Below are 57,671 nucleotides of genomic sequence, written 5' to 3' on the forward strand. Positions count from 1 at the left end.
CCGCCCGGTGCCCGCCGCCGTGCGCGCCGACTTCGTTGCCGCCTACCACGCACTTCAGGCGCGGTTCAGCGAACCGGTTCCGGTGGCCGTGCGCTCCTCCGCGACCGCCGAGGACCTGCCAGACGCGAGCTTCGCCGGCCAGCAGGACACCTATCTATGGCTGAACGGTATCGACGACGTCACCGAGCACATCCGTCGCTGCTGGGCCTCACTGTTCACCTCCCGCGCGATCACCTACCGGCTCAAGAACAACATCCCGGGCGAGGGCCTCTCCATGGCCGTCGCCGTGCAGAAGATGGTCAATGCCCGCGCTGCCGGCGTCGCCATCACCATGGATCCGACCACCGGCGACCGCTCCAAGATCGTCATGGAGGCCTCCTACGGCCTCGGCGAATTGGTCGTCTCCGGCCTGGTCACCCCCGACAACGTCACCGTCGACAAGATCATGCTCATGGTCGTCAAGCGCGTGATCGGCGATAAGCACGCCGAGCTCGTGCCCGATGCGGCCAACGGGGCACTGGTCGAACTCGAGGTGTCGGCCGCTCGCCGCGGGGTGCTCTCGATCAGCGAGACCGAGATCACCGCCATCGCGACCATCGCCAAGAAGGCCGAGAAGCACTTCAAATGCCCGCAGGACATCGAGTGGGCCCTCGACCGCGACCTGCCCGATGGCCAAAACCTATTGCTGCTGCAGTCCCGCCCCGAGACCGTGCATTCTTCGCGCAGTTCAGATACGCGAACGGATGCCGTTGCCGTCGCCTCCACCGCCGGGTACGGCATCGAGAGCATCACCCGATCACTTCTGGTGCAGGCCGGCAAACCAACGATATAAACCCGACCTGCGCCATCCGCTTGGAAAGTCATTTCACCCGCGCACCACCTTCGAGAACGGTTTTCTTATGACAGAGAAGTCATTTCCCAGCCCCTATGACCAGGCCCCGGCCCAGGGCGCCGAGGGCTGGAAAGAGCTGTACGCCTACAACCTGGTGTTCCAAGAGAACCGCCGCGAGGTCGAAGAGGCCAAGTTCTGGTTCTGCGACAGCCAGCACTGGCCCACCGTGACCAAGCCGTTCGAGACCATCGGTTTCGAGTTCGCCGTGTCGTGCCTCGGCCAGTACAACACCCGGCACCTGCTCATTCCGCCGGCGAACGGCATTGAGTTTCGCATTCACAACGGCTACGTCTTCATGTCGCCGGTGGGCGTGCCCGAGGCGGAGATCGCCCCCCGCGTGCCCGAGTTCATGGCGCGGGCCGGCCACTACTTTCAGAACTGGGAGACCCTGCTCGAGCAGTGGCAGGGCAAGATTCGCGGCACCATCGACGAGCTCGGCGCACTGAACTTCGACGCCCTTCCCGACAAGGTCGACATCGATGACGTCACGAGCGGCAAGGGCACCGGCCCGAACAACGACCTGCTCGCCCAGTACGACGCGCTGATCGCGCTCACCTACCGCGCCTGGCAGTACCACTTCGAGTTTCTCAATCTCGGCTATGTGGCCTACCTCGACTTCTTCAGCTTCTGCAAGGAGGTCTTCCCAGGCATTCCCGACCAGGCCGTCGCCAAGATGGTGCAGGGCGTCGATATGGAACTGTTCCGACCCGACGACGAGCTCAAGAAGCTCGCCAAGCTGGCCATCGAACTGGGCCTGACCGGCCTGTTCGGCAACACCGCGAACCCGGAACAGACCCTCGCTGGCATTGCGGCCGCCACCGGCGGTGCCGCCTGGATCGCCGCCTTCGACGAGGCCAAGGACCCGTGGTTCAACTTCACCGTCGGCAACGGTTTCTACGCCCACGACAAGTACTGGATGGACCACCTCGAACTTCCGCTCGGCTACATCAGCGACTACATTGGGCGGTTGCAGGCTGGCCAGACCATCGACCGCCCGGTCGCCGAGCTGGTCGCCGAGCGCGACCGCATCACCGAGGAGTACTCGGAGCTGCTCACCGCCGAACAGCTCGCCGCGTTCGAGGGCAAGCTCGGCCTGGCCCGCCAGGTCTACCCCTACGTCGAGAACCACAACTTCTACATCGAGCACTGGACCATGGGCGTGTTCTGGCGCAAGGCCCGCCAGCTCTCAGCGATGCTGCAGGAGCAGGGCTTCTGGCCAACGGCCGACGGGATGTTCTTCCTCCGCCGCGACGAGGTGCGCGAGGCCCTGTTCGACTACGTCACCGGTTGGGCGGTCGGCGCACCCGCGATCGGCCCGTCGTACTGGCCCGAGGAGGTCGAGCGTCGCCGCGTCATAGTGGATGCCCTGCAGCAGCAGCGCCCGCAGCCAGCCCTCAACACCCCGCCGGCCGTCATTACGGAACCGTTCACCCTCATGCTCTGGGGCATCACGAGCGACCAGATCAAGAACTGGCTCGGCGATTCCGACGCGCCAGAGGGAGAGTTCCGCGGTATGGCGGCCTCGAGTGGTGTGGCCGAAGGGCCGGCCCGCGTCATTAGCAGCTCGGACCAGCTCTCCGAGGTGCAGGAGGGCGACATTCTCGTCGCCCCCGTGACAGCACCGTCGTGGGGTCCGATCTTCGGCAAGATTCGTGCCACGGTCACCGACATCGGCGGCATGATGAGCCACGCGGCCATCGTCTGCCGGGAATACGGCATGCCGGCCGTCACCGGAACCGGCACAGCCTCGTCGCAGATCGTGACCGGGCAGTGGCTGCGTGTCGACGGCAATAACGGAACTGTGACCATCGTGCTTGATCATGTTGCTGAGGACCACGCGCACGACCTGAGCCTGGCCGGCGACGCGGCGATCCAGCTGGAAGACGCACTCGAAGGCAGCCATGCCTGATCCGCGCACGGACCAGCCCGCCACTCGCGTTCCTAGTGCGGGCGCGAGAACGGTGCTGATCACCGGCGCCGCCGGCGGGCTGGGCCGTGCCTTTGCCCTGGGCTTCGCAGCCCAGGGCGACCGGGTGGTCGTCGCTGACACCAACTTGGAGGGCGCGCAGCAGACCGTGGCGCTCCTTGAAGCGGCCGGCGGCACCGCCCTCGCCCTCCAGGCCAACGTGACGCAGCTGGGCTCCGTCACCCAGCTCGCAGCGGATGCCTCAGCCTTCGCGAGCGACGGCAAGATCGACGTCATCATCAACAACGCGGCGATCTACGCCACCATCACCCGGTCGCCCTTCGAGGAGATCGACGTGGACGAGTGGGATCGCGTGATGGCCGTGAACCTCAAGGGCCCGTGGCTGGTCACCCGCGCCTGTTCCCCCTACCTGGCCGACGGAGCCGCGGTGATCAACCTGTCGAGCGCGACCGTGCTCAGCGGATCCGCCCAGTGGGCGCACTACGTGGCGTCGAAGGGCGGCGTGATTGCCCTCACCCGGGTGCTCGCCAAGGAGCTCGGCGACCGCAATATCACCGTGAACGCGATCGCTCCCGGCTTCACCCTCACCGAGGCCAGCTACGGCCTGATCGAGGGAGCCGCCGAGTACGGCGTCGACCGCGGTTCGATCAAACGGGCCAGTGAGCCCGCCGACATCGTTGGGGCCGCCCTGTTTTTGGCCGGCCCCGGCTCCCGCTACATCACCGGCCAGACCCTCGTGGTCGACGGTGGCCGACAGTTTCTGTAAGGAGATAAGAATGCCTTCCGTAACCTACATATCCGCCGCCGGCAGTGAAACGGCCGTCGCGGGATTCGCCGGCGACTCTGTCATGGAGACCGCCGTGCGCAACGGTGTTCCCGGCATCGTCGCCGAGTGCGGCGGCAGCCTCTCCTGCGCCACCTGCCACGTCTTCGTCTGCGCCGACAGCGTCTTCCCTCCAATGGAAGACCTCGAAGACGACATGCTCGACGGCACCGCCGTCGACCGCGAGGCTAACTCCCGGCTCTCCTGCCAGCTCAAGCTGAGCGACGTCGATATTCGCGTGACCACCCCCGAAACGCAGGTGTAGCGATGACCGGCACCGGAACATCCGCTCACGCATCACAAGCGCGAGGCACTCTTATTATTGGCGCCTGCCAGGCCGGCGTGCAGCTCGCCTCGAGCCTGCGCGAGCTCGGCGACACCGAGCCCATCGTGCTCGTCGGCGAAGAACCGCACGCGCCGTACCAGCGGCCGCCGCTGTCGAAAGCGTTCCTCAAGGGCGAGGCCACGGCCGATTCGCTCACCTTTCGCACCCACGAGTTCTACTCCGAGCACAACATTGAACTTGTCACGCGGGAACGCATCGTGTCGATCGAGCGTGATGCGACCGGCGGGGTCGCCACGGCCGAATCCGGTCGCCGTTTCGAATTCGCCCGGCTCGCGCTCACCACGGGCGCCGTTCCGCGCCAGATTCCGTTCGAGGGCAGCGAACTCGAAGGCGTCAGCTACCTGCGCACCGCAACGGATGCCGCCCTGCTCGAACAGAGACTGGCCACAGCTTCCGACGTGGTCGTGGTCGGCGGCGGGTTCATCGGCCTCGAGGTAGCGGCCGGAGTCCGCGCCGCAGGCAAGACCGTGACCGTGCTGGAGGCGGCTCCCCGACTCGTCGGCCGAGCCGTCTCCGAAGCGACAAGCGCGTTCTACCTCGCGGCGCATCGGCGGCGCGGCACCCGGGTGGTGTTGAACGCCCAGGTCGTTCGCTTTCTCGGCCAGCACGATCGGGTGACCGGGGTTGAACTGGGCTCCGGCGACGTGATCCCGTCCGACGTCGTACTCATTGGCGTCGGCGTCATCCCACGCACCGAACTCGCCGAACAGCTCGGGCTCGTCATCGACAACGGCGTCGTCGTCGACGCGAGCGCGCTCTGCTCCGACGGCCTTACCGTCGCCGCGGGAGACTGCGCCAACCTGCCAAACCCCTCGCTGACGCCCGGCGGCATCCCGCGCCTGCGCCTGGAAAGCGTGCAGAACGCGGTCGAACAGGCCAAGGTCGCCGCCGCGACGCTGCTCGGTCTGCCCGCCGAATACTCCACCGTGCCGTGGTTCTGGAGCGACCAGGCCGACCTCAAACTGCAGATCGCCGGCCTCAGTGGCGGCCACGACCAGATCATACTGCGCGGTGACCCCGAGACGGAGAAGTTCTCGGTGCTGTACTACCGCGCCGGGCAACTCATCGCCGCCGACTGCGTGAACCGGCCGCTCGACTTCATCGCCGTGCGCGCCATGCTGCACTCGGGGCAGCACCTGCCGGCAGACCGCGCCGACGACCTGTCGCTGCCGCTGAAGAAACTGTTCCTTCCTGCCGTGCCCGTTTTGATCGGAAAGTGACCCCATGACACTGCAGACCGAAGAACTCGTCGACACCTCGCCCATCGCGGCCGGCGTGACCTCCATCGACCTCAACGCCCTCTGGAGGGCCGTGCGGCCGGAAATGCGCTCACGCTCGAACGACATCCACATCCCCATCTCGTTCGCGTTCGCCGAGCGTCTCTGCCTGGCCTACCCCGAAGCGGATGCCCTCGTAGTGCGCGTGGCCATCCTGCTGCATGACACCGGCTGGGCCCGGGTGGACGAGACCAAAATCATCTCCGAGGGGTTCGGCGCCAACTGGCGGCAGGCGGACATCCGCTACGAGCACGAGATCAAGGGCTGCGAGATCGCCCGCGAGGTGCTGCCGGCCCTCGGCTACGACCTGGACTTCGTGGCCCGCGTCACCGACATCATCGACGGGCACGACACCCGCCCGGAGAGCTATTCGATCGAGGATTCCCTGGTGCGCGACGCCGACCGCCTGTGGCGCTTCACCACCACCGGAATCGCGCTCGCCTCGGGTTGGTTCGGCCAGGAGCCATCCGCTTACTGCCGGCGCCTGCGCACCGATATCATCCCCGAGCTGATCACCGCGGCCGCTCATGAGATGGCGCTCGCCGAACTCGAACGTGCCGAGGCCCTGCTGCAAACGGATGTCCTTGCCAGCGGCGTCGACGCGCCCGCCCTCGACGGGAGCGGCGCGTGACCAGCCTGGTTGACGCTCAGCCGGTGACCGCCAACCTGCCCTACCGGCACACCGACGACCTGTTCATTGACGGCGACTGGACGCCGGCCACCGGCACCGGTCGAACCCTGGTGACCAACCCGGCAACGGAAGAGGTCTGGGGGTCGGTGCCGCAGGCATCCGCCGCCGATCTTGACCGGGCGGTCGCGGCTGCGCGTCATGCCTTCAGCGGATGGCGTGCCCTGACTCCCACAGACCGCGCTGGCTTTCTGCTGCGGCTGGCCGACGAGGTCGAGAAGCGCGCCGAGGCGATCTCGCACACCAACACCTGGGAGAACGGGTCGCCGGTCGCGGAATCCAGCCGGGCCGCCGGCAACGCCGCCTCGATCTTTCGCTACTTCGCCTCGCTCGCCGGCCTGCTCGAAACGCCGGACGTTCGCCCGTTTCCCGACGGGTCGGGCGAGACCGTGGTGCGGCAGGACCCGATCGGCGTCTGTGCGCTGATCGCGCCGTGGAACTTTCCGATCAACCTCGTTGTCGCCAAGCTCGCCCCGGCCCTGATGGCCGGCTGCACCGTCGTGATCAAGCCGGCCTCGCCGACCCCGCTCTCGGTGCGGCTCATTGTCGATGCAGCTGTGGCCGCGGGCATTCCGCCCGGGGTGATCAACCTCGTCACCGGGCCCGGCTCGTTCGGCGACGCGCTGGTGAAGCACCCCGGCATCGACAAGGTGGCCTTCACCGGGTCGACCCCGGTCGGGCGCACGATCGCCGGGGCCTGCGGTACACTGCTGCGACCGGTCACGCTCGAACTGGGCGGAAAGTCGTCCGCGCTCGTGCTGCCCGACGTCGACCTCGACGCGCTGTCGAAAGTTTTGATCCGCACCTGCATGCGCAACACCGGGCAGACCTGCTACATCTCGACCCGCATTCTCGCGCCGGCCGAGCGTTATGACGAGCTCGTCGACATGGTCACCGCCACCATCGCGGCCGCCAAACAGGGCGATCCGATGCAGCCCGACACTGTTTTCGGACCGGCCGCCACGCGCGCCCAGGAGCAGACCGTGCGCGAATACCTGCGCAGCGGCGTGGCCGAAGGCGCCCGCGCAACGACCGGCGGCGACGTACCATCCGACTTTGATCAGGGATTCTTCGTGAAGCCCACGGTGTTCGCCGATGTGACGCCCGACATGCGCATCGCCAGGGAGGAGATCTTCGGCCCGGTGCTGTCGATCCTGCGCTACTCCTCGATCGACGAGGGGGTGGCGCTCGCCAACAACACGTCGTTCGGGCTGGGTGGCACGATCTTCTCCGCGGACCCCGACCGGGCGTTCGCGCTCGCCTCGCGCCTCGACACCGGCTCGGTGGGGCTCGGCTTCTTCGCCTCAAATCATGCGGCGCCGTTCGCCGGGCGCCACGATTCTGGCCTCGGCGCCGAGTTCGGGCCGGAGGGTCTGAAGGCCTATCTCGTGCCGCAGTCGGTGCACCGCCGCATCCGCTGACCTCTACACCGGGAAACCTGAACAATCCCACATTCAGCGAGTCGCACGGCGCCGGCTCGCGCATGTGCCACCCTTAGGAATAAATAAAGTTTCGGTCGCGCGCCTAATGCAGTTGTAGCCAAGCCAATGGAGGCCTGATGAACGAGCGCAATCCCTATTCGGTCATGAGGCGCAAACCCATTACCGACATTGGCAATGAGGCCGCCAAGAACGGTCTCTTCAAGAGCCTCGGACTCTGGCAGCTCACCGCGATCGGCGTCGGCGGCATCATTGGAATCGGTATTTTCACCCTCGCTGGACTCGTTGCGAACGGCGGCCCGGACGGCGAAGGCGCAGGTCCGGCCGTGCTTATCTCGTTCTTGATCGCCGGACTCGCGAGCGCCGCCGCGGCCCTCAGCTACGCGGAGTTCGCCGGAATGATTCCTCGCGCCGGCTCTGCGTACACCTACGGCTATGTCGCCCTCGGTGAGATCGTCGGCTGGTTCATCGGCTGGGATCTGCTGCTCGAGTACATCGCGATCGTCGCCGTCGTCGCGATCGGCATCTCGGGGTACTTCACCGAGTTCATGAGTGGCATCGGCATCGACGTTCCGACCTGGATGCAGGGCACCCCCGATACCCTGGACGGCGGCCTGATCAACCTGCCCGCCATCGTGGTGTGCGTGCTCGTGACGTTTATCCTCAGCCGTGGAACGCAGACCTTCGGCCGCTTTGAGCTCGTCGCCGTAGGGCTCAAGGTGCTGTTGATCCTCGCTATCATCGCGCTGGGGTTCTTCTACATCAACACCCAGAATTACGTTCCATTCTTGCCGAACGGGTTCGGCGCGGTCTTCACCGGCGCAGCCACTGTCTTCTTCGCCGTCTTCGGCTATGACGCCATGAGTACCGCCGCCGAAGAGGCCAAAGATGGCAAGAAGCACATGCCGAAGGCAATTTTGCTCTCGCTCGCCATCGCCATGGTGCTCTACGTGCTCGCCACTCTCGTGCTCACTGGCATGCAGAATTGGCAGGATATCGACCCGACCGCCGCCTTTGCCGTCGCGTTCCAGTCCGTTGGGCTTCCAGTCGTCGCGACCGTGCTCTCGGCCTTCGCTGTCATCTCGATCCTCACCGTCATGCTGACCTTCCTGCTCGGCGTCAGTCGGGTCTGGTTCTCGATGAGCCGCGATGGCTTGCTGCCGAAATGGTTCTCCGGCACCGATAAAAGGGGAACCCCCGCCCGCGTGACTTGGATCGCCGGCCTGGCCGCGGCCGTACTGGCCGGGGTCTTCCCGATCCGTTTGATTGCAGACCTCACCAACATCGGGATTCTTGCCGCCTTCGTTGTGGTCTGCGTCGCCGTGATCGTGCTGCGACGCACCCGCCCCGATGTTCCGCGCACCTTCAGGCTGCCTTTCATGCCCTGGGTACCCGTGTTCGGGGTGCTCGCCTCTGCCTTCCTCATCACGCAGCTGCACTGGGAGACCTGGCTGCGCTTCGGCATCTGGCTTGTCATCGGTCTGGTCATCTACTTCTTCTATGGTCGCCGCAACTCGGTCATGAACCCGAAGAGCCCGCGCTACATTGAGCATCCGGTCGATCCGCACTAGCCACGCACCGGCAACGGCAACGGATACGGATGCGGCACCGCATCTGCTCAGCTGATCAGCGCGCGCCGACGACCATCCAGGCCATACTGCGGGCTCGCAGTGACAGTGTCACGGCGCGGGCACCGAGGTAGCCGAGCGCGAACGCCGCCATGAGCAGCGCGAGCCCGGCCTCGCCCGCCGGCGCCCAGGCGAGTACCGCGCTGGCGAGTGGCACGAACACGGCGAGGTTGACCAACCCGGTCAGTGCCAGATAGCGGGCATCGCCGGCTCCGATCAGCACGCCGTCGAGCACGAATACGACCGCGCCGAGGGGAACGGACGCCCCCAGCACGATCAGGGTCAGTGGCAGCAGGGAGGTCACGGCTGAGGCATTGGTGAACGCATGCCCGAGCACGCCGCTCGTGCCGATGGCGGCGACAGCGAGCACGAGGCCGGCGAGTACGCCCCACTCCAGGCAGCGGCGGAGCACCGCGCGAACCTGAGCCACATCCCCGGCGCCGAGGCCGCGCCCGACGAGGGCCTGGGCGGCGATCGCGAGGGCGTCGAGGGCGAAGGCGAGCGTCGCGAACAGGGTCATTGCGATCTGAAAAGCGGCGAGTTCGGGGGAGCCGAGCTGGGCGGCAACGAACACGGCGAGCAGCATGGCGGCGCGCAGGCTCAGGGTGCGCAGGAACAGCCAGCCGCCGCTTCGGACGCCGATCAACATGCCTTTTCGGTGCGGACGTAGCGGCGCGCTGTGGCGCCGGGCATGCCTGGCGACCACGACGAGGTACACGGCGACCATGCCCCACTGCGCCACGACGGTGCCCACGGCAGAGCCGGCGATGCCCCAGCCGAACAGGTAGATGAACACGTAATTGAGCGCGATATTCGCGCCGAAACCGATCCCGGCCACGTAGAGCGGGGTGCGGGTGTCTTGCAGGCCGCGCAGCAGTCCGGTGGCCGCGAACACCAGCAGCATGGCGGGCAAGCCGAACATGGAGATGCCGAGGTAGGTGGCGGCATCCGCTGTCACGGTCGTTTCGGCGCCGAACGCGCCGACCAGCGCCGGGGTGGCGAGCAGGCCGAAGGCCGCGAGCACGACGCCGAGGCCGAGGGCGAGCCAGAGCCCGTCGATGCCGACCGAGACGGCCCGGCGCGTGTCGCCGGCACCGAGCCATCGGGCCACCGCGGGGGTGGTGCTGTAGGCCAGAAAGACCATGAGGCCGATGATGGTCTGCAGCACCGCGCTGGCCAGGCCGAGTCCGGCCAGCGGGGTGGTGCCGAGGTGCCCGACCATGGCCGAATCGGCCAGCAGAAACAGCGGTTCGGCCACGAGGGCGCCGAGCGCGGGCACGGCGAGGCGCAGAATGTCCCGGTCAATGGGCTGGGCCCGCAGAATGTTGATGGTTCGACTCTACGGCGGCACCGCGCGCCCCCGCGGCCGCGCCCGATATCGGTGCTCGCTATGCCCGTTACCGTATCGGGCGCGGTCATCCGCTGGCCGCTTCCAAGAATGCCAATAATGCACAACGGATGCCGACGGCTCACCGTGCGAAGGCGGCTCCAGTCAGGCCAAGCATCGTGCGGAATTGTTAAGAATGCCGAATCTTTCACTAATGATGAACGCGAATTCGGCCTATCGCTGGCCCCATCCGGATAGGTTCGTGGCAGAAGCTTCTGCCGACCGTGGACGCTTCGGGCACGCTCTGCTGCGCCGGCAACACCAATTCCGGCCCAAGGTGCCCCTTCCATCCGCAAGGGTGATTGCCGCCTCACAGACGAGTGTGCAAACATCCGCTTCGAAAGGCTCCACCGTGCCTGATAACCAAACACACCAGGAGGCACCGAGCATCGGCGTCGTCCGCGAGAGCGGGGCGGATGAGCGGCGCGTCGCCCTCGTGCCGCGCGCCGTGGCCTCCCTCATTGCGAAGGGACTTGACGTTGTCGTCGAGTCCGGCGCGGGGGCGGAGGCCCTCATGGGTGACGACCTCTACCTCGCAGCCGGCGCCACCATCGGTGACGCCTGGAGCGCGGACATCGTGCTCAAGGTCGCTCCGCCCACCGACACCGAGATCGCTCGGCTGAAGGCGGGCTCGACGCTGATCGGGTTCCTCGCACCGCGAAACACCGAGAACAAGATCGCCGCCCTGCAGAACGCGGGCATCGTCGGTTACGCGGTCGAGGCGATCCCGCGCATCTCCCGGGCTCAGGTCATGGACGCCTTGTCGTCGCAGGCGAACGTCGCCGGCTACAAGTCCGTCATCCTGGCGGCATCCCTCTCGACCAGGTTCTTCCCGATGCTCACCACCGCGGCGGGCACGGTCAAGCCGGCCAGCGTGCTCGTGCTCGGTGTCGGCGTTGCGGGGCTGCAGGCGCTCGCGACCGCCAAAAGGCTCGGCGGCCGTGCCACCGGCTATGACGTGCGTCCGGAGGTCGCCGACCAGGTGCGTTCGGTCGGAGCCCAGTGGCTCGACGTTGGCATTGATGCGGCCGGTGACGGCGGCTATGCCCGCGAACTTACCGCCGAGGAGCGCGCCCAGCAGCAGACCGCCCTCGAGACTGCGATTTCCACTTTCGATGTCGTGATCACCACCGCGCTTGTTCCGGGGCGTCCGGCGCCGCGGCTCGTGACCGCCGCGGCCGTGCACGGTATGAAACCGGGCAGTGTCGTCATCGACATGGCCGGCGAGACCGGCGGCAACTGCGAGGTCACAGTTCCCGGCGAGACCGTGGTCATCAATGGTGTCACGATTGCGTCCCCGCTCAACCTGCCCTCGACAATGCCCGAGCATGCGAGCGAGCTGTACTCGAAGAACCTCACCGCGCTGCTCGAGTTGCTCGTGCGTGACGGCCGACTCGACCCGGACTATTCCGACGACGTGGTGGCGCTCTCCTGCGTCACGCGCGATTCAGTCTCGAACAGGATCTGACCATGGACTACACCGGCTTTTTGGCGAATATCGCCATTCTCGTACTCTCGGGCTTCATCGGCTTCGCCGTGATCTCCAAGGTGCCCAACACCCTGCACACCCCGCTCATGTCGGGCACCAATGCCATCCATGGCATCGTCGTGCTCGGCGCCCTGGTCGTTCTCGGCACCGCGCACAACCCCAGCATTCCGCTGCAGATCATCTCCTTCGTGGCGATCGTGTTCGGAACCGTCAACGTCATCGGCGGCTTCGTCGTGACCGACCGAATGCTCGCCATGTTCAAAACCCGCCCCACCAGCGGCGCGACCGACGGGAAGAACTGACCATGGATATCCTCGTCTACGCCCTCTATATCGTCGCCTTCGCCATGTTCATTCTCGGGCTGTCGGGGCTGACCGCGCCCCGGTCTGCCGTGCGCGGCAACAAGATCGCCGCGGCCGGCATGGGCGTCGCATTCATCGCGACCCTGATCCACATCCGCGAAACCAGCAGCTGGCTGGTGATCATCGCCGCCCTCGTGGTGGGAGTGATCGTCGGCATCCCGCCCGCCCGCAAGGTGAAGATGACGGCGGTGCCGCAGCTCGTCGCCCTGTTCAACGGCGTCGGCGGCGGAACAGTCGCCCTCATCGCTTGGGGCGAGTTCATCGAAAGCGACGGCTTCACCGGCCTGCGCGTCGCGTCCGGCCCGGTGCTTCCGCTCGTCATCGCCTCCCTGTTCGCGACCATCATCGGTTCCTTGTCGTTCTGGGGCTCGATCGTGGCGTTCATGAAACTGCAGCAGATTTTGCCCGGGCATCCGCTCTCGGTCGGCCGCCTGCAGCAGCCGCTCAACGCGATCCTGTTCCTCGGCTCCGTGCTCGCGGCCGTCATCGTCGGGATCGGCTCGGCCAGTACCGGCGCAGATCCGATCTGGTTCGGCGTAATCCTGATCCTGGCCGGCATCCTCGGGGTCATGACCGTGCTCCCGATCGGCGGCGCCGACATGCCGGTCGTCATCTCCCTGCTCAACGCGCTCACCGGTCTCTCGGCGGCAGCGGCCGGGCTCGCGCTGAACAACATCGCGATGATCGTCGCCGGTATGATCGTCGGGGCGTCGGGCACGATCCTCACCAACCTCATGGCCAAGGCCATGAACCGGTCGATCCTTTCCATCGTGGCCGGCGGCTTCGGCGGCGGTTCCACGGGCGTTGCGGCAACCAGCACCGGTGACCAGCACGCGAAGTCCACTTCAGCAGCGGATGCCGCGATCAAGCTCGCCTACGCCAACCAGGTCATCGTCGTGCCCGGCTACGGCCTGGCTGTGGCCCAGGCCCAGCACGCCGTGAAGGACATGGCCAAGGTGCTCGAAGCCCGCGGCATCGAGGTCAAGTACGCCATCCACCCGGTGGCCGGACGTATGCCGGGGCACATGAACGTGCTCCTCGCCGAGGCCGACGTCTCCTACGACGCCATGAAGGAAATGGACGACATCAACGGCGAGTTCTCACGCACGGACGTCACCATCGTCATCGGCGCCAACGATGTCACCAACCCCGCGGCCCGCAACGACCCCAACTCGCCCATCTTCGGCATGCCCGTGCTGAACGTGACCGAGTCCCGGTCGGTGATCGTGCTCAAACGCTCGATGAGCTCGGGCTTCGCCGGCATCGAAAACCCTCTGTTCTTCGCGACCAACACCACCATGCTTTTCGGCGACGCCAAGAAGTCCGTTGCCCAGGTGACCGAGGAGCTCAAGGCGCTGTAAGCGTTCTTGTTGCACGACCGCGCCTGATACCGGTGGTCGCTACGCCCGTTACCGTAGCGCCCACCCGTATCGGGTGCGCGCTACCCGGTTGCGGTAACCCTCGCCGGGTGGCCGGTCCCTGTCGCGTGATCGGTCTAGGGACCAGAGGGTGCGTGGCCGGCTCCGACATGTTCGATTTGGGAGATTAGGTAACTTTAGGAAAAATAGATAAACCAAACTAAAGTGCCTCAACTGTCCACGCGGAAAACATTGACAACCCGTACACACCGAATGCCGGCGCCGCACCTGAGATCCTCATCGGGCGAGACGCTCAGACGGAGGCCTTCGAGACGCTGCTCAAGCGACTTTCCCGCGGCAGGTCCGAGCAATCGATGATTATCACGGGGCTCCGGGGGGTTGGCAAGACGGTATTGCTCAATCGATTCGTCGAAATAGCCATCGCTTCAAAATGGGAAGTGATCGAGCTCGAGGCGAGCAAACACAACAACACTCATTTTCGTCAGGCAATGTTCTCGCAGCTAAAGTCAGCACTACTCCGGCTGGCACCGAGAGCTCGATGGACTGCTCGAGGCAAGCGCGCTGCCGAGGTGCTTAGCGCATTCGCGGTGTCAGTGGATGGCCAAGGCGCATGGTCACTCTCGTGGGATGTGCCACCAGCAGAAGGCTTTGCCGACCATGGCGATCTTGGCATGGATCTGACCGACGTACTTGTTGCGATTGGTGAAGCCGCGAAGGAGCAAGAAAAGGGATTGGTAATCCTAATTGACGAAGTGCAATTCCTGGGAAGCCCTCAACTCGAAGCCCTGATTCAGGCCGTACACAAGACGGTGCAGAAGAAGTTGCCCGTCACTTTCGTCGGGGCCGGTCTTCCTCAAATCACAGAACTAGCGGGCGATGCCAAGTCGTATGCTGAACGGCTCTTCAAATTTCCGAAGATTGGATCGCTCGAAGGCGACGACGCGCGAAAGGCGCTCACCGAGCCCGCAGCCAATGAGGGCGCAATTTTTAACGAGGATGCCGTCGACCTTGCAATGGAGATTACTCGGGGGTATCCCTACTTCATCCAGGAGCTCGGGTATCAGGTCTGGACGGTGGCGAACGCGCATCGGATCACCCGTGACGATGTTGCGATTGCAAAAGAAGCCTACGATTCCAAGCTTGACGGATCCTTCTTCCGAGTCCGACTCGATCGGTCAACGCCCCTTCAGACTGCATACATGAGGGCGATGGCTGAACTGGGGCCGGGCGCACAAAAGGCGTCAGATGTTGCGCGAATCATGGGACGAGAATCGACACAGGTCGGTCCGACTCGGGCGGAGTTGATAGAAATGGGCCTCCTGTATACACCGGAACATGGCTACGCCGCGTTCACTGTCCCCGACTTTGACCAATTCATGTTGCGGGCTGTTCCGACGTTGGACGTTCCCGCCCCACAACGACGGAAAAAAACCACGCCGACCCCGTAAAAAAGCAGCGGCCCTGCGCGGTAGGCCGGATTGAAGAAGCGGAACTTTCCAATGCTGATGCCGCAGAACCGCGGTTTGACTGTGTACAGCATCCGCTCGCCGTCATGATCCCCTTCGTGACCGACGACGTATAGATCCTGGATGACAACTCAAGTCGGGCAGCATTTGGCCGAGTCTAATTTGACTTGGTTTCAGCTAATTTGTCGAGCGTGGTTTCTACGTCTCGTGCGACCGTCGTCAGAAGGAGACGTCGATCCTTGTCTCTGTTTGAATTACCAGTTGTTCTGTCACTACTGGGTCAACGTCGCGCAGCGTTTGTTCGAGGTCTTCGACAGAAAGTACGGGGTGATGCCGAGCACATTGTGTATCGATGAGTGTCGTTACGTAGACAGCAACCGCACTAGCCCAGGACGGGATCTGCTCCCTATCCGGTTCCAGGCCCTCGTGCTGGGCCGCGTTCCGAGGGCGCCTGAGCTGCCTGATGTCCGGCAAGACGCCGGGAACCCAACGTTCGCCAAGTGACTCCTTTAGTTTGCTAATCTGGTCATCGAGATTGCCGCTTTTCGGCACGGGTACACCGCTGGTGACGGCCACGATGGCGCTGGCCCGCTCAACGACCGTATCTAGTGCTACCAGCGCCGTTCCGCGCCGGTATTTCGTGGCTCGATTGCATTGCAGGAGAGCGTTCTCCAGCGCCAGTCTGAGTGAGACAAGTTACTCGACTTCGTGGGGTGTTAGGGCGTCCATCTCGCGGTATCACGCACCTTTCGTCGTGCAGCCTAAGGTACCCGCTGACAGCGAACAATTGGGCCGACTGTGCTCTCAGCACAGCGTTGGAATCGCAGTAGATGCAGCGCCCCGGGAGCCGGGAGAGTCGTCGTTGTGCGTCAAGGACTGAAGACGGTCAGATTCTCGAACGACGTCACCCACCTATTGCTGAGGTCTTGCTCCAAACCAGGACAGCGGCCGCTCGCATCTCGCCCGTTGGGCCACCTGTCACCCGCCCCAGATAGGCTGAACCCATGACCTCACTGGCGACTGCATCCGGAATCAACAGACACGAACTTGACCCGGAGGTGCGCCCGCAAGACGACCTCTTTCGGCACGTCAACGGCAAATGGATCGCGCGCAGCGAGATCCCCTCCGACAAGGCCCGCTGGGGCTCGTTCATGATGCTTGCCGAAGACGCCGAGAAGGCCGTGCGCGAGATCATCGTCGAGGCACAGACCGCCCCCGCCGGCACCCTCGAGCGCAAGTTCGGCGACCTCTACACGAGCTTCCTCGACGAAGAACGCATCGAAGCGCTCGGCGCCACCCCGCTGGAGAGTGACCTGAAGGCGGTTGACGCCGTCACCACCATTTCCGAACTGCTCGCGACCCTCGGCCGCCTCGAGCGGGGCGGCGTCGCCGGCGCCTTCCACCTCTACGTCGACAACGACCCGGGCAACCCCGAACGTTACCTCGTCTTCATCGCCCAGGGCGGCATCGGCCTGCCCGACGAGTCGTACTACCGCGAAGAGAAGTTCGCCGACATTCGGGCCAAGTACCTCGAGTTCCTCGAGCGGATGTTCACCCTCGCCGGCTTCGCAGACGCCGCCGACCGCGCAGCGCGCGTTTTCGCCCTGGAAACCGAACTCGCCTCGCATCACTGGGACAAGGTCGAAACCCGCGACAGCGAGAAGACCTACAACCTGCGCACCTGGGGCCAGGTCTCCGCGCTCGCTGCCGGCGCGGACGTTGACCTCTGGCTGGAGGGCCTCGACGCCCCGGCCGGCGCTCTCGAAGAGGTCGTCGTGCGGGAGCCCAGCTACATCGCCGGCCTCGCCACCACCCTCACCGAAGACCGCCTTCAGTCGTGGCAGGACTGGCTGCGCTGGCAGGTCATCCGCTCGAGTGCTGCGTATCTGTCTGGTGAATTCGTGGAGGCGAATTTCGACTTCTACGGCCGCACCCTGAGCGGCACCCCGCAGCTGCGCGACCGCTGGAAGCGCGGCGTCTCGCTCGTGGAGGGCGCCCTCGGCGAGGCCGTCGGCCGCATCTACGTGGAACGCCACTTCAAGCCGAGCGCCAAGGAGAGCATGGACGTGCTCGTGTCCAACCTCGTCGCGGCCTACGAGAACAGCATCAGCACCCTCGAGTGGATGACCGAAGAGACCCGCACCAGGGCGCTCGAGAAGCTCAGCAAGTTCACGCCGAAGATCGGTTATCCCGTGAAATGGCGCGACTATTCCAGCCTCCAGATCACCGCAGACGACCTGATCAGCAACGTCAAGGCCGCTGGCGAGTTCGAGTTTCAGCGTGAGCTCGGCAAGATCGGCAAGCCGCTCGACCGCGACGAATGGTTCATGACCCCGCAGACCATCAACGCCTATTACAACCCCGGATTCAACGAGATCGTTTTTCCGGCCGCCATTTTGCAGTTTCCCTTCTTCGACGACGCGCGCGACCCAGCCGCCAACTACGGTGCGATCGGTGCGGTCATCGGCCACGAGATCGGTCACGGCTTCGACGATCAGGGCTCCAAGTACGACGGCGACGGCCGGCTCACCGACTGGTGGACCGCCGAGGACAAGGCCGCGTTCGAGCTGCGCACGACCGCGCTCATCGCGCAGTTCGAGGGTCTTACGCCGCTGGCCATCCCGGGCAACACCGTCAACGGCGCGCTCACGATCGGTGAAAACATCGGCGACCTCGGCGGGCTCTCCATCGCCTGGAAGGCCTACCTGCTCTCGCTGAACGGTGAAGAATCGCCGGTTATCGATGGCTTCACCGGCGCTGAACGCTTCTTCCTCTCCTGGGCCCAGGCGTGGCAGATGAAATTACGCGACGCTGAGGCCATCCGCTTGCTGGCGATCGACCCGCACTCGCCGAACGAGTTTCGCTGCAACCAGATCGTCAGCAACATTCCCGCGTTCTACGAGGCGTTCCAGGTGGGCGAAGCGGATGCCCTTTACCTCGCTCCCGAGAAGCGCGTCACCATCTGGTAGCCCGGTGGCCCCTGTCGGGGGTTAGTGTGGAGCAGGTTCTTCTGAGCCGGGGATGAGGCCAGCGCGGGGCGTTTGCCGAAGAGAGGATCGACCCAGTGGTCTATTCCAGGCGCGATGGCGACAGCGCTACCTCCAGCCGAGCGGATGCTGTCCCGGCCCGTTCCCGCCACGCCGCGCTCTCCGGTGGCAAGCACCGCACGGCGGACAAGCCTGAGGATTTCACCCGCGGCTTCGCGTTTCTCGGAGATCTCGCCCTCAACGGGGTGCAGGTCTCGGCGCGCGCGACCGACCTCGCGACCGGACGGGTGCTGTTCTCGGTCGACGATCACGTGTCGATGCCGACGGCGAGCGTTGGCAAGGTGCTGCTGCTGATCGAGGTGGCTGCACGACTGAACGACGCCGAATTCGGCCTGGCCACGATGCTCGAGCGGTCCGGCGCGGATGCCGTGAGCGATTCCGGTGTCTGGCAGCACCTGCAGATTTCACGACTCGGCGTCGCTGATCTCGCCGCGCTGGTCGGCGCGACGAGCGACAACCTCGCGACAAACGTGCTTATTCGCGCCGTCGGGCTGCACTCGGTACGCGCCCGCACCGAGCAACTCGGGCTCAGCCGCACGGCGCTGCTCGACCTGGTGCGTGACAAGCGCGGCCCGGACGACGCCCCACAGCTGTCCGTGGGCAGCGCCAAGGAACTCACCTGGCTGCTCACCGCGCTCGCCCGCGGCGAGATCGTCGACGCCGAGACGAGCGCGCGGGTGATCGGCTGGCTATCGCTCAACACCGACCTGTCGCTCGTGGCCAGTGCATTCGGACTTGATCCGCTGGCCCACCGGGAGAGCGATCACGGCCTGCTCATGGTCAACAAGACCGGGACGGCTGCGGGGGTGCGCTGCGAGGTGGGAGTCCTGCGGGGTCCGCGTGCCGGCGTGACCTACGCGGTGTCGATGGTGTTCGACGACGCCCAGCTGATGACCCGGCTCGCGGTGCTCGCTGGTATGCGCGCCGTCGGGGCGGACCTCCTGGAGTACGTGCACTGAGTTGCGCGTGCTGAGGTGTGAGTTTCGAATCCGATTTGAACGTTTCAAGCGCCTGAAACTCACACCTCGGTCATTAAAAGCTACGGGTCGGCTCGACGTGCCCGGTTCGCAGCCCTGCGAAGTCCCGCGCTGGTCCCTGCTCAAGTAGACAGTCTGACTAACTAGTGAGACTATGTAGTCATGCAACCGAAACCCTGGCCGGCCGATTGGATGCGCGCGGCCCTCAGCCTGTGCGTGCTTCGCACGCTCGCGCCCGGCCCGACCTACGGGTATGCGATCGCGACCGCGCTCGAAGCGGCGGGGTTCGGCGCCATCAAGGGTGGCACGCTCTATCCGCTGCTCACCCGCTTTGAGGCGGCCGGCTGGATCGCCGCCGAATGGCGACCGGGCGCCGGGGGACCCGGGCGCAAGTACTTCTCGCTCACCGATGACGGGCAGCAGGAACTTGCGGACCAGTCTGCCCACTGGCAACTTTTCTCCACCACCGTGCACGACCACCTGCAGAAAGGGCCGGCCGAATCATGATGACCAGCAACCCGATCGATCACGACAGCAGCGATTCCGATACGGCCGGCATCCGCTTGGCTGAGGCCGCACGGGAGACCGACAACGCGGCCTGGCTCGACGATTTCACGATCGAACTGCGCCTGCTCGAGGTGCCCGGCGCCGCCATCGGCGATGCCGTGGCCAGCGCCCGCGAGTTTCTCTCCGACTCCGGTGCCCGTGCCGAGGAGTCGTTTGGCAGCGCCGCCCGCTACGCCGTCGAGCTCGATTTGCCGACCCTTCCCGAGGACAAGTCATCGAATCGGGAGGTCCTGCTGACCAACGGAATCGGGTTGATCGGGCTGGTAGTGCTCGGCCAAACGTCCTACCCCCTCGCGGGCGGTGACGACGGTCTGGCCGTGCGACTGTGGATGGTCGTGTCCCTGGGGGTGACGCTGCTCCTGTTGGGGCTGATGCCGAGAGTCGTTTCCGTCCTCGTGCGCGCGCGGAACCGCCCGCTGACGGTGGGGTTGATCGTGGCAGGGGTATCGTTCGGCGGTATCGGTCCCGTTCTGCTCAGCGTGTGGTGGGGGCAGGCCGTGCTACTGAGCATTCCGGCATTGCCGGTCGCCATCGGGGCCGGAATCCTGCTTCTGGCGCCGGCCATCTGGAACCAGGTGCGTCAGAACCTGCAAAAGGATCTCATCATCGAGCCGGGCACCGGTGCCGCGACCCTCCCGTCCCGCGGGGTGCGCCTTCTGGCCGTGGGTGCCAACTGGATCATGGTCGTCTACGGTGCCATCAGCTTCGTGCTCACCTTCGCCCTCTACCCGAGTAATTGATGTCCGATCCAACAAGAGGGGCCGAATCATGACGACCAACCCGCGTGATCTCGAAAACGGCAGCGCGGACATCCGCTCGGCGAAGCTGGACGACGCAACCTGGTTCGACGAGTTCACGATCGAATTGCGACTGCTCGCGGTGCCGGGCATCGACATCGGCGATGCGCTGGCCAGTGCGCGGGAGTTTCTGGCCGACTCCGGAACGAGCGCCGAAGAGTGCTTCGGCAGCCCCAGGAACTACGCGGCCGAGCTCGGCCTGGCGACCATGCCGCAACGCGCGGTGAACGGGGTGGGCCTGCGGGCCGGTCTCGGTGTGCTGGGGCTCATCGGGTTCACGGTGTCGGCGCTGCCGCTCGTGCAGGGGGAGGCGGTGCGCGTCGATCTGCCCACCATCACCATGTTCGTCATCGTGATCGTCGGCGCCGTACTGATGCCCACGTTCCTGCGGTCGCTCGCGCGGGTGCGCCCGCGGGCCTGGATGTTCGTGGTCGCCGTCCTGCTGGGCTTGGCCCTCCCCATCGGGCTGAACCTCGCGATCGACTCCGCTGCTACTCTCTTCACGGTTCCCGCGCTGGCCGTCGTGATCATTTCGGCGCTGCTCGTGCTCGTTCCGGCGATCTGGAGCCAGGCACGCCATTCCCTGCGGGATGATCCCATCATCGACCCGGGCGTCACGCCGGCATCACGCCCCTCGCTCGCAACCCGCCTATTTCTGGGCCTGGTCACCTGGTCGATGGTGATGGCATCGATCGTGATCTGGCTGTTCGCGCTGTTCGGCGAGCCGGTTGCGCGCTAGGTCGCAGCTCAGACGATCGCGAGCTCCGGCCCGGCGGCGCTCAGCTTGCGGGCCTGGCGCGGGTCGATTCCGTCGTCGGTGATGATGAGGTCGAACTCATTGGCGTCGGCGACGTGGCAGAACGAGTTCTGACCGATCTTGCTCGAGGTCATGGCGAGCACTCGCCGCCGCCCCGACAGCATCATGGCACGCTTCACCTCGGCCTCGTCGGGAATGGTCGTCGTGAGCCCGGCCTCGGCGGTCAGGCCGTTGCCGCCGACGAACGCGACGTCCACGTTGAGCTGGCTGATGCGTGCCCGAGTCCACTCGTCGACCGCTCCCTGCGACACACTGCGCACCCGACCGGGCAGCGCGAGCACCGTGAGCAGCGGTTTACGCGAAAGCAGCCGCACAGCGGGCAGATTGTTGGTCACAACGATCAATCGCCGGTCCTCCGGAAAAACGGATGCGATCACCAGCGTGAGTGCGCCGGAATCCAGCAGCACAACGCCATCCTCCGGCAATTCCTGCAGCACACGCTGGGCGATGCGATGTTTCTGTGGCGCGTTCTCCAACCGCCGCTGCGCGAGGGCAATCTCGAACGGCGTGCTCTGCACCAGGCGGGCACCGCCGTGCTGGCGCCGGATGACGCCCTGGCGTTCGAGCACCACGAGGTCGCGGCGAATGGTCTCGGCGGTGACCTCGAGCGCGACGCTCGCAGCGGCCACGGAGATCTCGCCGGTGCCACCCTGCGCGAGCGCGATGATTGCGGCCTGTCGTTCCGCTGGATACATGCCTGCCTCCTCGCAGTCGACGGCGCGCAGCCGTCGCCTCAGACTAGCAATCCGACGGGCGGAAGCCGGCCGATGGCATCCGTTTTTGTGGTTTCGCAGCAAAAATAATGCAGACTCGGGCAATTTGTCGTCACAAAAACATCACAAAACCACAATTTAAGTTGCGTTTTCCACTCAATCGGGTCACAGTAACTACATACCAGTCCACAAGGACGTGTCGACGATGAAGAGGTTTGAGATGACGAAGTCTTATTCCATGAAGAAAAGGCTTGCCCTCAGCGCAATCGCCTTCTCTTCGGTGGGTGTGCTTTTGGCCGGATGCAGCGGAGCCGGAGGCGGCGCACAGCAGGCCGACGGCCCGGTGACACTGACCCTGGCTACGGTGAACAACCCGCAGATGAAGGACATGGAGGAGCTCAAGGGCGCCTTCGAAGATTCCCACCCCGACATCACGGTGAACTTCGTCGCGATGGAAGAAAACGACCTGCGTGACGCCGTCACCAAGGACGTCGCCACCCAGGGCGGCCAGTACGACATCGTCACCGTCGGCAGCTACGAGGTGCCGATCTGGGGCCAGAACGACTGGCTCGTCGACCTCGGCCCGCTCGCCGAAGCCGACACCGCCTACAACGTCAACGACCTGCTGCCGCCCGTGCGCGAAGCCCTCACCGTCGACGACAGCCTCTTTGCCGTTCCGTTCTACGGCGAGTCGTCCTTCCTGATGTACAACAAGGACATGTTCGCCGCGGCCGGCCTCGAAATGCCGACCAACCCCACCTGGGACGAGGTTGCCGGCTTCGCCCGCACCCTCAAGTCCGACGACGTGGCCGGCATCTGCCTGCGCGGCAAGCCCGGCTGGGGCGAGCTGTTCGCCCCGCTGACCACTGTCGTGCAGACCTTCGGCGGCAGCTGGTTCGATGAGGACTGGAACGCCGAGGTCAACTCGCCCGAGTTCACCGAAGCCGTACAGTTCTACACCGACCTCGTGAAGGATGCCGGCGAAGCCGACCCCGTCTCGACCGGCTTCACCGAGTGCCTCAACCTGTTCTCGCAGGGCAACGCGGCCATGTGGTACGACGCCACGAGCGCTGCCGGCCCCATCGAGGCCGATGGTTCCGCCGTCGCCGGCAAGATCGGCTACGTGCACGCCCCGGTCAAGGAAACCGAGGAATCCGGCTGGCTCTGGGCCTGGAACCTCGCCATTCCGAAGACCAGCAACAACCAGGACGCCGCGTGGGAGTTCGTGAGCTGGGCGACCAGCACCGAGTACATCAACCTCGTCGGCACCACTCTCGGCTGGGAGCGCGTTCCCCCGGGATCCCGCACCTCGACCTACGAGAACGCCGACTACCTCGCCGCAGCCTCGGCGTTCGCACCGATCACCAAGGACATCATGCTCGGGGTCAACCCGACGCAGCCCGGAGTGAACCCGCAGCCGTGGGTCGGCATCCAGTACGTCACCGTGCCGGAGTTCCAGGACCTCGGCAACCAGGTCTCGCAGGACATCGCCGACGTCTTCGCCGGCCGCGACACCGTTGAGAACGTTCTCAACAAGGGCCAGGAGCTGGCCCAGCAAGCCGGAGACGCCCAGAAGTAACCAGCACACAAACGCGGGCGGCGTCGATCAGGCGCCGCCCAAACCTCGTCAGTTCAACGCCGAGAACGAGAAGGAACTCAGAGATGACCGCGCCAGATTTGATCGTGGCTGAACCCGCGCAGGACCCGGCCCCCGCCGCATCACGCACGCTTCGCCGCCCCTCGACGCCGGAGCTGAGCGCCGGCCAGAAGAAGGCCCTCCGCCTGGCACGCACCTTGGTCTGGCCGGCCATCGTCGTCGCCATTCTCGTGACGCAGATTCCCTTCCTCGTCACCATCTACTACTCGTTCCAAAACTGGAACCTGATGCGTCCCGGCTCGCGCGGCTTCGCCGGCTTCGACAACTACGTGACCGTTTTCACCGGCGGCGCGTTCATGCAATCACTGTCGGCGACCGTGGTCATCACCGGTTCGTCGATCGTGCTCTCCGTTCTCTTCGGCCTCGGCATCGCCCTGCTGCTCAACCGCAAGTTCTTCGGCCAGGGCCTGGCCCGCACCCTCGTCATTACGCCGTTCCTCATGATGCCTGCCGCCGCAGCCCTCATCTTCAAATGGTCCATGCTCGACGCGAACGTCGGCATGGTCAACTGGGGCCTCTCGGTGCTCGGCGTCGACCCCGTGCAGTGGAACACCGACTTTCCCGCCCTCACCGTGATCATGGTGCTCACCTGGCAGTACACGCCGTTCATGATGCTCATCCTGCTCGCCGGGCTGCAGAGCCAGAGCAAGGAGACGCTGGAGGCGGCATCCGTTGATGGAGCCGGCCCAGTTCGCAGCTTTCTGCACATGACCCTCCCGCACCTGCGCCAGTACATCGAGCTGGCCGTGCTGCTCGGCGGCATCATGCTGCTGCAGGTCTTCGACCCGATCGCCATCATGACTCGCGGCACGGGCGGCACCAAGACCCTTTCCTACCTGCTTTACGAACGCGCCTTCGTGGGCCTCGAAATCGGCGAAGCGGCCGCCTATGGCGTGATCACCGTTCTGCTCACCATCATCGTGGCGAGCGTCGCCCTTCGCCTTCTCTTCAAGATCTTCTCCAGTGAAGGAGCCAAATCATGAGTACCGCCACCGCCACCAAGCCCGGCACCGTACCTCGCGCAAGCGCCCCGGCCCCGTCGCACCGCCGTGCCAAGCGGATGCGCCACCGCGCTACCAGCACGGCGCTCACCATTTTCACGTGGATCGTCACGCTCGGATTCTTCTTTCCGGTGGCCTGGATGGTCTTCACCGCCTTCAAGACCGAGTCCGCGGCGGCGACCCGAACTCCGACCATCTTCACCGCACTCTCCCTCGACCGCTTTAGTGAAGTGCTCGACCGCGGGTTCGGCGTCTACCTGCTCAACTCGCTCACCGCGAGCGTCATGAGCACCGTCATCGTGCTGCTGCTGGCAATTCCGGCGGCGTACGGCCTCTCCATACGCCCGATCATCAAGTCGACCGACGCGCTGTTCTTCTTCATTTCCACCCGGTTCATGCCGATCGCGGCCGCGATCATTCCCATCTATCTGCTGCTGCAGGGACTCGGAATGCTCGACAACATCACGGCCCTGAGCGTTCTCTACGTGGGCATGAACCTGCCGCTCGCGGTGTGGATGATGCGCTCGTTCTTCAGCGAGGTGCCGCTCGAGATCGTCGAAGCGGCCCAGATCGACGGTGCCAACTTCTTCACCGAGCTCGTGCGCGTGGTCATGCCCATCGTCGCCCCCGGCATCGCTGCGGCCGCGCTGATCTGCTTCATCTTCGCCTGGAACGAGTACTTCCTGGCCAGCCTGCTCACCTCCACCATGGCACGCACCACTCCCCCGTTCCTCGGCAGCTTCGTCGACGGGCGCGGGCAGTTTCTCGCGGTACTCTCGGCAGCATCGACTCTCGCGGTTCTTCCCGTGGTCCTGGCTGGCTGGCTGGCGCAGAAGCGCCTCGTCACGGGCCTCGCCATGGGCGCGATCAAGTAGTTGTAAGAACACCTGTCGTCGAGAACACCAGGGGAGCCCAGATGAAACCGGATCCAACCAGTCGCAGCGCCGATGACCGTCGCGCGAGCATTCTGCTCGCGCTCGCCGGTGCCGGCCGGGTCGAGGTGAACGAGCTCGCCGAGTCGCTCGCCGTTGCGGAGGAGACTATTCGCCGCGACCTGCGCACCCTCGAAGACGACGGACGGCTGCGTCGAGCCCACGGCGGTGCGATCAGCGTCGCCGACCCGGTCAACGACCTCGACCGGCTGACGGTGCCCGAACCGGTCGCCCACCCGGTCGCCACCCTGGCGGCGACCCTGCTGCCGGAGCGCGGCATCCTCTTTCTCGATGCCGGGCCGATTGCCGAGGCGCTGTCGGTGTGCCTGCCGAACTCCGCCGCGCTGCAGGTGGTGACGACCTCGATTCCGGTGGCCCTCGTGGCAAGCCGCAACTCCGAACTCTCGGTCTACAACCTCGGCGGTGCCGTCGATCCGGTCGACGACTCGCAATCCGGCCAGTGGGCCCGAGAATCGCTCGAGCACATTCGCATCGACCTCGCGTTCATCAGCGTGAGCGGCCTCACCCCGAGCGGCCAGCTGCTCGCTGCAAACCCGAAAGCCGCCCGCATCAAGCGCGCCGCAATGGATGCCGCCACCACCGTCGTACTCGTCGCCGACCATGACCAGTTCCAAGCGCACGGCCTGGTGAAGTTCGCTCAGCTCGACGAGGTCGACCACCTCGTCGTCGACGGGGAAGTGAATGACGCGATCCTCGCCCTGGCCGCCGAGGCCGGTGTGCCCGTGTTGCGTGCGAGCGCGCTCGAATCGGAGATCACACAGTGACGGCGGCCAGCCTGGCGTCGGAGATCGGCAGCTACCCGATCGACGGCCTGCTGTTCGACTGCGATGGGGTGCTCGTCAACTCCGACGAAGCCGCCGCCGTAGCCTGGAACGAATGGGCCGTCGAGTATGCTCCCGGCTTCGACTTTAACCGCGACATCATCCACGGCCGACCGGCCAGGGAGACAATCGCCGAACTCGTGCCGGCCGTCGACGTGCACCGCGCGGACCACGCGCTCATGCTGAAAGAGGTCGAAACGGCCCCGCTCGTGCGAGCCCTGCCCGGCGCCCGCGACCTGCTGCTGGCGCTGCCTAGCGCCCGGTTCACCATCGTGACGAGCGCCGTGGCCGTCGTGGCCCGCGCCCGGCTGCGGGCTGCTGGGCTGCCCTGCCCGGTGGGCCTCGTCACCTTCGACGATGTGACGCGCGGCAAACCCGCCCCTGACCCGTATCGCCTGGGGGTGCAGCGGCTCGGCATCGACCCGCGCCGAGCCGTCGTGTTTGAAGACGCCGACGCCGGCGTGGAGTCGGCGCAGGCCGCCCAGATCGGCCTCACCGTCGGCATCGGCGTGCGCGGACTGGACACCAGGGCGACCCTCGTTTTAGCAGACCTGGGCGGCATCCGCTTTGACGGCACCCTGCTGTATCTGGGCGGCGCAGTGCAGTTGCGCGCCGACCCTGCCTACGCTGCACCGACGCAATCGCCCACCGAATGAATGAGGAACGCATGACCGACACCACGACTCCCGCCCTGGCCCCGCTGCGCAACGCGACACTGTCGTCGCTGCCCGCGACCGTGCAGGTTCCCAGCTACGACCGCGCCGGTCTCACGGCCGGCATCGTGCACTTCGGCGTTGGCGGTTTTCACCGCGCGCACCAGGCCCTCATGATCGACGACCTGCTCGAGCAGGGCCTCGCCCGCAACTATGCCATCTGCGGTGTCGGCGTCATGCCCTCCGACGCCCGCATGCGCGACGCCCTGCTCGAGCAGGACGGCCTGTACACGCTCGTCGTGAAACACCCGGACGGCACGCTCGACGCCCGCGTGATCGGGTCGATCATCGACTACTTGTTCGCCCCCGACGACGTCGAGGCCGTGATCGTACGCCTCGCGAGCCCCGAGGTGAAAATCGTCTCCCTCACCGTCACCGAGGGCGGCTATAACATCCACCCGGTCAGCGGCCGGTTCGACCTCAGCAACCCGCAGGTCGCCGCCGACCTGCAAGCGGATGCCGCCCCCACGACGGTCTTCGGCCTCGTCGTCGAGGCCCTGCGTCGTCGCCGCGAACGCTCGACCCCGCCGTTCACCGTCATGTCCTGCGACAACCTACAGGACAACGGCCGCGTCGCCCGCCGCTCCTTCGTGGCCTTCGCCACGGCCAAGGACGCAGACCTCGGCGCCTGGATTGACGCCTCCGTGAGCTTTCCGAACTCTATGGTCGACCGCATCACCCCGGTCACAACCGACGACGACCGAGCCCAGATCGCGAAGGCCTTCGGTCTCGCCGACCGCTGGCCCGTCGTCTGCGAGCCGTTCCTGCAGTGGGTGCTCGAAGATGCGTTCACCGACGGCCGCCCGCCGTACGAGAAGTCGGCCGCCCAGCTCGTGAGCGACGTCGAACCGTACGAGCTCATGAAGCTGCGCCTGCTCAATGCGAGCCACCAGGGGCTTGCCTACTTTGCGCATTTGATGGGCTACCGCCTCGTGCACGACGCCGCGGCCGACCCGCTCATCGCCGGGTTCCTGCGCGCCTACATGGACCGCGAGGGATCATTGACGCTCAAGCCGGTACCCGGCATCGACCTCGAGGACTACAAGACGCAGCTCATCGAACGGTTCAGCAACCCGGGGGTGCGCGACACCGTTGCCCGCCTGGCCGCCGAGTCGAGCGACCGCATTCCCAAGTGGCTGCTGCCGGTGATCCGCGAGCAGTCCGCCCGGGGCGGCGAGCTCGCCCTCTCCGCCGCGATCGTGGCGAGCTGGGCCCGCTACGCCGAGGGCATTGACGAGCACGGTGAACCGATCGACGTCGTCGACCGCGTCAAAGACACCGTCATGCAGAACGCCACCGGTTACGCGAGCGACCCGCACTCCTTCCTGCTCGACCGGGACCTGTTCGGTGACCTGATCGACGACGACGCCTTCGTGGCGGCTTACGACCATGCGCTTGGCCTGCTGCACACGGTCGGAGCCCGGGGCACCCTCGAACATCTCCTGAAGTCCCTCGATTAGGCTGATCACAACTAGGTTTCAAAGGAGATGCGTTGGCACTGAAACGTCGCGTGGTGGTCGGAGTCGATTCCTCGACCCAGAGTTGCAAGGTCGTGAGCGTCGACGCCGACACCGGTGAGCTTTTGCAGCTGCAGAGCGCACCCCACCCCGACGGCACGAGCATCAACCCTGCGCGTTGGTGGGACGCCTTCGAGCAAGCCGGAGGCGCCGACGCGGCCGCTGGCGCCGGCAACGTGCTCGCTCTTGGTGTGAGCGCGCAGCAGCACGGCATGGTCGCCCTCGATGACACCGGCACGCCCGTGCACGACGCCCTGCTCTGGAACGATGTTCGCAGTGCCCCGCAGGCCAGAGCGCTCACCGAGCAGTACGGTGCCTCGATGTGGGCCGATGAGGTCGGCGTCGTGCCGGTCGCGTCGTTCACCATCACGAAGCTGGCCTGGATGCACGAGAACCGGCCCGAGCTCGCCGCCCGCGTCGAACAGGTGCTGCTGCCGCACGACTGGCTCACCTGGAACATTCTCGGCCGGCCCGTTGAGGCCACGACTGATCGCAGCGACGCCTCCGGCACCGGATACTTCTCGGTGCACAGCAACGAGTACCGCCTCGATCTGCTCGAGTCCGCCCTCGGCCGCGCAGCCAGTGTGCCGCGGGTGCTCGGCCCGTCGGAGCGGGCCGGGGTCACCAGCGGCGGCGTCATCGTCTCGGCCGGCGCCGGCGACAACGCCTCAGCCGCACTCGGCCTCGGGGCCGAAGAAGGCGACGTGATCGTGTCTATCGGCACGAGCGGCACCGTGTTCGCCAGCACCGCTGCCCAGATAGCGGATGCCTCCGGCTCGGTCGCCGGGTTCGCCGACGCCGCCGGCGGTCAGCTTCCCCTGCTCGCCACCATCAATGGCGCCCGCACGCTCGTGGCCACGGCCGGCATGCTCGACGTGAACATCGAACGCTTCGGCGCGCTCGCTCTGAGCGCCCCGATCGACGCCGACGGTCTGCTCATGCTGCCCTACCTCGACGGCGAACGCACCCCGAACCTGCCGGATGCCACCGGCTCGCTGACCGGCATGCAACGGGGCAATATGCGCCCCGAAAACCTGGCCCAGGCATCCGTTTTGGGACTGGTCTGCAGCCTCGCCGACGCACTCGACTCGCTGCGCAGCCACGGCGTGCCCGTGCGCCAGGTCATTCTGATCGGCGGCGGCTCACAATCGCCTGCCGTGCAGAAGATCGCAGCGGATGTCTTCGGCGTGCCGGTCCTTCTGCCAGCCCCCGGCGAATACGTGGCTCTCGGCGCCGCCCGGCAGGCCGCCTGGGCCCTTGACGGCGAGTTTCCCGAGTGGAAGCGCGAGATCGCGACCGAACTCACGCCCTCAGCCGCCCGGGACTGGGCCGTCGACGTGCGCGCCCGCTACGCCGAGCAGCGCGGCTTGATCTACGGGGTTTGACACTAGGGGTACCCGATGAACCAGAGCAGCCAGATCGCGACGGGCTGCAGGGCGATCGAGCCCACGAGCAGGCCGCGACGCAGCGGCTTCGACCGGGCGATCATTGGGTCGCCGAGCAGCGGTGCCAGCGGCAGCAGCAGACGAAACAGGCTCTGCTGCGGCAGGAACACGGCCACGAGGTAGAGCGCGTAGCTCGCCGAATACGCGATGACGTCCGGCCGAAGCGGATGCAGCGCCCGCCGCGACAACCACCACCCGAACCCGGCCACGAGCAGCAGAACCAGCACGATGCCTGCTACGCCGAGGTAACGGCCGGCCATCAGGATCCACGGCGTGAGCGGCACGAACGACGTCCGGCCCACAAAGCCGGTCCACCACGACAACTCCGTGGCGAGATAGGCATCGTGCACGCCCGTGACGGCGCCGGCCACGAGCGGCCAGGCCAGCCCGGCCGCGGCAATGCTCAGCCCGGCGGCCACGATCGCCCAGCGCTCGCGCCAGGGGAAGCGCTCGCGTTCCCGCCAGCGCAGCAGCAGCATGAGAGCGAGGGCCAGCGACAGCGCGAGCACGCCCGGTCGGGTGAACGCGGCCACCGCGGCGAGCGGAATCATCAGCAGGTAGCGCCGCTCCATCATCGCCCAGAGGCTCGCGAACACCAGGAACAGAAACAAGCTCTCGGCGTAGGCCACCTGCAGAATGAACGACAGCGGCCCGAAACAGAGCAGGGCCACCGCCCACAGCGCCGAATGGCTCCCGACTCGCGGTTCCAGCAGGCGGTGAAGCGCGAGCGCGGCCAGGGCGCCGAACAGGGTCGCCACGAGCACGCCGGCCACGTAGAAGTCGAGGCCGGTCAGCTGCGCCAGACCGCGAGACAGCCAGGGAAACACCGGCAGAAACGCCCAGACGTTTGGCTCGACATGTCCGGCGGCATCCGTCGGCAGCTCGGTCGGATACCCGTGCAGCGCAATTTGTCGGTAGAACGAGCTGTCCCACGACCCCGAGAAGGTGAAGAAGTTAGGGTCGCGCCGGTAGCTCGCGAAGGTCCAGCCAGCCCGCGAGGCGACGGCAAAAACGGTACCGAGCAGTGCGGTCGTGACGAGCCGCGACAGACCCCAGATCAGCAGCACGAGTCCCCACGGCGGCAGCTGACCGAGTCGGGTGCGGAGCGCGCGCAGCCGCTCTGCCCCACCCCCGATCGTCATCGGTCCAGACTAGCTGTCAGCAGCAGCGTCCCTGCGGGTTCTTGTCCTGCCGGTCCGTCTGGTCGCGCCAGAATTCGCGCTCGGTCATGAGCGGATGCGGCGCGCGGCCTGCGCCCGCGGCATCCGTTTCGCATTCACTCGCGTGGTGCGCCACATACTTCTCGTAGGCGTCCTCGCCGAGAATCCCCTTAAGGAACCAGACCACGCCGCGGGCGCCCTTGCGGACGCCCGCCAGAACGGTCATCAGTGACCCTTGACCTTGATTTTTTTCTCCACCGGAAGGGCATCCCACTCGGCCTGTAGTACCTTTTCGGGCGGGGTCATGATGAACCCGGCCGGCGCGAAGATTTGCGACTGCACGGCATCGTCTTCACTCGTGGCACTGGAATTCTTGCGGTAGGCGTTCCAGGTGGCCTGAATCGCAGTGAGGATCACGATGATCGCGAGCACGACGAAGACGATCGAGAGAACGCCCTGCACCATCGTGTTGCGCACGACAGCCTCCATGGCGAGAACGTTCGGGGCGGTGCCGAAGCTCGTCTCGCCAGCGGCGAGGGCATCGGAGAACGCGCGGTTCTGCGCGAAGTAGCCGATGGCTGGGGTAGTCGAGAAGATCTTCAGAAACGACGCTGAAATCGTGACGACAGCGGCGAAACCGAGCGGCAGTGCAACGACCCAGAGGTACTTAAACAGGCCCCGCTTGGCGACGATGGCCATGCACACGGCCAGGGCGATCGCCGCGAGCAGCTGGTTGGCGATGCCGAACAGCGGGAACAGCGTGTTGATGCCGCCGAGCGGATCCGTCACTCCCATGAGGAGCACGGCTCCCCAGGCGGCGACCATGATGGCCGTGGCGGCCCAGGCTCCGGGGCGCCAGGACGTGTTCTTGAACTTCGGGAAGAAGTTACCGAGGCTGTCCTGCAGCATGAAACGGGCGACGCGGGTGCCGGCATCCACTGCGGTGAGAATGAACAGGGCTTCGAACATGATGGCGAAGTGGTACCAGAAGCTCATCATCGACGCGCCGCCGACGAGCTGCTGCATGATGTGGGACAGGCCGACGGCGAGCGTCGGGGCGCCGCCGGTACGGGAGACGATCGACTCTTCGCCGACGTTGGTGGCCATGTCGGTCAGCATGCTCGGTGTGAGGTTGACGCCGGTCAGACCGAGGCTGTTCACGAAAGCGACCGCGCCCTGCACGGTGCCGCCGGTGAGAGCGGGCGAGGCGTTCATGGCGAAGTAGATTCCGCGGTCGATCGACAGCGCGGCGACCAGGGCCATGATTGCCACGAGCGATTCCATGAGCATGCCGCCGTAGCCGATGAACCGGGTCTGGCGTTCCTTCTGAATGAGTTTGGGCGTCGTGCCAGAGGCGATCAGCGCGTGGAACCCAGAGAGGGCGCCGCAGGCGATCGTCACAAACAGGAACGGAAAGAGGGTTCCGGCAACCACGGGGCCGGTGCCGCTCGTGGCGAAGTCACTCACGGCCGGCACGCTGATCTCGGGGCGGATGATGACGATCGCGACGGCGAGCATGCCGATCGTGCCGATCTTCATGAACGTCGAGAGGTAGTCGCGCGGGGCCAGCAGCAGCCAGACCGGCAGAATAGCGGCGATGAAGCCGTAGATGATGATGCCCCAGGCGATGGTGACCTTATCGAGGAGCAGGTAGGTCTGGCCGAAATCGGTGCCGGCCACCATGCCGCCGCCGACGATGGCGGCGATCAGCAGTACGAAGCCGATGATGGAGATCTCGGTGATCTTGCCCGGGCGGAAGAAGCGCAGATAGCAGCCCATGAACAGGGCGATCGGGATGGTCATGCCCACCGAGAACACGCCCCACGGGCTTTCGGCGAGAGCATTGGTGACGACGAGAGCGAGGATGGCGACGATGATGACCATGATCACGAGGGTCGCGATGAGGGCAGCGGTGCCGCCGATCACGCCGAGTTCGTCGCGGGCCATCTGGCCGAGAGAGCGACCGCCGCGGCGCATAGAGAAGTGCAGAATCAGGTAGTCCTGCACCGCGCCGGCGAGTACGACGCCGACGATGATCCAGATGGTTCCGGGCAAGTAGCCCATTTGTGCGGCCAGTACGGGGCCGACGAGGGGGCCGGCGCCGGCGATGGCAGCGAAGTGGTGACCGAACAGGACGCGGCGATCGGTGGCGGCGAAGTCCTTGCCATCGGCCTTGTACTCGGCCGGGGTGGCCCGGCGGTCATCGGGGCGAATGATGTGCTTCTCGATGAACTTCGAGTAGAAGCGGTAGCCAATGAGATAGGTGCAGATCGCGGCGAACACGAACCAGATGGCGTTGACAGTCTCACCGCGCACGACGGCGAGCATGACCCAGCTGAGGCCACCGAGCAGTGAAATAGCCGACCAGATGATGATTTTGAGAGGCGTCCACTGACGATCGTGGGCGTCAAGCTCCTCGGGATCCAGGGCGACCGCGAGGTCGTGCGGAATTCGTTTCAGAGCGGTCGATTCTTCGGTCGTGCTGGACGAAGCGCCCATTTCTCCTCCTTGAGCCAAGGCAAATTCTGTGAATCTGCCTACTAACGTTACATCCGCGCGAGAAAGGCTCCGAACCAGAGCGGGAACTCGGGTCGGATCGAGCGCGTAAAATGGGTAACCGGGCACTCGCCCGCATTCTGCGCCTTCGACCATTGGAGCCACCGTGGCGACGCCCACTCATCTTGATTCCGTCATCGCCCTCGCCCGCCACCGCGGTTTTGTTTTTCAGGCCGGTGAGATTTACGGCGGTTCCCGCTCGGCCTGGGACTACGGGCCCCTCGGCGTCGAGCTCAAGGAGAACATCAAGAAGCAGTGGTGGCGTTCGATGGTCACCAGCCGCGACGACGTCGTCGGCCTCGACTCGAGCGTGATTTTGCCTCGCCAGGTCTGGGAAGCATCCGGTCACGTCGAGGTTTTCAGCGACCCGCTGATCGAGTGCACCAGCTGCCACAAGCGTTTTCGCGCCGACCACCTCGAAGAGCAGTATGAGGAGAAGAAGGGCCGCCCGCCCGAAAACGGACTCGATGACATCGCCTGCCCCAACTGCGGCAACCGTCACATCTGGACCGAGCCGCGCGCCTTCTCCGGACTGCTCAAGACCTACCTCGGCCCGGTCGATGACGAGGCCGGCATGCACTACCTGCGCCCCGAAACGGCGCAGGGCATCTTCGTGAACTTCGCCAACGTGCTGCAGGCGTCGCGCTCGAAGCCTCCGTTCGGCATCGGCCAGATCGGCAAGAGCTTTCGCAACGAGATCACCCCCGGGAACTTCATCTTTCGCACCCGCGAGTTCGAGCAGATGGAGATGGAATTCTTCGTCGAGCCCGGCACGGATGAGACCTGGCACCAGTACTGGATCGACACCCGCATGAAGTGGTACACCGACCTCGGCATCAATCCCGAGAACCTGCGCCTGTTCGAGCACCCGGCAGAGAAGCTCTCGCACTACTCCAAGCGCACCGTCGATATCGAGTACCGTTTCGGCTTCACCGGCACCGAATTCGGTGAGCTCGAGGGCGTGGCGAACCGTGGTGACTTCGACCTGTCAACGCACGCCAAGGCATCCGGTAAAGACCTCTCGTACTTCGACCAGACCAAGAACGAGCGCTGGACGCCCTGGGTGATCGAGCCCGCCGCCGGCCTGACCCGCTCGCTGATGGCCTTCCTGGTTGACGCCTACGTCGAAGAAGAGGTTCCGAACAATAAGGGCGGCGTCGACAAGCGCACCGTACTCAAGCTCGACCCACGCCTGTCGCCGGTGAAGGCCGCCATTCTGCCGCTGTCGCGCAATGAGAAGCTGTCGCCGATGGCCCGCGAGCTTGCCTCGAACCTGCGCCAGCTCTGGAACGTGGATTTCGACGACGCCGGAGCCATCGGTCGTCGCTACCGTCGTCAGGACGAGATCGGCACGCCGTACTGCATCACGGTCGACTTCGACTCGCTCGACGACCAGGCGGTGACTGTGCGCGACCGCGACACCATGGCGCAGGAGCGCGTGCCGCTCGCCGAGCTCGAGGCCTACCTGGCCGTGCGCCTCCGCGGCGCGTAGCGTGTGAACGGATGGTGGTGGCCGAGTCGGCCGCCACCATCCGCTGGTCGAGACCGCCATGGCCCAACGCCAGCCGGCCTCGAAAGCGGATGCACCGGCATCCGTCGTGCAGACTGAGACCATGAAAGCGGTCTATTTCGAAGAGTTCGGTGTTCTTCCGATGCTGCGCGAAGTGCCGGAGCCGCGTTTGAGTGCGGCCGGCGTGATCGTGCGGGTGGAGGCCACGGGCCTTTGCCGCAGCGACTGGCACGGCTGGCTCGGCCATGACGCCGACATCGCCCTGCCGCACGTTCCCGGGCACGAACTGGTCGGCGTGATCGATGAGGTCGGGCCGCTCGTGCGCCGGTTCCGAGCGGGCCAGCGGGTGACCGTGCCCTTCGTCTGCGCTTGCGGCGAGTGCCCGGAGTGCGACGCCGGAAACGGCCAGGTCTGCCGCAACCAGACCCAGCCCGGTTTCACTCACTGGGGCTCCTACGCCGAGCGGGTCGCGCTGCACAACGCCGACGTGAACCTCATCGCGATTCCGGACGACCTCGACGCCGGCGCCGCAGCGCTGCTCGGCTGCCGGTTCGCCACCTCGTATCGCGGGCTCGTGCACCAAGCCCGCCTCCAGGCGGGCGAAACTCTCGTGGTCGTCGGCTGTGGCGGAGTGGGCCTGAGCGCGATCATGATTGGGCAGGCGCTGGGAGCCACGGTGATCGCCGTCGACATCAGTGCCGATGCGCTCGACGCGGCGACTCGGGCCGGTGCGGCCCACGTGGTCAACTCGACCGGGCTCTTCGATGCCGAGGTGGTCGCACGCATTCGGGCGCTTACCGTGGACGGCGCGCAGGTGAGTCTCGAGGCGCTTGGCCGGGAGAATACCGTGGCTATCAGCATCCGCTCGCTGGCTACTCGCGGGCGGCACGTGCAGATCGGCCTGCTGGCCGACGACCCGCGGATGCCGCTGGGCACGGTGATCGCGCGGGAACTGACCGTGCTCGGCAGCCACGGAATGCCGGCCCACGACTACCCGGCGCTGCTCGACCTCGTACTGAGCGGCCGACTGCGCCCCGCGGACCTGATCAGCCGCCGCATTTCCCTGGCCGAAGCACCGGCGGCCCTCGCTGCCATGTCCACGCCCGGCGCGCCGGCCGGCGTCACGCTAGTCGAGGTTGCCCGCCCCTGACCGTCGCGCGCTGCCACCTTCGGCCCCTTGAACCGGGGAGGTCAGCTAGGAAGCTATGGAGCCGGCGGCATCCGCTGTACCGGCGACGGGCAGTGTGACGTCGATGCCGAACAGGGCGTCGAGGCCGGTCAGGTAGGCGTCTTGCTCGCCGGCGCGGGCCAGGTCGCGGGCGCGCACCATGGGGGTGTGCAGCAGCACGCCGGCCAAGTGACGCAGGGCCGACTCGGTGGCCTCACTCGAGTCGCCGCGGCTGCGAGCCCGGGCGATCTCGGCGTCGCGCAGCTCGAACACGTAGCTGCGCAGGGCGACGACGGCCGGGGTGAGGCTCTGTTCTTCGGCAACATCGGAGAACTTGCGGGCCGCCTTGCCGACGATTTCGCGGGCCTCGGTCGTGGCGTTGAGCTCTTCGAGCGGGGCGTGGATACTGATGGTCTCGAGGTCGAGAAGCTCGACGCCGGGAACCAGGGTGACATCGGGGGCGACGTTGCGGGGCAGGCCGAGGTCGATGATGAGCTGCGGCGGTGCTTCGGGTCCTGAGTCGGCCGGGCACAGCCGGGCGGGAGCGTCGGCGGTGGCGCCAGCAATGGCGAACGGGTCCGTGCCGATCTCGGCACGACCACGGGCGATCAGGGCGGCATCGATCACGTGGTCGTCGCGCAGAGTGCAGGTGACGACGACGTCGGCACGGGCCACCTCGGCGGCGAAATCCTCGGCGGATACGGCGTCAATGTCGTGCGAGGTGGCGAATCCGACGGCCCGGCCAGAGGGCGAGTACACGCGCACGTTCTCGGCTCCGCGGTCACGCAGGGCGGCCAGCGAGGCGCCGGCATAGCGTCCGGTGCCGACCAAAAGCACGCGAGCGCTGGACCAGTCGCTGACCCGGCTTTCGGCCAGCTCGAGGGCGAGGCGCACGATCGAGCGGCCGGCCGATCCGATGCCGGTGCGGTTCTTCACGCCGCGCGAGGTCTGCGAGGCCCGCTGAAACAGACGCTCGAGCTCGGGGCTCGTGGTGCCGTCGGCGCGAGCCTGCTCGAGCGCGCGGCGCACTTGGCCGGCGATTTCGACCTCGCCGACGACGACGGATTCGAGCCCGCTGGTCACCGCGAACAGGTGCTCGGCCACGCCATTGCCGTGCACGAGGGTGAGATTGTCGCGCAGAACGTCGATATCGAGGCCGCTCGAGGCGCTCACGGCCTCAATCGCGGCGTAGACGGCGGGCAGCGGCGACACGCCGTAGGGCTCATCCAGGTCGAGGTAGGCCTCGAAGCGGTTGCAGGTCGCGACGACGACGGCACCGCTGAGTGGCCCATGCTGCTCAACCATGCGGGTGGCCGAAGAGCCCCCGCCCACAGACAATTTCTCCAGCACATCGAAGGTGGAGTTTTTGTGGCTGGCGGAAAGAAGAATGAGCACTAGCCGATTCTACGACTTCTTGCTGTACGCTTCCGTCGCGCGCCGTCAGGGATATTTGAGAGAATGGGCGTGATGATCCTCGACGCGCAGCATCCACTCTCCTCCGGCCTCACCGCCGACTCCCGCCTGATCCAGGCCTACCAGGGCACCCGGCCCGCCGTGACCCCGGTGTGGTTCATGCGCCAGGCCGGGCGATCGCTGCCCGAATACCGCGAATTGCGGGTCGGAACGCGCATGCTCGACGTGTGCCTCGACCCCGAACTGGCGAGTGAGATCTCGCTGCAGCCGGTGCGCCGCCACAACGTCGACGCGGCAATCTTCTTCAGCGACATCGTCGTTCCCCTGAAGCTCGTCGGGGTCGACGTGTCGATCGTGGCCGGCAAGGGTCCCGTTCTCGGCAAGGCCGTGCGCACCAGAGCGGATGTCGACGAACTCACCTCCCTCGACCCCGCCACTCTGGAGGAGGCCCTCGCGCCGATTCGGGGCGCCGTGGCCCTGGCGGTCTCGCAGCTCGGGTCGACCCCGCTGATCGGCTTCGCCGGTGCCCCGTTCACCCTCGCCGCCTACCTGGTCGAGGGCGGTCCCTCCAAAGACCACATCCACGCACGAACCCTGATGCACTCCGAGCCTGAGGCCTGGGCAAAGCTCATGGCCTGGACCGCCGATGTCACCGGCCGGTTCCTGCGTGCCCAGGTGGTCGCCGGCGCGAGCGCGGCCCAACTGTTCGACTCGTGGGCCGGAGCGCTCTCGCTGGCCGACTATGCGGCATCCGTTGCTCCAGCCTCGGCTGCGGCGATCGCCCACGTGCGCGATCTCACCTACACGGTGCCCGGCGCCGACGACGTCTCGGTTGATCGCAACGTGCCGATCGTGCACTTCGGCGTCGGCACCGGCGAACTACTGAAAGAGATGCACAACATCGGAGCCGACGTCGTTGGCGTTGACTACCGCGTACCGCTCGACGAGGCCAACCGCCGGCTCGGCGGCGCGGTTCCGGTGCAGGGCAACGTCGACCCGGCCCTGCTCGCAGCTCCCTGGCCGGTGCTCGAAGCGCACGTGCGCGACGTACTCGAACGCGGCCGCAGCGCACCCTCCCACGTACTCAACCTCGGCCACGGCGTTCCGCCCGACACCGACCCCGACGTGCTGACCCGCCTGGTCAGCCTCGTGCACGACGTGAGCGCGGCCGAGTAGGAGCAACAGAATGATCGACGTTCTCGTGATCGGCGGGGGAGTGGCCGGTCTGGTGGCCGCCCGTGAATGCGCTCAGGTTGGTCTGGCCGTCACCATCATCGAGGCAACGGATGCCGTCGGCGGCCCGGTCGCCGGCCACGTTCTCGACGGGCTCAGTCTTGACAGCGGAGCCGAGAGCTTCGCCGTGCGCGGCGGAACCGTCGCCGCTTTCGTCGAGGACCTCGGCCTCACCGACCAAATCGTCGCCCCCAACGTGGCCGGCGCCTGGCTGCACCTGCCCGCGCTCGACTCCGGCTCGCTGTCCCGCGCCCGCGCCCGCGCCCGCGCCCGCGCAAAGAAGGTCGCCGCCGGAACCGCCCTGCAACGCCCGTCAGCGGATGCCTCGGTGAGCGTTCCGCTCCCCAAGGCCGGCGTTCTCGGAATTCCCGGTTCCCCACTCGCCGACGACGTGCGCCGCGTGATCGGCTGGAAGGGGTCGCTCCGCGCCTACCTCGACCGGCTCATGCCGGTGCTCACCATCGGCCGGGAGCACAGCCTCGGCGACCTCGTGAAAAAGCGCATGGGCGCGCGAGTACTCGACCGCCTGGTCGAACCGGTTGCCTCCGGCGTCTACACGACGAGCGCCGTCGACCTCGAAATCGACGTCGTCGCCCCCGGACTCAACCGCGCCCTCACCACCGCCGGCTCGCTCTCCGGCGCCGTCTCAGCCCTGCGGTCCGGCGCGCCCGCCGGCTCCAACGTCGGCGGGCTGCTCGGCGGCATGGCCAGCCTGCCCGCAGCCATCGTGACCGCCCTCGAGCGCCACAACGTGAGCATCCTCACCGGCACGACGGCCGAGACCCTGGCTCGCTCCGGTACCGACGATGCGCCGACCTGGTCCGTCACCGTCACCGTCACGCGCCCCGCGGATGCCGCGCCCGCCGACCCGGCTGACCCGATCGACTCAGCTGACCCCGCCGACGTCGGCACCACGACCCAGACCATCACCGCCCGCTACGTCATCATCGCGACTCAGGGAGCCCAGGCGCTGCGACTGGTCAATCCGCTCGGCGCCCAGTTCGATGCGCTCGCCGAACTCGACTGGCCGGCCCCGACCGCGGTGACCCTCACCTCGCTCGTGCTCGATGCGCCCGCCCTCGACGCTCACCCGCGCGGCACCGGCGTGCTCGTCTCGATCGACGCCCCCGATGTCACCGCGAAGGCGCTCACGCACGTCACCGCAAAGTGGGCCTGGGTCGCCGACGCGGCCGGCCCCGGCCGGCATGTCGTGCGGCTGTCCTATGGCCGGGCGGGTCACCCCAACCCGACCGATGACCTCAGCGATGTTGAACTGCAGGCGCTCGCCCTGCACGATGCTGCCACCCTGCTCGGTGTGCCGCTTCCGGCCGGCTGCGTGCGCGCCTTCGCCCGCACCGAGTGGCGTGACGCGCTGTCACCGGCCACTCTCGGTGCGCCCGAACGCGCCCAGCTGGTGCACGAGGCCGTGGCCGCGACGCCCGCACTGGAGATCACCGGTGCTTGGCTGGCCGGAACCGGCCTCGCCTCGGTCATCCCGCACGCCCTCGAGGCCGGCGACCGCATTCGGCACGCCGCCCTCGGCCTGACCATCACCGCCCCTGACCTCTAGCGGACGCCGAAACTGTGCACTTCCTGTATTGATACGAGCGCGGTGTGACATACCCGGGCGCACCCGAGACCGAAACGGCGAACCGGGTTACTCTGGGGAGACCTTACGAAAGTGGAGACTCAATGCGCGGAAAGCTTCTGTTCATCACGGGCGGACTCGTCGGCTACGTGCTCGGTGCACGCGCCGGCCGCAAACGCTACGACCAGATCGCCGCCGCTGCCAATGATCTCTGGAACGCCAAACCTGTGCAGCGCCGGGTGACCGAGGTGCGCGATGCCGCCCTCGATCTGGTTGGAGACGTTCCCTCCACCCTGTATAAGGCCGGCAAGAAAGCGGTCAACCAGGCGGTCGCGAAGAAAAAGCAGGCTTCCACCCCCGCCGTGACCACCCCAGCCGCCAAGGCGAGCACGACCACGAGTCGAACGGCCGCCGCAAAGCCGAAGCCGAAAGCGACCCCTAAAGCCAAGCCCGTCGAAGACGATTCCGACGCGCAGTAAGCCCGACGGTAACTCGTAGAATTCTCAGACACCCGAAACACCGACACCCGAACCTAGGGAAGGCAATCCGTGACTAGCAGTGGATTCAACCCGAAGAGCAAACGCCCGTTGCTCGCCCTGATCGGGGAGCTGCCCGGCCAGATCAGTGCCCTCGTCAAAGCCGAACTGGATGCCTTCAAGGCCGAGTTCGCCACGAAGGCCAAGAACTTCGGGGTTGGTGCTGCCCTCTTCATCGTGGCCGGAGCCATCCTCTTTTTTGCACTCGGAGTGTTCGTCGCCCTCGCGGTGATCGCGCTGGCTCTGGTGTTGCCGCTCTGGCTGGCCACCCTCATCGTGGCGGTGGCGCTCGTGCTGCTCGCCGTCATCCTCGTGCTCATCGGTGTCAATCGGGTGAAGGCAGCCACGAAACCAGACCCCGAGGGCGTGCACGCGAGCATCCGCCTGGACGCAGATGCATTCAAGGGAGTTGGCGAATATGACACCAAATAGCGGCACGCAAACCGAGAAGCACGGCATCGGCGATCTTCGTGCCGAAGCGCGGCACGCGCGGGCCGAACTCGCCTCGACGCTCGACGCGATCGAGTACAAGTTCAACTTGCCCAAACAGCTGCGCATCAAACGGCGTCAGCTCTCCCACGCCCTGCGCCAGCTCGGCGAAGACAGTCCGGCCGCTCTCGTGGGCATTGCCGTCGGAGCGGCGACCGTCGTGGGCGTTATCGTCTGGTTCGGAGCCTCAGCGGTGGCCAAGAACCGCTAGTTCCCACCAGGCCCGCTCGGTCGGTTCACAGGAACCGGTGGGCTCATTTTGGTGCCGGGCGCAATACAGAGCAAACTAGAGCCATGACTCACCCGGCTGCCGGAGAGGCAGTACCCAGCGTTCAGCCCACCACCCCCACCGATTCCGAGGTACCCGCGGCTTCGCCGCAAGGCTTCACCCTCTTTACCGTTCTGCGAAAAGATCCGCACAATCCCGACGACCTCGACGGCCGCGATGTACCGCACGCCGTGAACGAGCTCGACGATGTGCTGGCCCTGATCGAAGCCGAGGGCGTCACCGTGCGCGGCTTCTACGATGTCTCCGGCCTCAAGGCCGACGCTGACGTCATGATCTGGACCCATGCGCCCGAGGCTGAAACCCTGCAATGGGCCAACCGCGAACTGCGCCGCAGCCGCCTGCTCAAGAGCCTGCTGCCCACCTGGAATGCCATGGGCGTGCACCGCGACGCCGAATTCAACAAGAGCCACGTGCCCGGCTTTCTGCGCGGCATCGAGCCGAAGGCCTGGCTCACCATCTATCCCTTCGTGCGCAGCTTCGAGTGGTACCTGCTTCCCGAGGAAGACCGCAGTCGCATGCTTGCCGACCACGGCCGCAAGGGTGCCGCCTACCGCGGAGCCATCGCCAACACTGTCTCGGCCTTCGCCCTCGGCGACTACGAATGGCTGCTGCCGATCGAGAGCGACGAACTCACCGAACTCGTCGACCTGATGCGCGGCCTGCGCGACACTGAAGCCCGCCGCCACGTGCGGGAGGAGATCCCGTTCTTCACCGGACGCCGAATCTCGACCGCAGAGCTCGTCGAGGTGCTGCAGTAATGGCACAGTACGACGCCGTCCTGCTGGCCGGTTTCGGCGGACCCGAAGGCCAGGACGACGTGATCCCATTCCTCCGCAACGTGACCGGAGGCCGCGGCATCCCCGAGGAACGCCTCGAAGAGGTCGCCACGCACTATCGCCACTTCGGCGGCATCAGCCCGATCAACGACCAGAACCGCGTGCTCAAGGCGGCACTGCAGGTGGAGCTCGACCGGCGCGGCATCGACCTGCCCGTGATCTGGGGCAACCGCAACTGGGCGCCGTACTTGAAAGACACGATCAGTGAGGCGCACGAGGCCGGCCAGAATCGCCTGCTCGCGATCGCGACCAGTGCGTACAGTTCCTACAGCGGATGCCGCCAGTACCGTGAAGACTTCGCCGCCGCGCTGACCGACAAGGGCCTGAACGACACGGTGCACATCGACAAGATCCGCCAGTTCTTCGACCACCCTGGTTTCGTGACCCCGTTCATCACCGGCGTGACCCAGGGACTGGCTGACGTCGTGGCAGCTGTCCCCGGCATAAACGTCGACACCGAGGTCGAGATCCTGTTCTCGACCCACTCCATCCCGATGACCGATGCGAACAAGAGTGGCCCGCCCGAGCGCGGCTTCAGCGAGGGCGGTGCCTACGAGGCCCAGCACCGCGCCGTTGCCCAGGTCGTCATGGACTCCCTCGTGGAACCGGACGATTCCTCGGTGCCGCTCAAGACGCAGTGGCAGCTTGTCTACCAGTCCCGCAGCGGCCCGCCCAGCATGCCGTGGCTCGAACCCGACATCAACGACGCGATCGCCCTGCTGCCGGCCCGCGGCATCCGTGCCGTCATCATCGTGCCGCTCGGTTTCGTGAGCGACCACATGGAGGTTATGTGGGACCTCGACAACGAAGCGATGGAGACGAGCGAGAAGTTCGGCATCACGGCGGTGCGTGTGCCGACCCCCGGTGTGTCGCCCGACTTCGTCAGCGGCCTCGTCGACCTGATCGAGGAACGCCTGAACGACACACCGGTGGAAGACCGCCCGGCCGAGACCACTCTCGGACCCTGGTACGACGTTTGTCGCCCCGGTTGCTGTGAGAACGTGCGCCTCGGCTTCAAGCCGGCCGTCGCCGGAATGGCGCCATGACCGTGATCCGCGTGGGCACCCGCGCGAGCGCCCTGGCGCTCGCGCAGACCCAGACCATCGTCAACCGCATCGCGGCTTCGGCCGGTGTCGAGGTCGAAATCGTGCGCGTCACCACGCACGGCGACACCTCGACCGAGCCGCTCTCGAGCCTCGGCGGCACCGGCGTGTTCGCGAGCGCCCTGCGCGAAGCCCTGCTGAACGATGAGTGCGACGTTATCGTGCACTCGTTCAAGGACCTGCCGACCGAGCCCCACCCGGGCCTCGTTATCGGCGCAACCCCCAAGAGAGCGGATGCCCGCGACGTGCTCTGCGCGCGCGCCGGCTTCACCCTGGACACCCTTCCCGAGGGCGCCCGTGTGGGAACGGGCTCGCCGCGCCGAGTAGCCCAACTGCTGGAGCGTCGCCCCGACCTCACGATCGTGGACATTCGCGGCAACATCGACACGCGCCTCGGCCGCGTCGCCGAGGGCGACCTCGACGCCGTCGTGCTCGCCGCCGCCGGCCTCGGACGTCTCGGTCGGCTCGATTCGCTCGCGCCCGAATTTCTCGACCTGTCGGCCTGGCCGACCGCTCCGGGCCAGGGTGCGCTCGCCATCGAGGTGCGCGCCGGCAGACCGGAACGCCTGCTCGGCGTTGCGCTCGCCGCCATGAACCACGCCTCCACTCAGGCGACGACCACCGCCGAGCGCACGGTGCTGGCCCGCCTCGAAGCCGGCTGCGCAGCACCGATCGGCGCGACCGCGGTCGTCGACGATGGGCTCCTCTTCCTCACCGCCACCGTGTACAGCCCTGACGGTTCCCGGAAGGTCACCAGCTCGCACGCGGCGACCCCCGATTCGCACTCCGCCCTCCATCTCACCGAAGCCGCGCTCGACGTGGCCGAACGAGTATCCATAGATCTTCTGGCCGGTGGCGCGGCCGAGTTCTCTCCCCTGAAAGTGACTGAGTGACCCACGTGACCAATCGAATGACCAAGCCTCTCGCGGGCTGGCGAGTTCTCGTTCCGCGCGGCGGCCCCTGGGGAGACCAGGTGGCAGCAAATCTGCGGGCCAAGGGTGCGCATCCGATCGTCGCCCCCATGATCAACTTCGCCGCGACCGACGACGCCCCAGCCCTCGACGCGGCGCTCACCCGCCTCGCCGCCGGCGATTTCGACTGGATGACCATCACGAGCGCCACGACCGTCGACGTTCTGTCGTCGCACCGTGCGATCATCGCACCGGGAACACGCGTCGCCGCGGTCGGCGAGACTACAGCGGCCGCGCTCATCGCGGCCGGATACCACGTGGACATCGTCCCCTCCGAAGACAACTCCGCCCGCGGTCTGCTCGAGGAATGGGAGACCGCTACGGCCGGGGTCATCCCGTTACGCGTGCTGACCCTGCGCAGCGAGATCGCCAAGCCGCTGCTCTCCGAGGGGCTGCGCCGCGTCGGCCACGACGTGCAATCAGTCGTCGCCTACCGCACCATCGGTGTTCCGGTCAGCGACCAGGTCGTCGCCGATGTGAAAGCGGGCCTCGTGCACGCCGTTCTCGTGACGAGCGGCAGCGTCGCACGCCAGGTGCGCGAGCAGTTTGGCGACATTCCTGAACGCACACTCGTAGCCTGCATCGGTCCGCAGACGGCGAAGGACTCGCGGGCCCTGGGACTGCGCGTCGACGTTGTCGCCTCCGAACGCAGTGCCGAGTCGCTGATCGAAGCACTCGTCGACGCGGCGCTCGCGGGAGCCGCCCCGGCGGCCTGACCGAGCAGGTAACGAGCGGATAACGAAACGTACAGCCTGGCGGCGTAAGGTACAGAGGTGACCAACCCCGTTATTCGCCCCCGACGCCTGCGCACCAGCCCCGCGCTTCGTCGCCTGGCCAGTGAAATTCGTGTCCACCCGGCGGAGCTCGTTCTCCCTATGTTCGTGCGCGAAGGCGATGAGCAACGCCCGATCAGCTCGATGCCCGGCGTCGTGCAGCACAGCATCGATAGCGCCCGACGCGCTGTGGTGCAGGCAGCCGAGGCCGGCGTGGGCGGTGTCATGCTGTTCGGCGTGCCCGAAGTGCGGGATGCGATTGGTACCGGCGCGACCGACCCTAAGGGAATCCTCAACCTCGCCACCCGCGCACTGGTCGACGAGATCGGTGACGCGCTCGTCGTGCAGACCGACCTGTGTCTCGACGAATTCACCGATCACGGTCACTGCGGCGTGCTCGCGGCCGACGGCCACGTCGACAACGATGCCACCCTCGAGCGTTACCGCGACATGGCGCTGGCTCAGGCCGCGGCGGGTTCCGCCCTGCTCGGTCTCTCGGGAATGATGGACGGTCAGGTCGCCGCCGTGCGGGGAACCCTCGACCTCAACGGCTTCGAAGACACCGCCGTGCTCGCCTATTCGGCCAAGTACGCCTCCGCCTTCTACGGCCCGTTCCGCGAAGCCGTCGCCTCCACCCTGGTCGGCGACCGCCGCACCTACCAACTTGACCCGGCCAACCGGCGCGAGGGTGTGCGTGAGGCCCAGCTCGACATCGACGAAGGCGCCGACATCGTCATGGTCAAGCCGTCCGGCAGCTACCTCGACGTGCTCGCCGAAGTTGCCGCCATGAGCAATATTCCGGTTTGGGCATATCAAGTTTCCGGCGAATACGCCATGATAGAGGCCGCTGCCGCTCAGGGCTGGATCGACCGCCGCCGCGCCGTCGAAGAGTCGGTCCTCAGCATCCGCCGGGCCGGAGCCGACGCCGTACTTACCTATTGGGCCGTTGAACTGGCCACCTGGCTCAAGGAGGAGCGAGCATGACCAACACGATGTCGACACCCGTGGAGCACGCACCCACCCACAATGACGAACTGTTCGACCGCGCCCGCCGAGTGATTCCCGGCGGGGTCAACTCGCCGGTACGCGCCTTCGGCTCGGTCGGCGGCACCCCGCTCTTCCTGGTGAAGGCGGCCGGCGCCTACGTCACCGACTCCGACGGCCGCGAGTACGTCGACCTGGTCAATTCGTGGGGACCGGCGATTCTCGGCCACGCGCACCCCGAGGTTATCAAGGCCGTTCAGGATGCCGCCGCCCTCGGGCTTTCGTTCGGCGCATCAACGCCGGCCGAGACTGAACTGGCCGAGCTCGTCGCTGAGCGGGTCGGCGCGGTCGAAAAGCTGCGTCTGGTCTCCACCGGCACTGAAGCCACCATGACCGCCATTCGCCTGGCCCGTGGGTTTACCGGTCGTGACCTGCTGATCAAGTTCGCCGGTCACTATCACGGCCACTCCGACGGCCTGCTCGCCCAGGCCGGCTCCGGCCTCGCCACGCTGGCTCTGCCCGGCTCGGCCGGCGTCACCGCCGCCACGGCGGCACAGACTCTCGTGCTGCCGTACAACGACCTCGACGCCGTGCGGGCTGCGTTCGAGGCACATCCCGGTCGAATCGCCGCCATCATCACCGAAGCCGCCGCCGCCAACATGGGTGTCGTCGCCCCGGATGCCGGGTTCAACGCCGCGCTGTCCGGGATCGCGCACTCCAACGGCGCCCTGCTCATCCTCGACGAGGTACTCACCGGCTTTCGCGTCAGTCGCTCCGGTTTCTGGGGCCTGGAGACCAGCAGCCTCGAGTCGGCCGGGGAAGAGTTCTACACGCCCGACCTGCTCGCCTTCGGCAAGATCATCGGCGGCGGACTGCCCGTCGCAGCCCTCGGTGGCCGAGCCGACGTGATGGACTTTCTCGCACCGACCGGCCCGGTCTACCAGGCCGGAACCCTCTCCGGTAACCCGGTCGCGGTCGCGGCCGGCATCGCAACGCTCAATCTGCTCGACGAGAGCGTGTACGACCGGCTCAACGCGACCGCCATCATCCTCTCGGAGGCTGTGTCAGCGTCCCTCGCGGCCGAGGGCGTCGCACACCGGGTGCAGCGGGCCGGCAATCTGTTCAGCTTCGTGTTCGGCGAGGAGGCGCAGGGCTCAGCCCCGCGCACCTACGCCGACGTGCAGCGCCAGGAGGCGTTTCGCTACGCACCGTTCTTCCACGCCATGCTCGACGGCGGTGTTTCGTTGCCGCCGAGCGTGTTCGAGGCCTGGTTCGTCTCGGACGCCCACGACCAGAGCGCCATCGGTCGCATTTTCGAGGCACTTCCCGCTGCGGCCAAGGCGGCGGCCGCCGCTACGCCCCAGGGTTGATCTGCAATTAACCAGACGGATGAGCGTGGCTGGCCACGCTCATCCGCTCGTGTTGGAGAGATCCTGCGTTGGCACGTCACGGCTTTTGTTCGCGTCAGACAACAGGTTTTCGGTCGAAACCGGGCAGACTGGAACAATGGCTTCCCTGAGCGTGCATTCCGACCGGCTCGAGATCCACCTGACGCGCGCGGAAAGAACCCTCGCGCTTAGACGTGAGTCGATCGTGGTGCAGCGAGAGAACATCCGCTCGGTGATCATCACCGAGGATCCGTGGATCTGGCTGCGCGGGATTCGCGCTCTTGGCTCGATCGTTCCGCTCGTCGTGGCCGCCGGAACCTGGAAGTTTCACGGCGGCAAGGACTTTGTCTCGATCAAGCGTCACCGCCCGGCCGTGGTGATCGACCTGGTCAACGAAGAATTCGCCCGCGTCATCCTCACCAGCCAGCACGCGGCCGATTTCGTCGACTCGCTCAAGTTGCCGGCCTAATTCCGGCAGCTGACGTTACGGCTACGGCTGCGTCACCGCGATCGCGGAGAGATCGTCAAAAGAAACCGTCATCGGTGTCGTCGCCGACCCGCTGATATAGGCGGACAACCCAATCGAGCCGGCCTGCTGCAGGGCGGCTGTTGCGTCTGTGCGGCTGAGCGGCCAGGTCGTGGGCTCCATGGTGCCCGCCGCCCACACTTTGGCCCGAATCGTCGTCGGCGCCGTACCGAAAACTTGCAACCGCACGTGCAACTGATCGTTGGTGGCGTAGCTCAGCCCGGCGATAGTGTTCGCTTGCAGGGTGGTGCCGCCGCGCATGAGCTGCAGCTGCACGGCGCCGGTCGCGAGAACTTTGACCCGCGCCCGATAGTCGTCGGTGCCGACGCGCCGGCCGATCAGTGACACGTAGGTGCCGGCTCCCGTCGTCGCCTGTTGCAGTGACGTGGTGACGGTTAGATCGGTGCTCTCCGAGGAGACGCCAGCCAGATAGCCGTTCGCCGTTCCTCCGGCGGCCACACGCAGGTTAGCGGCGCCAGCGGTCACCGAATAGTTGCTGACTGTGCCGGTCGTGGTCCAGGCGCCGCCGATATCGGCCGAGCCGAGTCCTCGGCTGACGTCGCGAGTGAAGGCATCCGCTGCGATGCCGGCGGGCACCGGTGGCGGCACTGAGACCGTGACCGAACGCGTGGTCGTGTCGGTGGCGCCGTCATTGTCCGTGACGGTCAAACTGATCGAGTAGGTTCCGGCAGCGGCATAGGAATGCTGCGCGGTCTGGCCGGCGCTGGTGGCGTCGTCACCCCAAGACCAGGCGAATCCGGTGATGGTCCCGTCGGAATCTGCCGAAAGCGAGGCATCCGCTGAAACCGCAAGCTGGTCGGTGGCCACGGTAAATGCGGCGGTCGGCGCCGCGTTCTGCGGTACGGGCGTGGCGGTGCCGAGCGAATAGTGTTGCGCGATCACGGTGCCGCTGAGCGGACGCGGATAGACGGCGACATCGTCGATGGTGCCGACGAACCACGGGCTCGACGAGTTCCACGTGTTGTCGCCGCCGATGCGCCAATATCCGGGGTACCCCTGGGCACCCGATTGCGGATTCGTACCGACGAGGGTGCCATCAACATAAAGCGCCATCCCAGCAGTGGACTGCTGGGCGAGCACGTAGTGCGGCGCTCCATCGTTGTAGCTGGCGCCGGTCACGATGGTGTTGGTCTGCCCGGTCCAGGTGCCAAAGACCAGGCGACCGTCGTCTTGCAGGTAGACGTGTCGATCATAGTTGTCCGATAATCCGGTCGAAGCGCTTCCGAAGCCGATGATCTTTCCACCCTGAGTTGTCGTCGTGCTGAACCAGGCCTCGAGCGCATAGCTGTCGGGAGCATCAATCCGGGTGTCACTGCTGACGATCCCGCCGCTAAACGAAGCGGCCGTGTTGCTCGTGCCGTTGACCAGTCCGTCAGTGCCGAGCCTGACCGAGCCCGAGTAGGTTCCAGGCTGATTCGAAGCCGATGAGTCGATTGCTTTCGTTCCACTCGACTCACCCAGACGCCAGTACAAGTCAGGTTCAGCGTTGTAGACGGCCGCGCCGTAGGCGTCGGTTGGAGCGGATGCGACGGGGCTCGTTCGGCCGGAGGCCACGAAGTGCGCCACGATCTGGTTCTGCGTGAGGGGAGTGGAGTACACGGCGACCTGGGCAATGTCGGCGGCAATGAACGCGCTCGTGGGCTGGCCCGGCCAGCCATTGAGACTGTCCCCGCCAATGCGCCAGAAACCCTGGTAGTCCTGCCCCGACGTGACGTTGGCACGTTGCGCAACCTTCTTGCCGTCAATCGACAGCGACATGCCGGAGTTGCTCAAACTGGCCACGATGTGATGCCACTGGCCATCGTTGTAGGAGGCAGGCGACGTGATCGTCTGCGCCCCGCCCGGGTAGACACCGAACCAGACACGACCGCCCGTGTCCATGTACACGTGCCGGTCATAACCGGTGCTCTGGCCGGTAGCGCTGTTGCTGAACCCGATGATCTTGCCGCCCTGTGTGCTGTCGGTTTTCACCCAGGTCTCGACGCTGAACGAATTCGAGGGGCTCTGGGCGTTGTTGGTCGAGGCGAATCCGGTCTCCGTGCCGTCGAAGCGGCTCGCCGGGGTGGCCGTGCCCTCGATTGGGCCGGGAACACCGGGGCTGACTCCGGCGTTTCGGGTCAGGTCGGCGCCGCCGGTCCAGTCGAAGGCCGTGGCACCGGATGCCTCATTCAGCGGCCAATACGATCGGGGCGAGTCCGCAAGGATGTCCGCAGAATAGTCGCTGAGGCTGCCGGAGGCGATGGTGACGCTGGCCGTGCCGCCGGTTTGCATATTACCGAACGGGTCGGTGACCCGAATTCGATAGGAGTAACTCTGCCCCGGCGTGAGCCCGGTGTCGGAGTACGAGAGCGTCGGTCGATTCCAGTCGGAGGAGAGTCCCTGAATGCTGGTGACGGCGACACCATCCCGCAGTACTTCATAGGTGAGTTTCTCGTTGTCGCGATCGTAGGCTGACTTCCAGCTCAGACGTGCTGTTCCGCTCACGAACGAGGCGACCGATGGCACGAATGCCGAGGGGGCGAAGGCGGCGTTGGCGACACGCGGTCCTTCCTTATTCGGGGCGATGGTGGGCACGGCGAACCGGGCCAGGCCCTGTTGGCGTTTGTTGTTCACGGTCGTGAATTCGCCGCCGTAGAGCAGGTACTGGGCATTGGCTGTCACCTGCCACGGACCCTGGCCTTGCCCGGTGAAGGTGCCGGTGTTGATGTCGGGATAAAACGCCAGCAGGTTAGGCCGAGGGGTGCCCTCGAAGTTGTAGTAGCCGTGCTTGTCGGCCGTGATGGCGCCGCCGACATCCATGCTGAAGGCCAGGGTACGGTGGTAGGTCCACGGCTCGGATTGCTCGAAGCCGCCAATGTTGCCGCAGTAATGCGCGTGCTCGGTCGTGTACACCTTGTCGCCGGCCGGCACAGCAGAGTAGGTGTCGCCGTGGCAGTCTTCGACCCAGATCAGACTGCCATCGTCCCAGCTGGCACGGAATGTTCCCTCGAGATTGCCGCCGCTGCCGAAGACGTAGCCGGTGCCGAACACGCCGTCGGCCGATCCGGTCAGGCTCAGGATGGCGGCCTGGCTGCCACCGTTACGAATCAGATTGTTGATCTTCCACGGCAGGGAAGCGCCGGTTATGGAATCGGTTGCGGCCATCCCGTATCCGGGGTTGGAGCTGCCGTTATAGGTCGTGAATGAGCCGCCGATGACGACCTTGCTTCCGTCGGGAGAGGCGACGAGGGCATTGATGTTGCCACCGGCCGGCGTGCCCGACCAGGATTGCAGGGCGCCGGTGGCGCCATTGAACGCCGCCATCCTCGCGCGGGGCTGACCGCCTGCCGACGTGAACGAGCCGCCCGCGTAGACGCTGTTGCCCGCAAAGGTGAGCGCTTTGACGCCCGCGTTGATAACCGGTGCCCAGCCGGGAATGAGCGTGCCGCTCGTCGTGTCGAACGCGGCTATGCGAGACCGGCTGGAGCCACCCACGCTCGTGAAAGCGCCTGCGGCGAACAGCCGCGACCCGTCGGTAGATACGGTCAGGGCGCGGACAGCGCCGTTGACGTTGGGGTTGAAGGATGCGACCAGAACGCCGGTGGTGAGGTTGTAGGCCAGCAGGTTGTTGCGTATGACCTCGTTCACGCCGGCGGCGGAACCGGCTGGTCGTGAGCGGGTGAACTCGCCCCCGACATAGACGGTGTCGCCCACAATGAGTTGGGTCCAGACGACCCCGTTGATTTGCGCAGTGGGGAGCGAGTCCGCCGATACCGTCACGGGGGATGTCGCATCCGCAGGGAGGCTGTCGGCGCTCGCTGTCAGTGGCCCCGCGAGCACCCCGGAAACGAGTGCGGCAGTTGCAACCACGGCCAGGAACCGATTTTGGGCAGAAAATAGCTCACTCACCAGAGGTGCCTCACTTTGACTGTATTCGCAGCCGCAGGGTCGCCACCGCACAGATCGGAGCTTAGTGAGGGATTCTCAGGGCAGTAACTCCCCCAAGCGGGGGGTGGAATGGTCGCTGAATTAGGGGGTTTCGCTAGGTGACGTCTTTCTTCCAGCTCACGGAACGGCCGATCACGGTCGAGACCACGGCGTAACCGACCAGCTACGCGAACAAGAACAGCACGAAGCCGATCAGCGGAAGCGTGCCCTGAATCAATGCCGCGCGAGCATAGCGAGCACCATCGATGCGGTCGTGAACAACGCGAGCGCGAGGCCCGCTTCGGGGAGGCCGCCGAAGTGCAAGCCGAGGCCCACGACAGCGCCGATGCCCAGGAACAGGTTGTAGAAGCCCTGGTTGTACGCCATCGGTTTGATGGCGGGTCGGGGCGGGGGCAGTGGCAGGACAGCGTCGTAGCGGTCGAACGGGTCATTTTCGAATCGGGAGGAGCACGGGACGGCGGCTAGAACGGTTGCGCGTCAGGGTCGCAAGTGTTCCATGGGTTGGGCACGGGTGGTGCTGGAATGGTCGGCGGGGGTGGTGCTGGCGCGGTGTGTTGGAGGTGGGGGCTGATGCGTGTGGCGGGGTCGGTGGCGTAGTGTTTGCCGGCGGGGCTGGTCCAGTGCAGGGTGCCGTCGGGGTCGGCGATGGCTTTCCAGTCGCTGAAGTGCTTCAGGTTGTGGTGCGCCGGGGAGAGAAAGTGCAGGTTGGTGGTGGTGGTGGTGGTGGTGGTGGTGGTGGTGGTGGTGGGGCTGCCGAATTGTTTGTCGATGGTGTGGTCGAGGTCGCTGTGCCCGGCGGAGCGGTTGCAGCCGGGGAACCGGCAGGTTCCATCGCGCAGTCGCAGGTACTTCTTCAAGCTGGCCGGCACGCGGAAGGGGTCTTGGCTGACGTCGAGCACGATTCCGGTGTGCGGGTGGGTGAGGATGCGCAGGAAACTCGTCGCCGTGCCGGCCAGGCGGCGGGCGGTCTCCGGGTCGATCGGCCCGTACCCTTCAAGCTCGGCGGGTTCATCGCTTTTGCCCATCAGGGTGAGCACCGGCACGGTGATGTTGACGTTGGCGGTGAGTCCGGCGCCGAGGCCGCTGCCGGTGACGCCCTGCTGGAGCAGGTCAACGGCGACGTCGGCGCGGAGCTGGCTGAGGGTGCGCTCTTCGCCCGGGCCCCTGCAGGCTGAGGGCGGCGTCGGTGACGCGGGTGTAGATGCCCTGCAGGTCGTCACCCGCACCGCGCAGCCAGAGGGTGGCCATGCCGTCTTTATCGGGGAAGAACAGCACCTTGCGGTCGGAGAGGCATTTGGCGCGGCGCACGGTGATGCTGTCGGGGTGGAACCGTTCCCGCACTTTGCGGGCCTTGCCCTCGAACTGGGTGGGGGTGAGGCGTTTGGCGTGCGGCAGCAATACCGCCTCCAGCGCGTCGCGGGCGGGCCGCGGCACGGAGCCGAGCTGGTCGAGCAGGCGGCGGGCGTGGCGGAGGGAGATGTCCCCGGTGCGGAGGGCGGTAAGAGTATCGGGCCGCTCGACCACCAGTTGGCGGCTCTCCTGGAGCAGGCCGGACGCGGTGCCGTTCGGGATGCGCAGCGCGCACGCCATCTCCGCCACCAGGCCCTGCTGCGCGGCGAAGGTGGCGTCCCAATCGTACTCATGGCCCGGCACGGACAGGGGGCGGCCGGTCTCGGCGGTGTTGGTCGTGTAGTCCCATGCTTCGGTGAGAACCTCAGCCCTGCTCGCCTGGGCCCACGCGATGATCTTCTCGAAGAAGAGCACCCGGTCAACGAACTGCGCCTGATGCCGCTGAAACGGACTCAAGCTATCGGACGGACTGCTGTCGGCCGGGCTGCTGTCGGCCGAAAGCGGCCCGCCCGGTTCGTCGTCGATGTCGTGCTCGGTGCGGAGATACTCGCCGTAGAGCAACTCCTCACACAGGTCATCATCGAACCGGTGCGCGGGCGGTACGGCGGCGAAGACCTCGGTCAGGTCCAGGCCGGCCGGCAGCGGTGGGCCGTCAGGCATTGCACGGCGATAGTGCGCCGGGCCGACAGACTCCGGGCCGACAGACTCCGGGCCGACAGACTCCGGGCCGACAAGCTCCGGGCCGACAGCATCAGCTAGGAAGGGGTCGCGGCTGGCGGGCGCGGTATCGACGTCGTCGAGGGCGTCGTACGGAGCGAACTGCCCGAGGCCCTCGGCGATCTCAACCGGCCAATCGGCCTGACACTGCGCCCAGAACACATCAAACTCAGCGCGCTCCTCGGCTGTGGAAGGCAGGTAACCGTGGGCCGCGACGAACGGATCGACGAGGCCCGGCTGGGAGGTATCGCCGCGTTGGCTCATAGAACAAGTGTACCAAGCCCAACCCTGAAAATCGAGCCATTCTCACATCTATTGGGATTTTCGTGCGAACCTGAATTCGCACGGACACTCGTGTTTTCGAGGCGGCTCGCGTTGGTCTATGGGGGTCTCGACAGGCACGACCGGCGGAGGTGGGCGGGTTCCACAGACCGCCACACGTCTCTCGACGGTGATCTCGACCAGCTCGATTGACGAAAAATGCAGCGGTCTTCCGGCGCAGCGCTCTAGGTGACGTCCTTCTTCCAGCTCACGGCATAGCCGATCATTGTCGCGACCACGGCGTAACCGAGCAGCACGAGGCCGCCCTGCCACCAGTCCAGCGGCGGGGCGCCTGCCGGGTTCGCGAGGGTGAAGACGCTCGCACCGACGAGGGCATCGGAGGCCGAGCCGGGCAGATAGTTGCCGATCTGCGCGGTGACCTCGAGAAAAGAGGCGGCCAGCCGTAACAGTGGCTCGACGAACTGGGTGAAGGCGAGCACGACCACGATCGACGCAACCTGGCTCGGCACCAGAACGCCGAAGCCCACGCCGATTGCAGCCCACAGGCCCATGGCAAGAATTGTGCGACCGACCTGCAGCCACGTTTCCGAGTCCAGCAGCAGCGCATCCACGCCGAACGCGCTCAGCGCCCCGCCGCCGAGACCAACGGATGCTGCCAGCCCGACAACTCCGAATCCAGCGCCGACCAGAACCAGCGTGACCGTCTTCGCTGCGAGTACCACACCGCGACGCGGCGTCGCGAGAAACGTGGGTGTCAGGGTCTGGTGGCGAAATTCACCCGTCGTCGCGAGCACGCCGAGCAGCACGGGGAAGACGTAGCCGACCGAGGAAGCGAAGCTGTAGATGATCGGTGGGAGGCTGCCGAAACCGAAGGCGCCGGCACCGCCGGTATTCACCGCGTCGGGACTGATCACACCGGTCTCGACGCCGGCGAGCAGCGCGCCGAGCCCGCCGGCGATGAGGCCGATGTAACAGAACAGAACGATAGCGAGAAGCCACCACAGGCGAGTGGTGAAAATTTTGGCGAATTCGGCCGAGACCGACCGCAGGAACGTGGTCATAGCGAGTGGCTCCCGCCGACGAGGGCGAGAAAGGAGTCTTCCAGGCCGGTTTTCTGCCGGTGCAGCACGCTGAGTTCGACCCCGGCGGTGAAAGCGAGGTGGCCGAGCAGTGCGGGGTCGGATGTGGCGGCGAGCAGGCCGGTGCGGCCGATCGAGAAGGTGATGCCCGCCGCAGTGAGCGCGGCTGTGAGGTTCTCGCGGTCGGGAGAATCCACGATCGTCTGGGGCGCGGCATCCGTATCGAGGCTGGAGAGTGGGCCGAGGTGCACGAGCTCGCCGCGGGCGATGATGACGACGTCATCGACGCTCTGCTGCACTTCGGAGAGCAGGTGTGAGCTGACCAGAATGGTGCGTCCTTCCGCGGCCATGTCGCGCAGAAAACCGCGAATCCAGCGGATGCCCTCCGGGTCGAGTCCGTTGATCGGCTCGTCGAGCACGAGCGCGCCCGGGTTGCCGAGCAGGGCGTAGGCCAGGCCGAGCCGCTGGCGCATACCGAGGGAGTAGCCGCCGACGCGCTGGGCGGCATGGGCGGCGAGGCCCACCTGGGTGAGCACCTCCATGACCCGGGTGCGCGGCAGCCCGGCGGCGATCGCGTACACGCCGAGGTGGTCGCGAGCAGAGCGGCCAGGGTGGAAGCTGGCGGCTTCGAGGGCTGCGCCCACCGTGGCAAGGGGATTGGGCAGGTCGCGGTAGCGAACGCCGCCAAACGTGGCCGTTCCGCTGCTCGCCGCGACCAGTCCGAGCAGAATGCGCAGGGACGTGGTCTTGCCGGCACCATTCGGCCCGAGAAAGCCGGTAACCCGCCCGGGCTCTACCGTGAAAGACAGGTCGTTGACCGCGGCGACCCCGCCAAAGCGTTTGCTGATGTTGCTGAATTCGATAACAGCGCCGGTAGGCATCCGACTCCCCTCTGTAGTGCTTCCCACCCTATTACCCAGGGGCCGTATAGTGCCGTCTACCGGGCTTTTCAGTTCAGGCCAGCAGGAAGTCCTCCAGGCCGGTGAGCAGTCGTTGCACCTCACCCGCCGTGTTGTACGGCGCCAGTCCGATGCGCAGGCCGCCCTCAGCACCGAGCCCGAGGTGCTTCGAGGCCTCGAGTGCGTAAAACGATCCGGTCGGGGCGAGCACCCGCCGGGCAGCCAGGAACGCCGCGGCATCGGCGGGCGGGTGCCCGGCGAAGGTGACCAGCACGGTTGGCGTGCGCTCGCGGGCACGCGAGTGCACGGTCACGCCGGGCAGAGCGGCCAGCCCGGCCTCGATTCGGCGAGCAGGCCCGCCTCATGATGTTCCAGGGCGATGGATGCCTGCACCAGGCGCTCCCGCCGGCTTCCGCCGATCGGTGCCAGTGCGGCCAGAAAATCGACGGCCGCAGTAACGCCCGCCATCAACTCGTAAGGCAGGGTGCCGAATTCGAAGCGTTCCGGAACCATTTCGGTGGAGGTGGCCAGCTTGTCCGGGTGGATGCGCTCGAGCAGGGCTGGGTCGGCGGCCAGCACGCCGCAGTGCGGTCCGAGGAACTTGTACGGGGAGCAGACGAAGAAGTCGGCGCCGAGCGCGGCCACGTCCACCGAGGCGTGCGGCGTGTAGTGCACCCCGTCTACCCAGAGCAGGGCGCCGACCGAGTGCACGGCGGCGGCGATCGCGGCGATCGGCGGTCGGGTT

At 66.2% G+C, this 57,671-nt stretch carries 52 protein-coding genes (2 of these 52 running past the window's edge); 38 read left to right on the plus strand and 14 right to left on the minus strand.

The window, feature by feature from the left end; translation table 11 throughout:
* The 8 genes from BLS91_RS01575 to BLS91_RS01610 form a co-directional block, all read left to right on the plus strand.
* Positions 1 to 832, plus strand: partial view of a PEP/pyruvate-binding domain-containing protein gene (locus BLS91_RS01575; RefSeq protein ID WP_092338543.1) — the 3' portion only. It extends 269 nt beyond the left edge of the window; only the last 832 of its 1,101 coding nucleotides appear in the window; its start codon lies off the left edge, out of view; the stop codon is at positions 830 to 832.
* 67 nt (positions 833 to 899) lie between these two features.
* Positions 900 to 2,801, plus strand: a complete 1,902-nt coding sequence (locus BLS91_RS01580; protein WP_092338545.1) for a PEP-utilizing enzyme — start codon at positions 900 to 902, stop codon at positions 2,799 to 2,801.
* The gene (locus BLS91_RS01585) at positions 2,794 to 3,585 is read left to right on the plus strand and encodes an SDR family NAD(P)-dependent oxidoreductase (RefSeq protein ID WP_092338547.1); all 792 of its coding nucleotides are present in this window, start codon (positions 2,794 to 2,796) and stop codon (positions 3,583 to 3,585) included. The genes BLS91_RS01580 and BLS91_RS01585 overlap by 8 nt, the downstream gene beginning before the upstream one ends.
* 10 nt (positions 3,586 to 3,595) lie before the next feature.
* Positions 3,596 to 3,907: a 2Fe-2S iron-sulfur cluster-binding protein gene (locus BLS91_RS01590; RefSeq protein WP_092338549.1), complete on the plus strand. Its 312-nt coding sequence runs from the start codon at positions 3,596 to 3,598 to the stop codon at positions 3,905 to 3,907.
* A gap of 2 nt (positions 3,908 to 3,909) precedes the next feature.
* The gene (locus BLS91_RS01595; RefSeq protein ID WP_092338551.1) at positions 3,910 to 5,208 is read left to right on the plus strand and encodes an NAD(P)/FAD-dependent oxidoreductase; all 1,299 of its coding nucleotides are present in this window, start codon (positions 3,910 to 3,912) and stop codon (positions 5,206 to 5,208) included.
* A gap of 4 nt (positions 5,209 to 5,212) precedes the next feature.
* Positions 5,213 to 5,896, plus strand: coding sequence for an HD domain-containing protein (locus BLS91_RS01600; protein WP_092338554.1), 684 nt, complete (start codon positions 5,213 to 5,215; stop codon positions 5,894 to 5,896).
* Positions 5,893 to 7,374, plus strand: coding sequence for an aldehyde dehydrogenase family protein (locus BLS91_RS01605; RefSeq protein ID WP_198412767.1), 1,482 nt, complete (start codon positions 5,893 to 5,895; stop codon positions 7,372 to 7,374). Before BLS91_RS01600 ends, BLS91_RS01605 begins: the two co-directional genes overlap by 4 nt.
* A 137-nt stretch (positions 7,375 to 7,511) precedes the next feature.
* A complete protein-coding gene (locus tag BLS91_RS01610) occupies positions 7,512 to 8,963 on the plus strand; it encodes an amino acid permease (protein ID WP_092338556.1) in 1,452 nt (483 codons plus the stop codon).
* 55 nt (positions 8,964 to 9,018) lie between these two features.
* Here the strand turns inward: BLS91_RS01610 and BLS91_RS01615 are convergent, their stop codons facing one another.
* Positions 9,019 to 10,341 (minus strand): MATE family efflux transporter, encoded by a 1,323-nt coding sequence (locus BLS91_RS01615; protein ID WP_092338558.1) that lies wholly within the window; start codon positions 10,339 to 10,341, stop codon positions 9,019 to 9,021.
* A 418-nt stretch (positions 10,342 to 10,759) separates the two neighbouring features.
* Here BLS91_RS01615 and BLS91_RS01620 point away from each other — a divergent pair, with 418 nt between their 5' ends.
* The 9 genes from BLS91_RS01620 (at position 10,760) to BLS91_RS01665 (ending at position 21,230) form a co-directional block, all read left to right on the plus strand.
* Positions 10,760 to 11,875: an NAD(P) transhydrogenase subunit alpha gene (locus BLS91_RS01620; RefSeq protein WP_092338560.1), complete on the plus strand. Its 1,116-nt coding sequence runs from the start codon at positions 10,760 to 10,762 to the stop codon at positions 11,873 to 11,875.
* A 2-nt stretch (positions 11,876 to 11,877) separates the two neighbouring features.
* Entirely contained in the window at positions 11,878 to 12,198 is a 321-nt protein-coding gene (locus tag BLS91_RS01625; protein ID WP_092338562.1) for an NAD(P) transhydrogenase subunit alpha part 2, read from the plus strand.
* Positions 12,199 to 12,200: 2 nt separating this feature from the next.
* Positions 12,201 to 13,619, plus strand: a complete 1,419-nt coding sequence (locus BLS91_RS01630; RefSeq protein WP_092338564.1) for an NAD(P)(+) transhydrogenase (Re/Si-specific) subunit beta — start codon at positions 12,201 to 12,203, stop codon at positions 13,617 to 13,619.
* Positions 13,620 to 13,915: 296 nt separating this feature from the next.
* A complete protein-coding gene (locus BLS91_RS01635) occupies positions 13,916 to 15,085 on the plus strand; it encodes an ATP-binding protein (RefSeq protein WP_241983083.1) in 1,170 nt (389 codons plus the stop codon).
* Between the two features lie 1,022 nt (positions 15,086 to 16,107).
* Positions 16,108 to 18,072: a M13 family metallopeptidase gene (locus BLS91_RS01645; RefSeq protein WP_092338570.1), complete on the plus strand. Its 1,965-nt coding sequence runs from the start codon at positions 16,108 to 16,110 to the stop codon at positions 18,070 to 18,072.
* Between the two features lie 95 nt (positions 18,073 to 18,167).
* The gene (locus tag BLS91_RS01650) at positions 18,168 to 19,109 is read left to right on the plus strand and encodes a serine hydrolase (protein WP_092338572.1); all 942 of its coding nucleotides are present in this window, start codon (positions 18,168 to 18,170) and stop codon (positions 19,107 to 19,109) included.
* Positions 19,110 to 19,289: 180 nt separating this feature from the next.
* Positions 19,290 to 19,634 carry a PadR family transcriptional regulator gene (locus tag BLS91_RS01655; protein ID WP_092338574.1) on the plus strand — a complete coding sequence of 115 codons (345 nt, stop codon included), beginning with the start codon at positions 19,290 to 19,292 and terminating at the stop codon, positions 19,632 to 19,634.
* Positions 19,631 to 20,434 (plus strand): hypothetical protein, encoded by an 804-nt coding sequence (locus BLS91_RS01660; protein ID WP_134505226.1) that lies wholly within the window; start codon positions 19,631 to 19,633, stop codon positions 20,432 to 20,434. The genes BLS91_RS01655 and BLS91_RS01660 overlap by 4 nt, the downstream gene beginning before the upstream one ends.
* Positions 20,435 to 20,462: 28 nt before the next feature.
* Positions 20,463 to 21,230 carry a hypothetical protein gene (locus BLS91_RS01665; RefSeq protein WP_092338578.1) on the plus strand — a complete coding sequence of 256 codons (768 nt, stop codon included), beginning with the start codon at positions 20,463 to 20,465 and terminating at the stop codon, positions 21,228 to 21,230.
* A gap of 8 nt (positions 21,231 to 21,238) precedes the next feature.
* Here BLS91_RS01665 and BLS91_RS01670 read toward each other — a convergent pair whose 3' ends face one another.
* Positions 21,239 to 22,003: a DeoR/GlpR family DNA-binding transcription regulator gene (locus BLS91_RS01670; protein WP_092338580.1), complete on the minus strand. Its 765-nt coding sequence runs from the start codon at positions 22,001 to 22,003 to the stop codon at positions 21,239 to 21,241.
* Between the two features lie 256 nt (positions 22,004 to 22,259).
* On the opposite strand from BLS91_RS01670, the gene BLS91_RS01675 reads away from it, so the two are divergent.
* The 7 genes from BLS91_RS01675 (at position 22,260) to xylB (ending at position 30,068) form a co-directional block, all read left to right on the plus strand.
* Positions 22,260 to 23,600 (plus strand): ABC transporter substrate-binding protein, encoded by a 1,341-nt coding sequence (locus BLS91_RS01675; RefSeq protein WP_233197214.1) that lies wholly within the window; start codon positions 22,260 to 22,262, stop codon positions 23,598 to 23,600.
* Positions 23,601 to 23,683: 83 nt separating this feature from the next.
* Positions 23,684 to 24,661 (plus strand): carbohydrate ABC transporter permease, encoded by a 978-nt coding sequence (locus BLS91_RS01680; RefSeq protein WP_092338584.1) that lies wholly within the window; start codon positions 23,684 to 23,686, stop codon positions 24,659 to 24,661.
* Entirely contained in the window at positions 24,658 to 25,554 is an 897-nt protein-coding gene (locus tag BLS91_RS01685; protein WP_092338585.1) for a carbohydrate ABC transporter permease, read from the plus strand. Before BLS91_RS01680 ends, BLS91_RS01685 begins: the two co-directional genes overlap by 4 nt.
* A 41-nt stretch (positions 25,555 to 25,595) precedes the next feature.
* The gene (locus BLS91_RS20905) at positions 25,596 to 26,396 is read left to right on the plus strand and encodes a DeoR/GlpR family DNA-binding transcription regulator (RefSeq protein WP_092338587.1); all 801 of its coding nucleotides are present in this window, start codon (positions 25,596 to 25,598) and stop codon (positions 26,394 to 26,396) included.
* Positions 26,393 to 27,109 (plus strand): HAD-IA family hydrolase, encoded by a 717-nt coding sequence (locus tag BLS91_RS01695; protein ID WP_167552407.1) that lies wholly within the window; start codon positions 26,393 to 26,395, stop codon positions 27,107 to 27,109. The genes BLS91_RS20905 and BLS91_RS01695 overlap by 4 nt, the downstream gene beginning before the upstream one ends.
* A gap of 11 nt (positions 27,110 to 27,120) precedes the next feature.
* Positions 27,121 to 28,626 carry a mannitol dehydrogenase family protein gene (locus BLS91_RS01700; RefSeq protein WP_092338589.1) on the plus strand — a complete coding sequence of 502 codons (1,506 nt, stop codon included), beginning with the start codon at positions 27,121 to 27,123 and terminating at the stop codon, positions 28,624 to 28,626.
* A gap of 32 nt (positions 28,627 to 28,658) precedes the next feature.
* Positions 28,659 to 30,068 carry a xylulokinase gene (gene xylB, locus BLS91_RS01705; RefSeq protein WP_241983071.1) on the plus strand — a complete coding sequence of 470 codons (1,410 nt, stop codon included), beginning with the start codon at positions 28,659 to 28,661 and terminating at the stop codon, positions 30,066 to 30,068.
* A 2-nt stretch (positions 30,069 to 30,070) separates the two neighbouring features.
* On the opposite strand, the gene BLS91_RS01710 is transcribed toward xylB, so the two are convergent.
* The 3 genes from BLS91_RS01710 to BLS91_RS01720 are packed head-to-tail and all read right to left on the minus strand — an operon-like array spanning position 30,071 to position 33,787.
* Positions 30,071 to 31,270: a hypothetical protein gene (locus BLS91_RS01710; RefSeq protein ID WP_092338591.1), complete on the minus strand. Its 1,200-nt coding sequence runs from the start codon at positions 31,268 to 31,270 to the stop codon at positions 30,071 to 30,073.
* A 16-nt stretch (positions 31,271 to 31,286) separates the two neighbouring features.
* A complete protein-coding gene (locus tag BLS91_RS01715) occupies positions 31,287 to 31,517 on the minus strand; it encodes a YbdD/YjiX family protein (RefSeq protein ID WP_369831287.1) in 231 nt (76 codons plus the stop codon).
* Positions 31,514 to 33,787 carry a carbon starvation CstA family protein gene (locus BLS91_RS01720; RefSeq protein WP_092338595.1) on the minus strand — a complete coding sequence of 758 codons (2,274 nt, stop codon included), beginning with the start codon at positions 33,785 to 33,787 and terminating at the stop codon, positions 31,514 to 31,516. Before BLS91_RS01720 ends, BLS91_RS01715 begins: the two co-directional genes overlap by 4 nt.
* 163 nt (positions 33,788 to 33,950) lie before the next feature.
* Between BLS91_RS01720 and BLS91_RS01725 the strand changes: the two genes are divergently transcribed.
* On the plus strand, positions 33,951 to 35,336 hold the full coding sequence (locus BLS91_RS01725; RefSeq protein WP_092338597.1) for a glycine--tRNA ligase: 1,386 nt from the start codon (positions 33,951 to 33,953) through the stop codon (positions 35,334 to 35,336).
* Between the two features lie 121 nt (positions 35,337 to 35,457).
* Complete coding sequence (locus BLS91_RS01730) at positions 35,458 to 36,504, plus strand: zinc-binding dehydrogenase (protein WP_092338799.1); 1,047 nt, start codon at positions 35,458 to 35,460, stop codon at positions 36,502 to 36,504.
* A gap of 45 nt (positions 36,505 to 36,549) precedes the next feature.
* Here BLS91_RS01730 and BLS91_RS01735 read toward each other — a convergent pair whose 3' ends face one another.
* Entirely contained in the window at positions 36,550 to 37,917 is a 1,368-nt protein-coding gene (locus BLS91_RS01735; RefSeq protein WP_092338599.1) for a glutamyl-tRNA reductase, read from the minus strand.
* 72 nt (positions 37,918 to 37,989) lie between these two features.
* Here BLS91_RS01735 and hemE point away from each other — a divergent pair, with 72 nt between their 5' ends.
* The 12 genes from hemE to BLS91_RS01795 all read left to right on the plus strand — a co-directional run bounded on the left by hemE (position 37,990) and on the right by BLS91_RS01795 (position 48,594).
* The gene (hemE, locus tag BLS91_RS01740) at positions 37,990 to 39,111 is read left to right on the plus strand and encodes a uroporphyrinogen decarboxylase (protein ID WP_092338601.1); all 1,122 of its coding nucleotides are present in this window, start codon (positions 37,990 to 37,992) and stop codon (positions 39,109 to 39,111) included.
* A 10-nt stretch (positions 39,112 to 39,121) separates the two neighbouring features.
* On the plus strand, positions 39,122 to 40,738 hold the full coding sequence (locus tag BLS91_RS01745; RefSeq protein WP_092338602.1) for a protoporphyrinogen/coproporphyrinogen oxidase: 1,617 nt from the start codon (positions 39,122 to 39,124) through the stop codon (positions 40,736 to 40,738).
* A 122-nt stretch (positions 40,739 to 40,860) separates the two neighbouring features.
* Positions 40,861 to 41,235: a hypothetical protein gene (locus tag BLS91_RS01750; RefSeq protein ID WP_174774965.1), complete on the plus strand. Its 375-nt coding sequence runs from the start codon at positions 40,861 to 40,863 to the stop codon at positions 41,233 to 41,235.
* Positions 41,236 to 41,304: 69 nt separating this feature from the next.
* Complete coding sequence (locus BLS91_RS01755; RefSeq protein WP_092338604.1) at positions 41,305 to 41,724, plus strand: phage holin family protein; 420 nt, start codon at positions 41,305 to 41,307, stop codon at positions 41,722 to 41,724.
* Positions 41,711 to 41,992 carry a hypothetical protein gene (locus tag BLS91_RS01760; protein ID WP_233197216.1) on the plus strand — a complete coding sequence of 94 codons (282 nt, stop codon included), beginning with the start codon at positions 41,711 to 41,713 and terminating at the stop codon, positions 41,990 to 41,992. Before BLS91_RS01755 ends, BLS91_RS01760 begins: the two co-directional genes overlap by 14 nt.
* An 83-nt stretch (positions 41,993 to 42,075) precedes the next feature.
* Entirely contained in the window at positions 42,076 to 42,828 is a 753-nt protein-coding gene (hemQ, locus tag BLS91_RS01765; protein ID WP_092338606.1) for a hydrogen peroxide-dependent heme synthase, read from the plus strand.
* Positions 42,828 to 43,952: a ferrochelatase gene (locus tag BLS91_RS01770; RefSeq protein ID WP_092338608.1), complete on the plus strand. Its 1,125-nt coding sequence runs from the start codon at positions 42,828 to 42,830 to the stop codon at positions 43,950 to 43,952. The genes hemQ and BLS91_RS01770 overlap by 1 nt, the downstream gene beginning before the upstream one ends.
* A complete protein-coding gene (gene hemC, locus BLS91_RS01775) occupies positions 43,949 to 44,902 on the plus strand; it encodes a hydroxymethylbilane synthase (RefSeq protein ID WP_092338610.1) in 954 nt (317 codons plus the stop codon). Before BLS91_RS01770 ends, hemC begins: the two co-directional genes overlap by 4 nt.
* A 17-nt stretch (positions 44,903 to 44,919) precedes the next feature.
* A complete protein-coding gene (locus tag BLS91_RS01780; protein ID WP_092338803.1) occupies positions 44,920 to 45,696 on the plus strand; it encodes a uroporphyrinogen-III synthase in 777 nt (258 codons plus the stop codon).
* 57 nt (positions 45,697 to 45,753) lie between these two features.
* Positions 45,754 to 46,737 (plus strand): porphobilinogen synthase, encoded by a 984-nt coding sequence (hemB, locus tag BLS91_RS01785; RefSeq protein ID WP_092338612.1) that lies wholly within the window; start codon positions 45,754 to 45,756, stop codon positions 46,735 to 46,737.
* Positions 46,734 to 48,107, plus strand: a complete 1,374-nt coding sequence (hemL, locus tag BLS91_RS01790) for a glutamate-1-semialdehyde 2,1-aminomutase (RefSeq protein ID WP_233197217.1) — start codon at positions 46,734 to 46,736, stop codon at positions 48,105 to 48,107. The genes hemB and hemL overlap by 4 nt, the downstream gene beginning before the upstream one ends.
* 136 nt (positions 48,108 to 48,243) lie before the next feature.
* On the plus strand, positions 48,244 to 48,594 hold the full coding sequence (locus BLS91_RS01795; RefSeq protein ID WP_092338614.1) for a hypothetical protein: 351 nt from the start codon (positions 48,244 to 48,246) through the stop codon (positions 48,592 to 48,594).
* A gap of 21 nt (positions 48,595 to 48,615) precedes the next feature.
* Here the strand turns inward: BLS91_RS01795 and BLS91_RS01800 are convergent, their stop codons facing one another.
* From BLS91_RS01800 to BLS91_RS01830, 8 genes are all read right to left on the minus strand, one after another.
* Positions 48,616 to 52,560, minus strand: a complete 3,945-nt coding sequence (locus tag BLS91_RS01800) for a LamG-like jellyroll fold domain-containing protein (RefSeq protein WP_092338615.1) — start codon at positions 52,558 to 52,560, stop codon at positions 48,616 to 48,618.
* Between the two features lie 252 nt (positions 52,561 to 52,812).
* Positions 52,813 to 52,965 carry a DUF1304 family protein gene (locus BLS91_RS01805; protein ID WP_233197218.1) on the minus strand — a complete coding sequence of 51 codons (153 nt, stop codon included), beginning with the start codon at positions 52,963 to 52,965 and terminating at the stop codon, positions 52,813 to 52,815.
* A 95-nt stretch (positions 52,966 to 53,060) separates the two neighbouring features.
* On the minus strand, positions 53,061 to 53,819 hold the full coding sequence (locus tag BLS91_RS19820; RefSeq protein ID WP_208859932.1) for an HNH endonuclease signature motif containing protein: 759 nt from the start codon (positions 53,817 to 53,819) through the stop codon (positions 53,061 to 53,063).
* Positions 53,710 to 54,930, minus strand: coding sequence for a DUF222 domain-containing protein (locus BLS91_RS20910; RefSeq protein ID WP_092338617.1), 1,221 nt, complete (start codon positions 54,928 to 54,930; stop codon positions 53,710 to 53,712). The genes BLS91_RS19820 and BLS91_RS20910 overlap by 110 nt, the downstream gene beginning before the upstream one ends.
* 242 nt (positions 54,931 to 55,172) lie before the next feature.
* The gene (locus BLS91_RS01820; RefSeq protein WP_092338619.1) at positions 55,173 to 56,009 is read right to left on the minus strand and encodes an ABC transporter permease; all 837 of its coding nucleotides are present in this window, start codon (positions 56,007 to 56,009) and stop codon (positions 55,173 to 55,175) included.
* The gene (locus tag BLS91_RS01825) at positions 56,006 to 56,908 is read right to left on the minus strand and encodes an ATP-binding cassette domain-containing protein (RefSeq protein ID WP_092338621.1); all 903 of its coding nucleotides are present in this window, start codon (positions 56,906 to 56,908) and stop codon (positions 56,006 to 56,008) included. Before BLS91_RS01825 ends, BLS91_RS01820 begins: the two co-directional genes overlap by 4 nt.
* Before the next feature lie 73 nt (positions 56,909 to 56,981).
* Positions 56,982 to 57,239 carry an aminotransferase class V-fold PLP-dependent enzyme gene (locus BLS91_RS21030; RefSeq protein ID WP_338061536.1) on the minus strand — a complete coding sequence of 86 codons (258 nt, stop codon included), beginning with the start codon at positions 57,237 to 57,239 and terminating at the stop codon, positions 56,982 to 56,984.
* Positions 57,236 to 57,671 carry the end of a cysteine desulfurase-like protein gene (locus BLS91_RS01830; RefSeq protein WP_338061537.1) on the minus strand. Its footprint extends 512 nt past the window's final position, so 436 of the gene's 948 nt are visible here — the last part of the coding sequence; its start codon lies off the right edge, out of view; the stop codon is at positions 57,236 to 57,238. Before BLS91_RS01830 ends, BLS91_RS21030 begins: the two co-directional genes overlap by 4 nt.

It is taken from the genome of Cryobacterium flavum (assembly GCF_900103805.1).
GTDB classification, from domain to species: domain Bacteria; phylum Actinomycetota; class Actinomycetes; order Actinomycetales; family Microbacteriaceae; genus Cryobacterium; species Cryobacterium flavum.

Excerpts from the sequence above, each read along its gene's own strand:
- BLS91_RS01780 (WP_092338803.1), top strand. The coding sequence starts at position 44,920 with ATGACCAAGCCTCTCGCGGGCTGGCGAGTTCTCGTTCCGCGCGGCGGC.
- BLS91_RS01590 (WP_092338549.1), top strand. The coding sequence starts at position 3,596 with ATGCCTTCCGTAACCTACATATCCGCCGCCGGCAGTGAAACGGCCGTC.
- hemC (WP_092338610.1), top strand. The coding sequence starts at position 43,949 with ATGACCGTGATCCGCGTGGGCACCCGCGCGAGCGCCCTGGCGCTCGCG.
- BLS91_RS01700 (WP_092338589.1), top strand. The coding sequence starts at position 27,121 with ATGACCGACACCACGACTCCCGCCCTGGCCCCGCTGCGCAACGCGACA.
- BLS91_RS01795 (WP_092338614.1), top strand. The coding sequence starts at position 48,244 with ATGGCTTCCCTGAGCGTGCATTCCGACCGGCTCGAGATCCACCTGACG.
- BLS91_RS01760 (WP_233197216.1), top strand. The coding sequence starts at position 41,711 with ATGACACCAAATAGCGGCACGCAAACCGAGAAGCACGGCATCGGCGAT.
- BLS91_RS20910 (WP_092338617.1), bottom strand. The coding sequence starts at position 54,930 with ATGAGCCAACGCGGCGATACCTCCCAGCCGGGCCTCGTCGATCCGTTC.
- BLS91_RS01750 (WP_174774965.1), top strand. The coding sequence starts at position 40,861 with ATGCGCGGAAAGCTTCTGTTCATCACGGGCGGACTCGTCGGCTACGTG.
- BLS91_RS01825 (WP_092338621.1), bottom strand. The coding sequence starts at position 56,908 with ATGCCTACCGGCGCTGTTATCGAATTCAGCAACATCAGCAAACGCTTT.
- BLS91_RS01670 (WP_092338580.1), bottom strand. The coding sequence starts at position 22,003 with ATGTATCCAGCGGAACGACAGGCCGCAATCATCGCGCTCGCGCAGGGT.
- BLS91_RS01660 (WP_134505226.1), top strand. The coding sequence starts at position 19,631 with ATGATGACCAGCAACCCGATCGATCACGACAGCAGCGATTCCGATACG.
- BLS91_RS01680 (WP_092338584.1), top strand. The coding sequence starts at position 23,684 with ATGACCGCGCCAGATTTGATCGTGGCTGAACCCGCGCAGGACCCGGCC.
- hemE (WP_092338601.1), top strand. The coding sequence starts at position 37,990 with ATGATCCTCGACGCGCAGCATCCACTCTCCTCCGGCCTCACCGCCGAC.
- BLS91_RS01595 (WP_092338551.1), top strand. The coding sequence starts at position 3,910 with ATGACCGGCACCGGAACATCCGCTCACGCATCACAAGCGCGAGGCACT.
- BLS91_RS01655 (WP_092338574.1), top strand. The coding sequence starts at position 19,290 with ATGCAACCGAAACCCTGGCCGGCCGATTGGATGCGCGCGGCCCTCAGC.
- BLS91_RS01630 (WP_092338564.1), top strand. The coding sequence starts at position 12,201 with ATGGATATCCTCGTCTACGCCCTCTATATCGTCGCCTTCGCCATGTTC.
- BLS91_RS01730 (WP_092338799.1), top strand. The coding sequence starts at position 35,458 with ATGAAAGCGGTCTATTTCGAAGAGTTCGGTGTTCTTCCGATGCTGCGC.
- BLS91_RS01645 (WP_092338570.1), top strand. The coding sequence starts at position 16,108 with ATGACCTCACTGGCGACTGCATCCGGAATCAACAGACACGAACTTGAC.
- BLS91_RS01805 (WP_233197218.1), bottom strand. The coding sequence starts at position 52,965 with ATGGCGTACAACCAGGGCTTCTACAACCTGTTCCTGGGCATCGGCGCT.
- BLS91_RS01770 (WP_092338608.1), top strand. The coding sequence starts at position 42,828 with ATGGCACAGTACGACGCCGTCCTGCTGGCCGGTTTCGGCGGACCCGAA.
- BLS91_RS01625 (WP_092338562.1), top strand. The coding sequence starts at position 11,878 with ATGGACTACACCGGCTTTTTGGCGAATATCGCCATTCTCGTACTCTCG.
- BLS91_RS01820 (WP_092338619.1), bottom strand. The coding sequence starts at position 56,009 with ATGACCACGTTCCTGCGGTCGGTCTCGGCCGAATTCGCCAAAATTTTC.
- BLS91_RS01580 (WP_092338545.1), top strand. The coding sequence starts at position 900 with ATGACAGAGAAGTCATTTCCCAGCCCCTATGACCAGGCCCCGGCCCAG.
- hemQ (WP_092338606.1), top strand. The coding sequence starts at position 42,076 with ATGACTCACCCGGCTGCCGGAGAGGCAGTACCCAGCGTTCAGCCCACC.
- BLS91_RS01675 (WP_233197214.1), top strand. The coding sequence starts at position 22,260 with ATGAAGAAAAGGCTTGCCCTCAGCGCAATCGCCTTCTCTTCGGTGGGT.
- BLS91_RS01610 (WP_092338556.1), top strand. The coding sequence starts at position 7,512 with ATGAACGAGCGCAATCCCTATTCGGTCATGAGGCGCAAACCCATTACC.
- hemL (WP_233197217.1), top strand. The coding sequence starts at position 46,734 with ATGACCAACACGATGTCGACACCCGTGGAGCACGCACCCACCCACAAT.
- BLS91_RS01685 (WP_092338585.1), top strand. The coding sequence starts at position 24,658 with ATGAGTACCGCCACCGCCACCAAGCCCGGCACCGTACCTCGCGCAAGC.
- BLS91_RS20905 (WP_092338587.1), top strand. The coding sequence starts at position 25,596 with ATGAAACCGGATCCAACCAGTCGCAGCGCCGATGACCGTCGCGCGAGC.
- BLS91_RS01710 (WP_092338591.1), bottom strand. The coding sequence starts at position 31,270 with ATGACGATCGGGGGTGGGGCAGAGCGGCTGCGCGCGCTCCGCACCCGA.
- BLS91_RS01585 (WP_092338547.1), top strand. The coding sequence starts at position 2,794 with ATGCCTGATCCGCGCACGGACCAGCCCGCCACTCGCGTTCCTAGTGCG.
- BLS91_RS01665 (WP_092338578.1), top strand. The coding sequence starts at position 20,463 with ATGACGACCAACCCGCGTGATCTCGAAAACGGCAGCGCGGACATCCGC.
- BLS91_RS01600 (WP_092338554.1), top strand. The coding sequence starts at position 5,213 with ATGACACTGCAGACCGAAGAACTCGTCGACACCTCGCCCATCGCGGCC.
- BLS91_RS01745 (WP_092338602.1), top strand. The coding sequence starts at position 39,122 with ATGATCGACGTTCTCGTGATCGGCGGGGGAGTGGCCGGTCTGGTGGCC.
- BLS91_RS01720 (WP_092338595.1), bottom strand. The coding sequence starts at position 33,787 with ATGGGCGCTTCGTCCAGCACGACCGAAGAATCGACCGCTCTGAAACGA.